Genomic DNA, 57,009 nt, shown 5'->3' on the forward strand with positions numbered 1-57,009 from the left:
CCTTGTTTGGGACGGCCTATGGATTAGTACTTTTGGTCAAGGTCGTGATCGTTTCCGCCCTTCTTGGCCTCGCGGCGTTGAACAAGCTGAGATTTGCTCCGGCTCTCAGGGCTGAGAAGCGTGGCGCGGAAATTGCTCTCCGGCGGTCGATTTCAATAGAGATGTTGGCCGTTGTCCTGATCCTGTTTGCAACTGCAACCTTAACCAGTGTGACGACACCTCCCATCAATCTCTGACGGCGTCAGGCTCAAAGCCGGAACTGAAAAACTGTGTTACGAATGTCCGCATAGGGCTGACCGCGGTGCTTTGGAGCAAAATGCGGATGACTGCAAAGTCCGCAGAGCGGTCATCAGTGAAAATTCTGCGAACGTCTGCACTGAGCCCATTTTGTCCGATGCCGCGCGGCGCGTAGGTGTCCAGTGTTGGCTACATTTCACCAGTGATACAATCAGATGCCAACTAACAGCTATTCATCATCTGGGTACTTTATAACAAACCTGTTGTTCTTTTCGTTGTGCATTTCCCAATAACGCTTGGTGATCTGACTTGTGATATGGCCGGGAGATCCAGCACCGATATTTTGTCCATTCACTTTGGTCACTGGCATGATCCCTCCGGCGGTTGAAGAAATAAACACCTCGTCTGCACCCAGGAGATGGTCTTGGGGTATGTCGACGGCTGAGCAGTCAAATTCCAGGTCCGTGCAAATGTCGAAGACCGTCTGACGAGTGACTCCGAGAAGCACACCGAACCTTGGTGTTAGAACTCTTCCGTTGATGACGGCAAAAATATTGAACCCGGGCCCTTCAGACACGTTACCATTTGTATCAACAAGTATCGCCGTATCAGCACCGCGGTCGTAAGCCTCATAGAGGCCTTTCACCAGATCCAACCAATGATAGTTCTTCACTGTGGGGTCCACTGAATTTGGAGGAATGCGCACCAAGGATGATATTGCTGCATTGAGTCCATGCTTCATCTGCTCTGGATTGGCCACCGATCCAAACGGGATTGCGAACGCGATGAACTGATTGATGGCATCACGTGGATCCCGGCTGAATGTCGGAGACATGCCGCGAGTACAAATAAACTCGACGTACGAGTTCTTTAGTCCGGACAGTGCGACGCAATTGTGCAGTATCTCGGTAACCTGGTCTCGGTCATACTCAATCGACATATGCAGCTTTTCCAAACCTGCAAAAAACCGATCAAGGTGGCTTTCGAGTCGAAAGAAAGCTCCGCTCCAAACATGGACGACATCGTACGTCGCGTCGGAATGAAGTAGACCATAGTCCAGAACCGAAATCTTAGCTTCCGAAATCGGCAAATACTGCCCGTCCATGAAAGCCACGCCAGGAGGATATGTTTTAGGGTCAGAGTAATGCTCGGAGAGATTGGGTAAAACAGTCATGAATAGAAGCTACCGGAGTGCGGACTGAAATCGCAATGTCCGTTTTGGGCTGGTTGCGATCAACGATGCTCATCGTAGAGACTGGTGGTACATGGTTCCGCAGAGCAGTAATTGGGAAATGCTTATCCGGGGCGCTTTGCTTCCTAGCAGGAGAGGCGCTTAGAAGAAGCGCGCACTACTACAACGACAGTCGCCATAGACTTCTGATGTCAAATATTGGGCAATGGAGGCAGGTAAGCTGTACTAGCGGTCTGGGTCTGTATCGAGTTTGCCCCAGAGATCGTCAATCAGATCTGAGAAGCCATCGTTCGAGGCCTCCTTGGGCAGTAGACCAGCTCTTCGCCGGCGTTCGACCTCGGCCATTAGTTCTTCCTCTGTGACTGTCTCAAACACATCACATCGTAGAGCTTCAATCTCGTCCGCTGTCCACGACTCAAATTTGTCAGCGTAGAAGCCCAGGGAATACGGCTCGTCTTCAGAAATCTGTTTAACCACCGCATTCCAATCATCACTCTGGTTCGGTTCCTTTTCGACCCTCTCATCTAGTTCGCGGATAGACTTGCGGATCATCGGCAGCAGCTCTGCCTGAACGCTTTCTTCACCTACACCAGTCCCTGCAAGCCAAAGGTTCGCAATCTTGCGGACGAGCGCCCAAACCGTCAAATTTCGAGGGTGACCTTTAATCCGGCCGCCAAGGCCTTTTTCTTTAATGCCCAGCTGTTTAGCGGCCCGTTCGTTCATTCGGACATTGTAATCGGACACGTCCGCGAGTTCTGAATCGTTCTCAGCAATGGCTCGAGCGACCTCGTTTTCGCCGACATAGACAACCACCTTCAACATCCCGCTACCCCTTCCTTCGCCGGTTCATCACTCGGTCCAGGTGGCTGTAGTCCAGATCTCGCATGATCCTTTGCACTTGCTCTGGATCGACTTCGCGATCTTTTCCAGCGGTGTAGACGATGTGTCTGACATAGATCGCCAACGCGACAATGATCACGGCGGATAAGATCAAGCTGAAATGCTCGGCCCCCATCACTAAGTCTTCTTCCTTGGGTCTTCGATCCCGAGGTCGTCGAACACGTTGCCGCTACCATCAGTGATCTCGACATCATCGTCGTCAGTCACTAGATCCCAGCTGTTCTCCTTGACCCACTCATCCCGCCATTTGGGCGCATCGGGCGGACGCTGTGCAAAATCGGCGATTTGCTCGAAAATCATCTTGCGCAATGCTAGCCAGACTTCCGGACCCTCTTTGCGACGAGCTTGAAGCTCTGCGATCAAGTCATCCAGAGGAACATCCTGCAACGAGCGCCCGAAGATTTCTTTTACTGAATAAACTTCGCCTCTTTTGTTCTCAGCGATCCACTCGTCTGTCCACTCCGGAACCTCGTCGGGCTTTGGCACGACTTCCACCACGTGCTCTTGCACAACCTCCAGCAACGCTGGCCAAAACTCTTCATCCGCTTTCAAGCGCGCACGAATCTCGGTAATCAGGTCATCGCTAGTAAGTTTGTCACTCATCTGTCTTATCCTTCGGCACAGTAACCTTTCGTGCCCGGATCTCATCTGCGCTGATCGGCTTGGTTAGTTTCGCTCGACCGGCCGCGATTTCAGCTTCCAATAGCTTCAGCAAACGCATCGTCTCTTCGTCCACCTCAACGTCGTCGTCATCACCCATCAGACTTCTCCCGAGTACAGTAACAGTGAGAACAGAGCGCTTGAGACCTGTCGGTTGTCCGAACGACGTCACCAACGTGGCCACACTCTTCACACGTCACACCGGATCGAAATTCCATCCAGTCAGCGTACTCCTGAATGAGATCGTGGTATCGACTGAAACCGATGGAAATCTTGCCATCCTGGCCTTTCTTAATATCCGAGATCTGAATAGTTCCAGGGTCCAGTGCCCTGAAATCCTGACTGAAGGAAAGCTTGTGGAGTGCTTGCGAAATCACGACGAGCCAGCCCTTTCCGACAGCAGGAACAAGAGATGCGCAATCCCGAGAAACGAGGTCTGGATAGTTTTCCACAATGTCCAGCCTCAGGCTGTCGGGCCAGGATTCTTCGGCGCCCTCAAATCGCCGCCGCAGAGCATCATTGTAGCACCAGCTGCAAAGCGTCGTCACAAACCCAAGGATGCTCTGGCGTTGGGCAGAGTTAGAACAACCTTCACAGGTTTGCTCAATTTGATCGACACGCCATTGAATCTCTTCACTCGCAGCCTGGTTGCATCCCGGGCCCTCATAGACGCGCAAGCCTCCCCATTTCTGTTTGATCTGAACGATGGAGGGGTGTTCATCACCAAACAGGTCGGTCTGCTCGTCGATCAACCTCTTCACTTTCTCAAGTGCAAGCGTAAGCTGCTTCGCCCACCCGGCACGATGCTCACCAAGCTGCTTGAAGACGCTTCCATGAATATCGTTCCAGTCGACAACACTGCTCATCACTGACCTCCGGGCGCGCGCCTCTTTGAGATCGTGTGAAACCTCCGCCATAGCAGTCATCATACGGTCGACCACTTCGCGTTCATCACACTCGACATGCAGACCCTCGGTCGACCATGTGACGTCAGAGACGTGCGGAGCTGGGTAGTTGTGCGCCATCACCAAACGCATTTCTTCGGCGTACCAGGCGTCAAATGAGCGGAGATCATCTGGCGCTCCATGGTCCTCGATCACACCTCGGACCTTTTCCCGGAATTCCTTCCAGCTCTTTTCGATATCATCCATCAGTCACATTCTCCAGAACTTGGTCTTGTTGAGATGGAAGCCCCCTCTCGAGACTTGGCAAAGGGCAATCGGCGGGACATGACCTGTGGCCAGCGAGCCCGTATTCATGAGCTTCCGGGCGTAGTCCTCATCATCGTTGCCTTCCATAATTCTATTGAAGATCACCTGTTGTTCGGCGGTCATCACCAGTCCTTCTTCACGCACGCGGGGCACCGATTACGGTCATCCGTTCGGTCAATCTGGCCGTAATATCCGCAGACACCGCAGGTCATTCGATCTCGAATGGGCTTCTGTCGAACGCCAAAAAGCCTCTTCCTTTCAGGGTGGCGCTTGCTTGCGACTTCATGCGCGCACCAACAACACAGTGTAGTGTACCAGCCGTCCAACAGCTGGGTCTCGGCAGCGTTTGAGCATCGCTCACAGGTACGATTTGCTCGTGCAATCGTCGCAGCAATCATCGACTGGATGCATCGATCATCACACCTGTGGTAGATGCGGAGCTCTCCCAGCTTTTCCTTGATCTGGAGGATGAAGGGGTAGGTGGCATCCTTTAGATCGCAGTGTTCTTTGATCTCTGTGAAGAGCGTCGTGACCAAGCCGGACCACCCTTCGGGTGTGCGGCCGAGGTTCTTCTCGACCGACTGCTTGATGTCGTTGAAATCAATTGTGTTCGTGACGTCGTTCGCCATGTCTGACGCCTCCTGAGGATGGTAGGAGGCGTCGGAATCGAACCGGCTCGTGCACTCTAATCTGGAGCAATTACAAGGATATAAGCCTCGCCCGCATACCAATGCTGCCTCCCACGGATTTCGCGTGGGTTATCGACCTCAGGCCGATATTCGATGGCAGTGGATGCGTGTGAACGTCATGTCCGCAAGCTGAACCAGTTCGTATAACCATGTCAAGACGGAGCGTGCGGCACTTAGAAATTCACCGCGTAGTTCTGGGAACCTTCTAGCATAGCGTGTGCCCGATACACTGATGCATCTTATTTTGCGGGTCAGTACAGCGTCGAGTAGCTCTCTGACGGCGAAACAATTCGATACCCTGTGATCCGGACTCGAACTCAGAAACTCCGTCGATAGTTCGCTCTGAACCGGCGCGCGCCTTTTGATCTGCGTCTGATGGGCTCTGTTCTGGAGAAATACAAAAGTCTTGATCTGACCAAACCTCAGCGGCAGCATTGACCTGCATATTTCGAAAAATGGAGATACCGATTGCAAGACCTTGCAAGTTTCAATCCATTTAGCGTCTCGAGTAATTTGTGATGATACGTTCCTCACCTGAATTGCTGGCGGTTTCGAGGCGTTGGTATGAAATACTCAGAACCAAGAAGAATACTGACGAGTTGCAGGATTTTCTGTCGCAAGCAGATGAACTAAGGTTCGTTGGCACAGGCGAAGGTGAGTTTTGGAGCGGGCAAGCAGTTCGCGATGGGGTTAGCGGATTTTTTGCGGAGATCCCGGCACCCGTGGTTTTCGAAGAAGTTGAAGCTGAGGCCTTCGAAAACGGAGAAACGGGATGGTCATCCTTCGTCCATAAGATTCAGTTTGTCGGCTTTGATGAAGCCGTCTTTTATCGCACCGTCCTGATTTTTGTCCTTGAGGGAGCGGCCTGGAAGATCATCAATCGCCACGCTTCAGTGCCCACTCCAAATATTGAACTCGTGGGTAAAGAGCAGCTGGCCATCCAAAAACTGGTTGATGCTGCGCGTGAAGATGGACCCGAGCTGGTCCAAACCGAAGGTTTGGCTTCGGTACTTTTCACTGATGTGGAGGGCAGCACAACGTTGGCGGAGGCGTTGGGCGATCAGCGTTGGTCGGTGCTGATCGAAAACCACTTCCAAGTCTTGGCGGCGATCATTGAAAAGTATCATGGCCAGTTCGTGAAATCCCTTGGAGACGGAACGTTGTCCGTCTTTCCGTCCGCGAAAGAAGCACTAACGGCCGCTATCAAGATTCAGGGGGCCATTGCATCGGCTTCCGAGGAGCCATCTTTCGGTGTCCGGATTGGGATTCATACTGGTGATGTCGTGCAATCTCGTGGAGATTTTTTCGGTACGGTGGTCAATAAAGCGTCACGCATAACGACCGTTGGTGCGGCGGGCGAGATACTCGTTTCAGATGCGACTCGCGCCATGGTCGGAGGACGAACCGATTTCTCATTTTCTGAAATAGAACCAAGACTCCTGAAAGGTCTACGCGGCCACCACGTTTTGTATCGGCTGGATTGGCAAGATTAAGTGTTGGGGGCGCCGTAACTCCGGTAAATCGCCTAGTCTACTTGGGGAGCAGCACCGCAAGTTGTTTTGAGGTTCGCGGCACACCTCACATCGCCAGCAATTCGCGATGAATGGCGACCATTGCCCAAGTGTCGCGCGTACAATACGCAACGAGATCAGAATAGACCTTCTCGCGCGCTGGATCATCCGGTTCGGTCAGTGTAACGTCCTTCCAAAGGCGAGACGCGCTCGCCCCCTCTTTGATGTCCAGATCATCGTATGAAAGTTCTGGCAAAAACGCTGGAAGAACGGCCTTGATAGAGGCGCTTCCCTTGAACGCGGGATCGTTGATCACTTCATCCGCAAACGGCTTCATCAAATCTACAACACGAGCATTTAGGCCTTCCAGAAACTCAGCGTGCTCTGGATAAGTTTCCGCCATTTCCGTATTGCGCGATTTTTCGAACGGCGCATACCAAACCACTATTGAGCCGACGTCTCCCATGTCCTCACGAAGTCTGTTAAGTAAGGCTGGCATCGGATTACTGGCGTTTCGGTGGAGATACTCCCTGTGCTCTATTTCTCCGCCAGGCTGATGCTGGATATGCAAGGAATACTGGAAAGCGACTTGCTGATAGGGGCGCGTTCCGTTCCAAGGTGACAGCAAACTTTGAGACGTCTCGTAGTCAAAGTAATAAACCGGATAGACAATCTCGCTCAGAAACCTGCTCAACTCCTGATGATCGATAGTGCGTGCACCGTTCGCCAGAGCTCTCAAGTAGCGTTGCGTCGACTTGCCCAACACAGATGGATCACTGATCTCGTCAATCTTTGTGATCCCGTCTGCGATGAGTTCCGAGGCTTTTTCCGCATTCATGAACGGAAGGCGGTGGATACTGTCATGCGCGAGAGGTGGGTCGAGTTTTTCGCGGATCTCCAGCCATTCACCATAGGATTTAAGGCGCGCACTTTCAGGGGACGGATCAGGCATCGTACCGCTGGCAACGACGCTCAATGCCTGATCGATACGCGTGCGTGTTTTTTCGAGCTGCTCAGTCACCGCATCCGTGATGTCAGTGATGCTGACAAGCTCTTGCGGATTGATTTCGCCGTTTCTGACGTAATCACGGTTCACATGTGCCACTTCGCAGCGCGCAATGGGGAACCCCGCTGCCTCAAGCACGACACGCTGGAATGCGAGATCAAAAGTGTGTTCGGGCTTTGCAGATGTCCCGCTCTTGATCTCTGTCAGAACGTACCCATCGCCACTGCGGCTCACGATGTCGGAGATGCAAGTTATGGTTCCATCTTCAAAGCGTCCCTGCGCCACTGCGTTTGCACCGTTTCTCCAAGCCTCCAAAGTACGCGCGGGCAGAGCCTGGTATTCTGAAAAATCTGAAAAACCGAGGCGAACGAGATCACCAAATAGCTCCTCAGCATATGGCTCAAACGCGTGCCCCTCGTCAAAACGCGCTTGCAATGAAGGGTCAATCGGCGGCAGCAGATGCCTGGCGTGTTTCTTGATCCATAGCCAGGCGGGGTGCCTGAGAAACATCATGTAATCTGATTTGGATAGCATCGTATAATTTGCATTCCAGAATTGATGAAATCAGTGGAAGACTATCGCGCCCAGCTATTGAGAGTAACTTTTCTTTGGTGAAGTAGGCGTCACAACTCTATTACAGCCTCATGTAAATCGCACCGACAGCTCGGTGTCCATGACACCACCAAAGCCCGCTGACCATTGTTCGCCCGGAAACACTGGCCATGCGTCTGTCAAAGTACCAGTTGTGACTAGCTCGCCTCCTTGAAGCTGGTCGGCGTCTGAGAGCAGAGAAATAAGATGAGCCAGGACTTCAATTGGGCCACCGAGCGCGTTTTCACCCTTGCCGGACTCGATGGCCTCGGTGCCCTTGAACAATGCTAGAGGCACTTCGGCCAAGCCGGTCAAGACATCATGCGTCGCCTCGATTTTGTCGCCAAGAACAAGGCAGCCGTGCAATCCTTGTGCTGCGATTGAGTCTTCGACCGAGAATTTCCAGTTGGGATAAATCGATTGAACAATTTCAAATCCCGGGGCAACCCAATCCACGCAACCTGCCAACTGCTCATTGTTCATTTCAGCCGTCGGCGCATCGCCGAGGCCAAGTACGATTTCTGGCTCGATTCTCGGTTCTGAATACCTTGCCAAGTTTACCGGCTGATCAGTCGAAAACAGCCCATCTGAGTGAACCTCTCCCCAAATGGGTTGATCTACGCCATAAACAGGCCAAATCGCGCGGTTCGTGAAGCCGACCTTCCGGCCAACTCTCTTTTTGCCCTGAAGCTCTCGGACGCGACTTGCAATCGAATAAGCATCATCCAGCGTTAGCTGTTCGGTCTCTGAAGACAGTTTAGATATCTGCTGGGCAGAGGTCAGGGCATCAGCGATTTTCTGAGCGTTAGCTTCAATATCTCTTGTCATATTCGCATTATACGGACCAAGGGCTGGATTACGATGCAATCCAGATTTTGAAGGTCTATAATCGAAAACTCAAAGGTTAGCACTGAAAGTGTTGATACCTTCTGCATCAAATGGGCTAGTCCAAGGCGTTCTGGCGACAAAAAAACTCCACCCGTTGCTGCACCCTAAAAATTATGCTCCCCAACTGGTACTAACAGTTCAATTGCAACTTAGAGCGACGAGATGGCATTGATCACTGCTTCTCGGTTCTGAACAGCGCCGGTTTGTAGATACTCCATAGCTTTGAGAGCAGCTTCATGGGCTTGGAAAGATGACCCGCCAACGCAATCTTCTACAACGCGGCAGAAGTAGTCTGATTGGTGGCCATCGACGAATGTGTAGTGTACACAAACATCTGTCAGCCCGCCGCACAACAAAAGTGTGTCCACCTTTAAACCGCGCAGCAGGATTTCGAAATCGGTTCCAAAAAACGCAGAATACCGTCGCTTCAGGACGATGTAATCACCTTTGCGATATCCCATCTCATCTTTTGCAACTTCCGTTCTTGGATCACCTTCGAGACAGTGTATGTCTTCGTCACCATCCAGCTCACGGCCGAAGTCTATCCTATCGGGACGATGGATTTCCTGAACGAAGATGACGGGCACATTGTTGTCATGCGCGGCGTCAACCAAATCGCGCGCAGCGATCATGCGCTCTTTGTAACCCGGCATGTTGTCAATGGAGCGCACTTCGCTGTCATCAATAAACGTGCTCTTTTGAATGTCGATTAAGATCAGGGCAGGTCTACCCTCGATCAGTTTCTTGGCTGGTTTGGTTTTGGTTGTCACGTTCGACCTCTAATCTGCCAGGTCGTCCTGAAGATACGCCGGTAATTAGCCGGGTCGTCCCAGCGGGCAGATCAATTTTGACTAAATGTGCAACTGAGTATGGTCAAGGCCGTGCTGCGTTGTTTTGGAATGAAAACTGTATACTCGCGCCCAGGGCAACATTGCCCGCAAATTGCCGTTAGGGGTTAAGTGTAGCGATGGTCTGTACCCAGCCCAGAATGGGCAGCTAAATACGGAATATAGCAATTCAGAAAAATTGTGACTTCCGACCAGCGGCTACTCAATTGCAGTGCGAAATGTTGAGGTAAGCCGTTTGTTCAAACCGTAATGAGGTTCGGCTGAAGAACCGTAGTGCAATTCCGCCAATGCAGCGATGTCATTGAAAATCACTACGGAGCCGCCTTCTTCATTCGCGTAAACTAGTAGTTTTTGGCAAAAGGCATCCAAACCAATTGCCGGAAAGCCCGCCATAGCTACGCCACCGGGTGCTGGTCCGCCGAACAGTAAAAGTACCGCCTCCGGCAGGTCCACCCCCAGTTGGGACGCTTCGGTCGCAAAATCGATTTCCCCAAACCAGACAGTATCGTCCTGCCCCATCACGGCTGTCCTGAGACGTTCGACTGCCTCTGGTACGCTGAGCTGAGATCGCAGTTCGATGACCCCATAGTCGGCAAACAATCCGCTGATTGGCGCTGGTGCTGCATCCAAGCCGTTCAGAACTTCGAGCAGCTTGCTTTCAAATGTATTTAACGCTTGGGTGTCATTCAGACCATGCCGCACTTTGAGAAACTGAGAGTCTGTATAGGCGATCTGCGGGCGATCATCCTGATCGAAGGAAAGAGCGCGAAAAGGAAGGTCCAAACCTGCTCGTATGTTCTCTTCCAGAATGGGCGTGTTTACCTCTGGATCAGAGAAAATGAGTACACGTGATGCTGGCATTACTACGCCTTCAGCTTTGGCCAAGCGCGCGTGATCTATCGATGCGATTGGAGTAGCTCCCGCTTCGACAACGGCAGTCTCAAGCTCTAAAAAGTTTTTGTCCACCGCAGTCTGGACAGATGACGATTGAGCCAGACCGGATGTCGAAACCGACGCAGTTGTAATGATCGAGAGAACAAAGAAAAACCTCAGCACTTTAACACTTCCTGTTTCATTGTACTTTTCTCAGGGAAACCGCCGCCAGAGCTGCAAAAGCTATCTCGGCCGCAAGGTAAAATAGAAGCAACCCGTTTGGAACTCCATCGATAAGAATGCTTAGCATGCGTCCAACAGCCAGTCCCGACATAAACAAAAACAGAACCCAAAGCGCAGGGCGTTGTAATTCTGGTTTCGAAGCAGCCGCCAACCAAAACAACGCGTTTGCCAGGTAAAGACCCATAATCGCTCGGAACACGTGGGTTTGGTTCGTTCCTTCCACTGGAAATCCCAGTAAAACTGGGATCGAACTACCCGGCATCAGGCCATATGATAACGCAATTGGCACGAGGCCGACAGCAGCAAGCAGAAGGACTAATCTGGCACTCATGGAGGACTCCTTCTCGTAGAGGTTTCGCTTTGTTGCGAAATTCCTAGTCGGTTTTTTGGGCACCCGATGATCCGAGCCGGATGCCCAAACAGCACTCAGAAAAGCATATTGTATGCCTCATTAACCTTCTGAGAGATGACACCTTCGGTTGATGTCTATTCGTCAACTTAACCTTGGTTGGATACCAGCTTCCCACTCGGAAGAATTCCTCTAAGGCTTCAAGATGTGCCTGGCGCTACTGCTGCTTTCGTTTGACCGAAATAATGCAGCCAGAGTGTTTTGGATGCCGAGCAGGTACATCCCGTGCCATTGCGTCCACGTTTCCGAGGTGCCGCAACGCTCCGTTGTTCAGCAACACGCCTCGTCCAGCATCATACCGGCGCTGTCCAAATCCGCTGGCTACGCATTCCCAGTCTTCCTTGGCTGCCGCGTCGCGGAATCTCGGTAGGTCGTGCGGGTCATGTCGTCCAGGTGTTGCTGCGACGTGATCGTGTTTCTTCGCATTGCTTTGGTGGGTTAAATGGTGGGTCACTTGTGTTGTGCCAGGTTGCTGGACAGTACCGGTTGTCGGCCTCGGCTTAGGGCGCATGATTGTCACGACGCCTTGTGGTTTCGGATGTCCTGGGACTGCCACGTGAGTTGCCGTAGGTTTTGGTGTCAACTGTGGAACCTGACCAGGAACCGCCGTGGGAACCTGATTGGGGGTTGCGGTTGGGACAAGCGGTGGTGTCGCCGTAGTACCGCTGGGTTGCGGAACACGGCCGGGCACTGCGACCGGAATCTGGTTTGGTGTTGCAGTCGGGACGAGCGGTGGCACAGCAGTTTGTCCAGTGGGCTGAGGTGGGACCTGACCAGGAACTGCGACTGGTATTTGGTTTGGTGTTGCGGTGGGCACAAGTGGCGGCACCGCTGTTGGGCCGGTGGGTTGAGGCGGAACCTGGCCAGGGGTAGCGACCGGAACTTGATTGGGAGTTGCAGTCGGAACTTGCGGGGGCACCGCGGTGGGACCAGTAGCCAATGGCGGAACCTGATTTGGAACAGCTGTCGGAACCCGGTTTGGTGTCGCGTTTGGTGCCAGAGGCGGAGTTAGGGTCGGCGCTACTACCGGCGTGGGAACCTGACCAGGAACCGCTATTGGTGTCGCAATAGGAACCTGACCGGGAATTGCGTTCGGGACCGCGCCCGGCGCAAGGACTGGAACAGTAACGGACGTGGGCGTTTGCTGCGTTCCCTTAGGCGGCAACTGATTTGCCACCGGCTGAGTTGGGCCAGTAACTTGATTACCTGCCCCTTGCCCACCAGCCTGCCCGCATCCTTGGCTCGACTGGTGTGGGTTCCCTACGCCTCGGCACCACCCGTAGTGATTTCCGCGGGCAAAGACCTGAGTAGCGGCCAGTTCTGCAATTAGACAAGTTGCGGTAAGTACAGCAATTCGGTTCAGTTTCATAACATCCTCACCAACTTGTTGTCAGAGCAAGATACGCGCCAGGATCGCCAGAGTCGGTCAAAGGGCCGTCTCTCAAAGGGACACCGACATATCCGGACAGGAATAGATTTTGCTTAAACTCAATGTCCAACCCGAGACCTGTCGATGCCAGTGTAGCATTGTCAACTTCAAAACTCGCAGGGTCATTGTTCGAGATGTAACCCACGTCGAAAAAGGCAAAGGGTGTTAAGCGATGGATGCTCTGGGAACTGGGGAAGTAGGAATGAGACACTTCGAAAATCGCGGAAATCCCGGAATCACCATCCACTTCGTCAAAACGATATCCGCGCAAAGCGTAGCGATCACCAAGGAAGTACTCTTCGACAGAGGGCAGCCGGTCTGTTGTGTACTGCCCCCAGATCTCGGTGCGCCAAGCTGTGTTGGGCGACAAGCCCGTTAGTGGGCTTTCGTATCCGATGCCGCCTCGTAGATGCCAGAACGAAGAGTCCCCGTCGTCAAAATTCGCGTCTGTCGTTTCATTGTCATTATCGCCAAAAGATAAGGTTAGCCCCGCTTCCAGAGCTTGTCCCTTTGGATAGTTTTGCCCGTAAAGATAAGTAAGGCCAACGACACTCGCGTCACTGGATAATGGAACGCCGCCACTGACTGAGTCCGCTTTTGAAAGGCGATAATCCAGCAGAAAGTATCCATATCGGGCTACATCTCGGATTACGGGGTAACCCATCGCGACGGTGAAGTTTTCGCCGTCAATATCTGTTCTAGCAAAATTTCCTGAGAGGTCACGTTTTGCGTTTATGTTCCCGTAGAAGATCTCACCGTACAGACCATTACTGTTCAGCGGGGTGCGATAGGTAAGAGCGCCCCATAAAGAGTGTTCATCGTCTTTGTCCCAATTGTAATTGCCTGAACCCTCAAATCGCAGCAGATCCCCAACGGTCAGTGTCGAATAAAACTCTTGTACGACATAGAAACTGAGCGCTTCCCCAAGCTCACGCGGAGGGTTGTCTAGTGTCGCACTACCGGCTTGTTTGCGCAGAGGTTCTCCCAATACTCTCAGCCGAGCACCAGCCTGATCCGGGTAATCAAGTTCGGTCGACACGTCCAAATCGGGTATGTCCTCGGCTAGCATAACCGCCCGCTCAAATCGTTTGAGAGTTATTGGATATGCGGTGGTGAGGGGCTGAAAAATCTTCTCTAGTGTTTGGAACGTGCGAGTATCTACGCCTTCAATTTCGATGGTTTGAATGCGCCCTTCATCAACAATTATGCTCTGCCCATCGGGACCGGGCCAGGCCTCAGCCAAAAAGTAACCGTCTTCTCGGTAGATCTGAGTAATCGTTGATGCGACCTCCACCGCTGTGATGCGCCCAGACCGATTGAAGGCCAATTGACCGGCAAAAGTTAACAGCTCATCCGCATCATACACCGTTACGCCGCTGACCGAGTGCTGGGACGCGATGTCCCAGGTTTGGGCAATGCTACTTCTTGGAACTGATGCAGTGGCCACAAGAGTGCAAATGATCGCAAAAACAACTGAGCTGAATACGCGCATTTTTGACAACCTTAAAGTGACTGAGCATGTTGAAGTCCAATGTTATTATGTGGTTCGCATGTGTGAACCTGACGCTACTCGAATATATTGATGGGTGATGTTTTTAAGAAACACAGTGAACAGAACGCAGATTTACTTAATATGCCGCACATACGACGGCGCTCAATTACACAACCCGGCTTTTCAACAAGTTAGAGTAGAGAACTAGTAGAACAGTCCTCACAATTCCGGTTGCTCAAAAACATAAAGCCGCGATTTCTTGGCATCGTCTGTCAGGATATAGAGAAGCCCTCTGGTTTCATCGAGGGCGATCCCTTCGGGATGTTTAACTTCTTTTTGTTTTCCATCTTCTGTGAACGTCAAACTGATAGACTTTACGGACTTGGACTCTGGATTGTAGACGAAGATCTGACGGCTTTTGTCACTCACAATCCAAAGAGAACGCGAGGACCGGGACCATGTCAGGCCACTCAAATCCAGTTCATCATCATCTACACGCTCGGAGATAAAACCTGCATCGCGGGCTAAAGGAATGATCTCAATAATTTCGTCTAGCTCTGGCGATAACACCATTAACAACCTTGGTTGTCCCTCAATGCCAACGAAGACCCGCCCGGATTCCGGGTCAACGGCGATGCCTTCGGGTCCCTTGTTCAATGGGTTGCCGACGAGTGATGCAGCGGCGGTCGGGTAACCTTTAAGAGATGCGAGAGGTATTGTCGTCAGTTGAATGGGGTCAGTTGGGTGAACGACTAGGATTGATCGGTCAGTTTCTTGAAGCACCAAAACAGACCCATCTTTTCGAGGTGCAACACCCTCCAAATCTGATCCTGCCAATGCTGGTAACTTGAAAGAGTTTCCTAATACCCCGTCGACTCCGAGTAGGTGCAGTTTAGGTTCGGCATCACTTACAGACCACAAGAAGCCTTCAGCGTTAGACATTGCCAAACCGGAAGGCTCTGAAAATCCCTCTGATTTGTCTGCCACCTTGAATTTATCGACCAGAACCAAACCAGCACTTTCAGCGTAGGCAAAATCGGTCCAAGGCAAGAAGGCTGCCGCAACCAAGCTGGCCGTAAAAGCGAGTCGTCTAAGTTTGCAGAAACACCGTGAAATTTCAGCTTTTGACGAAAACACTCTGTTTTCTGTCATTGGATTCTCTCGCGCTTGGACCACATCCCTGTATCAGCGTTCGTATCACAGTCCGGATACGATGTCCGAAGAATGCACTGTAATCTCTTTACCTGATCCCGCCTGTTGCGATTGAATTGAATAGGGCACGATGTGCTTTTGTTAAGCTTAAGCCTTTGGCTTGAGCAGGAAGGAAGACAAGTTGAATACGACCCTCACACTTGTGACCGTGTTGTTGATGCTGCTGTTGCCAGGTGCTGCGGTGTCACAAGTCGACCCTGCGACGATGCTGGCCGGGGCTTCGGGGTCAGAAATCGTTATCGAACGCCGGTGGACGCAGTTTCGTGGCAAACAGGAACTGTATTTCTTTACTCTCGATGTGATCGTCACGATCATTCTGGCTGGCTTGATCGTCTATCATCCGGTGAGACGTAAAGCCCGTAGAAGCGTCCGCGACATAGTTATGCCAAGGCTTTTCTTCCTGTATGCGCTTATCGGCATGGCGGTTGGTTTTCTGGTGGTTCAGCACGGGTCAATGATCGGTTTTGTCATATTTGGAATCGGAGCGTTGCTCAGGTTCCGCTCCAATCTCGATGATCCGGTGGACACTGTCGAAATGATAATCGTGACTGTTCTTGGTCTTGCGGTCGGTTTGGGCTTGCCGCTGATGGCCACACTGGTGGCGGTTGTATGTTGGTGTTTCATTTGGCTCGGTGGACGAAACAAGGGTGTGGAAATTTCGCTCAAAGCTTCAGACGAAGAACACTCATTGAACGTCAGCGGTGCCATTGAAGCTATGGCCGCAGACGCTGGCTGGAAGCTGGTCAGAAAACACCACGTCCCCGGAAAGTCTCGCGTCTCATTGCTTTTCATCACCTCGGGAGGGCTTTCAGAAGCCCGGATAGAAGAGATGATAAACGATCTGGTCCCTGATAAAGTTGAGCTGAAACTCAACCTCTAGTCATTTCACAAGGTCTAAGCGTTTCAACACCGCATTCGGGGATCTGATCTCTTTCGGGAGCGACTTGAAGTTTACCGACCTTTCGAAGTCAGGGCCTCGATATACTGCTATCCCAAACTCTCCGTTCGGCTGGAACGTAACATGAGTGAAGCTGTGAGGTGATCTGGCGCTATCGCCAATAAGCCGCCGCGGACCACCTCCCAAACAAGCTTGAGAGACATAAGCCACACCGTCTTTCCAACCGGGGTAGAAGGCATGATGGTGGCCTGACAGATGCAAAACAACACCGCTTTCCAGATAGATTTTTTCAAGTGTAGGGTCACCGATGATTTCGCGTTCGCGCTGGATCGCGAACGGCCAAAGTGGGAGGTGACTGAAAGTGACAATCGGGTCCCCGTCTGCACCCAATTCCTGTAGCCGGTCCTGCTGGTCACCGGATAGCGGACCAAGGGTCGTTGCATCCAGAGACGCAAACACAATGCCCTGCATCTCAAACGCGTAGAAGAACGGGTAGTCATCTGAAACTAGGAAATCAACGTCTGGTTTTCTCGGAGCCCATTCCTCTGCGTATATTTTTCTTTCACGCTCGAACCCACGGTAAGCAGAGGCATCATGGTTTCCTGGCGTGACCGCAAATGGAATGCCGGCAGCCTCTAAAGGATCTGATACGGCCTCGTGAAACGCCTTCCACATCTCCCTGACCTGTTTGTCGGACAAGTTGGGAATGCGCTGTCCCGCGACCATATCTCCGGTCGAAATAACCAGATCTGGATCAATCTCGACTATCCGCTTAATCGCCTTGTCGACGCGCGCATCGTATTTTACCGAGCCATAGCTTCCGTTCAGATCCGATATTACGATGACATCCAAAGCCACGGCTTTGCAGGCGAGCAGCGCGGTCCAAATGAATGCCGCAAAGAGCGTAGAAAGCTTACGGGTCACTACAGTTCACCGCCTTTACTTCTGTGTCGCCTCTCAAAAAGAGTGCGACAGGATCCAAGTCGAACATCAAATCACCATTAGAACAATTGTCCTGGAGGATGGATGTTGCCAGCGCGGTGTTTTTTACAACTTGTGCAATCTGCCTATCTGACAACCCAAGGCTCTGCGACAACCATTCATAAACCGGGCCTTGCGATTGAAGGTCATTATTCAATGCAACCAAGCGCCGATACGTACTTGGAGAGAAGTGCCGCATTTTCTCTAGCATTTGAGTAGATTTTGCGAAATTGGCATACTCTACCCGCCCACCAGCATCGTTGTCGTTTAGATTGCTGCGACGGATCAATAATGCGTCGGCGGGAACATCTCCATCGTTTGGCTCATGGTGCTTGGCCTTCCTATGCTTCAGGCCTCCGTCTTCGACCCAATACCAATAAGGTGTGAAGTCTATGTTTCCTACGCGGTCCTGCTGGCTAAAGATGAAGTCGAGTAGAACAATCTCGGTGAGTTCTTGCATCCAAAATGCCATCTGTTGGTCACTGACATCGGGGCCGAGATCCTTGTTGATCATCCGGTCTTTTCGTCCTTCTCTGACGCCCTCTGCGATTGCCTCTGACAATGGTTTTGAAGAACGCAAAGCCAAGAAAGCGGGCGTTTCCTGAAAATCGCGGTTCTGACCTTTCCCCCAACCGGATTTACGGGTGCCGTTGATTTCCGAGCCGTATCGATGGCCAGGGCTATCAAGCAGCACACCGTATATTTGCGTGCGATCCGATGTGAATAGATCATCTGTCGGTTGGTATGAGTTCGGGTCGGTATCCGCAGCTGCGAAGACCCGCCAGCCTTCGTGGTTCATGCGCCCGCCATGAGAACCACCGGAAATCGCAAGGCCAGGCTCGGCGACCTCGGAGAAATGCGCCTGGGCGTCCATGCTACGCCAAACGGCTACTGGAACTTTGACAGTCGCGTCGAAATATCTGGAGAAATGATAGTAAAGCAGTGAAGACGTGGAAAACGTGCCACTGGTGCCTTTTTGGTTCATGGTGGACTTGAATTTAGCCACCCTGTCCTTGGCCAGATCTTTTGCCGCCTTTCCCTCCTTGCAAGCGTTTCTCTCGAATTCAGAACGGTTCCCCACGTAAGGTCCTTCCGAAATATCGTAGACGGCCATTCCTGGGCTGGTGCTCCAGGTTTTCGGGCAAATAGCAATTTCGGAGGCATAGAAATCGATCTCGCAATAGGCAGTTTCTTCTTCAAGATCGCTGTTCCTGTACTCGCCCGTTGGAACTTTTTCGATCCGAATACAGCGTTCCGTAACACCATTGGGACTATCAAATGTCGTGGCTTCACCTAGAACATCGTCGTTCGCCCACAAGACAGTGGGTGCAATGAGAGCAAGTGACCCCAGAAGATTGAACTTCATTTGGATAGTCCTCCCGGTATCATTTAGGGCAAATCGCTGCCTGTTGTTCGGTGGAGATTTTCAACTTGGGGTCGACACTAAAGTTGGAGAATTTTGAGTCGATCCACTGGTCGCACCCGCCTGAACATGGGGCCCCGTTTCGGGCATCATTCCAATATTCCTTGGCCCTTTCTTCTGTCCAACCGCAAAACTGAACGAGCGCCATCGCCGACAATGCACCTGAGGAATGAACCCCCCACATACAGTGCACCAGAACAGGGCCCTTTCCAGGGTTTTCAATCACCTCGTGTATGGACGCCATGACAGCACCGGGTCGGGAGGATCTGGCGCTTTGATAGTCAAAGGATCCGTTTCCACAACTGGTGCGACCGTATTCAGTGTTTTTGCCAAAGTCGGCATAAAACCCGGTTGAAAACCCTTCACCGCACAGAGTTTCGCGTTGACCCTCACTTAGGCCCGTTCGATCCTTGTCGCCGCCCTTGAAACCGGATCGATACAGGACACCGCTTAAGACCGGGCGAAAAAAAGCGACACCATCAACACCGCCGTTGCTACCCTTTGAAAGCAATTGACTGTCGCTTGGGCCACCGTTTCGACTGGTCACGTCAGAATTGGCAGCGGTTGCGAGAACACCAATGAATATGAGGGACATCAAAAACCGCATGCCAGCTCCTTCCTATTCTTGAGCACTTGATGGTTACACTCTTCCGACCTGATAATCTCTCGGAAGGGCTAGTTCACGATAACCATTTCAAGTGGGCGATTAGCTTTCCGCTGTGAAACTTTAGATGGGCCACACCAGATTGATGATAACAACGACTACGAAGTAGGCTAGAACAACTTTCCAGTTCCATTGTTGCTTGTTTTCTTCATTGATCACCCCCGCCGATTTCAATGCCATGTTTGTGATAACTAGAGCGGCGATGATGACCGCCGCATGTGCCAGGTCGAAATGCAAGTGTGAGCTCCTTCTTTCAGATTTGGGATTGATGGAATTTTGTCAGCAGTCACTTGATGGCAGCATTGCTACATCTGAGTACCTTCCCTCGGATGTCGTGATCCGAGCACATGCACCAGTATCCTTGTTAAACCAGTACGAGGTCAGACCTTCGCTTCGGATGAGTTCAAACCCGAGACTTTGAATGCCCATTTCAGCTTGGCCCGCTCTTGCCCCTTCAAATGAAGAAAGATCGCTAGAGCTGCCCACAGTAGGTGCACTTGCATCCACCGAACCGCTGCTCTCATCGCATGCTGCAAGCGCAGAAATGCACATCGTGCCTATCACCAATAGTACTTTGGATTTCATCTGTTTTTCCTAGCATTTTGGGGGTTACGTTTCGGGGTTTCTAGTCGATCACCTATTCAATTCCGAAAATTACGTTGTAGCTGACGGAAGAGTTGCTGCGATTGATAACCTCCACAACATGATCACCAGATTGCCAAAGCTGTCCTCGATACTCCTTGTCCGCCGACATCAATCCCAACAGTTCAGAACCATCGGGGTTACGAATAACGTAGTCCAAGGAGCCATTTCGCGGAGCAACGCGGACGTAGAGGAACTGTTCGTTTTTGGCACCCAGAACATATTGCTGAGAGGCGCCGGGCGCGAGTTCACCAACGAGTTCTGCGCCGGTGGAGCCAGCATCGAATTTGACACGTTGGCTACCGGTAGAACCGGCGGCGCCTGCCATTGCTCCACCGCCATCATCCATCGCTTCGACAACCGACATCTCGCCGATGCTTCCATCCTTGTACGCGATGCAGCGCCAAAGTGTTCCACCTGCGTCTCGCAGCATGACGAGCGTACCAGCTTCCGAGAACTGAGAGCTTTCAATTGTACCTGATTGACCGTCTGGTCCACCAACCTGCCGCAAATGGTCGATACACGCGTCGTCGGCTTCTGACATTGCAAAAGCAGCTGTGCCCGCGATTGCGAACATGGGTGCGAGGAGCTTGAGTAAAACGAGTTTCATCAGATGGTTCCCTGTTGGCTTGTCCTTACTGTTTTGTTCCGTGCAAAGCGGAACCTCACTTCGCGTCTCTTAACTTTGACAGAAATTCATCGCATGCCTGTGCGCTGCCGACGATCTCGCCCGTCGTTTCCATTCCTTGCAGTGACGCCATTTCGGAATTTACGCGGTTGAGGATCTGATCCGCTTGCTCGGCGGTGATCAGGTTCTCGGCTTGTGCTCCTTTCAATGTGGTGCAGACACCGGCGGACAAGCCTGTCGCAACGCCGACACCCACCGCGGCCCCGCCACCCAAGGTCATAGCCCCAACCACGCCGAGGACGAGCCCGATCACAATTCCCAAGATCACTTTTCCCATGCTTTCCTCCCTTTTGGTGAGACAGAAGTCCGCCTTCATTTCTGGTGTAAACTGCGAGCCCACCTGCAAATGAAAACCAGCGCCAAAATGTTGAGCACCGGTGCAATCGCCGCGAACCATGGCTTGGCGGACTCCGAAACTAAGTCCGCTACAAGTATCCAAGGTAGTCCCAACGGCAGTAGGAACGCTCCGGACAAAGGGTCTCGCTCCTGTCCCAACCAGCCAAATGTGCCCGTCAAGAATGCAACCAACGCCAACAGGTACAGGACCGAGAATACGATGATGGTGGTTCTACAAACCAAGTCGAGCCTCAGAAGACCAAGCCTGTGCTGCGCAGCCGATTTCAGCTACGCAGCAGACAGGTCACAATGCGCCTTCGTCGCCCAGGAACTCGATTCCAGCCGTTGCGCCATCACTGTAAGCAATGCAATTCCAAGGAGCACGATCCTCGCCTACGCCGACTGTGACCTGTGTTCCCGCCTCGCTAAACGCGGATGAGAGCACCACGACTTGCGAATTGTTCGTCGTGTTGGCTACATCTCGCAAACACGCCTGCTGAGCCGGCGTGAGTTCGGCGGACGCACTTGATGTACTCGTATCGTCGCAGGCCGCAAGCAGTGCGAAACATGTCGCGCCCGCAATCATCACAATCTTGTTGGTCATCTTCTTCTCCCTCTGGTTCCCTTGAAATTAGTGAAATTGGATGCGCTTGTTTGAAGCTCTCGCGTCTGTGCAGCCAATTGAACATACCTTGATCCTGTGACTACCTTTCCCAAAACTTGCCGCGGTGGGCTTGGTCGGCGGGACGATATTTCGTTGACTATCGGGGCCGACGTTAACGTGTGAAGGCCGAATGAAGTCACTAGCAAATGCTAGAGCAAACTCTGGAAAGAGGGCGAGTACGTTAAGTCTGAGCATCGCGTCCTCCCAGCGCTCAATCATTGTAAAGTGCCTTCCGACCGCCAGCACTCACTCCAGCAGTCGGAAGGGCTCGGCACAGCGAGCAGCAACGACAACAACGGAGGTAAAATAAAGTTGTGTCGAATTCGCATGTTTGAATCTAATTTTTAAAAAATCAATATTTTTTCCGCGCGTAAATTTCTCTACGCTCTCGTACGATAGGCCTCTGCGTTCAAACAAAAAAGTAAGTGGGAGCTGCGAGTGTGTTCCCCTGAGCGGCGAAGCGATTTGAGGCCGCACAGAAACAATGAAGGGATTGAAAGATGGGATTTGGTGAAGCCGTTAAGACGTGTTTCTCGAAATACTTCCAGTTCTCCGATCGGGCTATACGCTCAGAATACTGGTGGTTCTTCTTGTTTGTGGTTCTCGTGAGTGCTGGTTTAGCTGTGCTGGATACGATCATATTCGGGACCAACCCAGAAACTGGGCAAGGATCTCGGGTCCTGTCCTCTGTTTTCCAGCTGGCTGTTCTCATACCTATGCTGGCCGCCGGTTGGCGAAGGCTGCATGATACAGGACGACCTGGCTGGTATTTGCTGCTGCCGATGGCGCTCAGCATTACAACGCTATTTGTTATGCTGGGTGGGGTGGCGTTCTTTTCGGTATTGGAGCAAGGGACCGAAAACCCCGATGCATTAAGGGGACCCGCGGCCGTCCTGGGTGTGACCGGTATCGTTGTTGTCTCAATCCTTCAATTGGTTCTGTCCATTCTGATGATCTGGTGGCTGACACGACCTTCCCAAGAAGGCGCAAACGAATACGGCGAACCTGTTTCCTGATCTGGCTGTCCGGGCAATTGGCTGGAACTTCTGCTGAACGACAGTGCGAACCGTAACTCAATGGAGAGAAAAAAATGAGCTGCAAAACCATTTCCATTGGAATGCTACTGATGGCAGTGGCGACCACAGCATCAGCGGAGTGGTCGTTCAGCTCCGGGCCCAACCCCAATGCGTTTATTCAGACAGGAAACATGACGCTGGAACTTCAGTGTGACCGTATTCGCTTTGCTCCGGCTGGATTCGAGGACAGCCAGGACATTGCGGACAAGCAGGGGCTTTCCATTCGTTTCTTGAAGAACGGCACCACCGAAGTTGGAGCATTTCAGGTTGGCGCAGAAAACGCTGCCGTGCAGATCGTCGACAACTATCCCGTCGAGGTCAGTTTCAATAGTCAGCCGGACTATGGTTTTGTTCTGGACCAGCTTGCGGCCAATGCATCGGTTAATCTGTCGATGATTGATCAAGATGTCAGCTACGGAATTTTTGACTTGAAAGGTTCCAGCGCAGCAATTCGGTCCCTTCGTTCTGCGTGCGATTCAGAAGTTAGCCAAGAGACCTCCTACGAAGCGCCTGAAGGCATCGTCTATTGTGGTGGAGGAGCGATAGAGCGCGTGATCGAACCCGTAATTTTGGACAATCCAGAGGGGGAGTGGGACGCGCGAGTAGCGGTTAACGGCGAGTCGATCAGAGCCATGACAGCCTACAGCTACTTCGGAAACTCTGAGCCACCGGCCGGATTTGTCGTCGCCCTTCTTGGTGAAGACAGGTCTGAATTTCTGATTTTTAACGAAGGCTCGGCAAACTGGCTGGAATACGGGGACTACAGGTATGAACAATGCAACTGAAGCCACCTTCCAACCGGCTTCCCAATTGGCAAGCTACTTGAAACGTTTGGTATCTGCGATCCTGCTTGGTTCGGGCCTGGTTTGGACCTCACCAGTTGTCGCGGCTGACGTTTCGCAACTTCCAACCGGTTTGCGAGCAAAGGTTGATCTGGCGGCGCAGGTATGCGCGGAGTTCAACAACGGTCAGTTTGACTTAGATTGGGGCGCGGTTGAAAGGGTCGATCTCGACGGAGATCTACAACGCGACTGGGTTTTGAATGAGTCTGGTTTTGCGTGTTCGAGCGCCGCATCTCTTTACTGCGGAACTGGCGGATGCATGTCGCACTTCTTGATTGAAGAGGAGGTTCAATCCTTGCTCAACTAGGGCTGGACGGTTGTTGATTTTGGGCGTCAACGCGTTGTTGTTGCGGATATTCATGGATCCAATTGCGACGGAATAAACCCAACGCCTTGCGTCACCGCCAGTGTTTGGGATGCGGACGCTAAGACGTGGCGCTCGTCTGCTGGCGATTGGGAATAAGTCGCATTTGAGAATTGCAGATAAGCCATAGGAGCTGGTTTGTTCGATGGGTTCTCTGTGGCACGCAAACTTATGGGCAAATCGTGCAAAGTTATGCGCAAATACCGCGCAGAGTTATGGGCAATCTTCCAAGATTTTCTTCAATGAAATCAATGTTGGGAATGCAGCGTTATGAGCGCACCTACAATTTTGTAGGTTTGCGCATAACACTTCGCGCACCGCATAAGTTTGCGTAGTTTTCCCATAGTTTTGCGCTGAGCGATTGTCTGCCCTAGCGGTGAATTCAATCAGTTTTTGGAGTAGTCGTTGCGGTTATGGTCCTTTGCGTTGCTCAATCCCGCAAAGGGCCTCCCTAAGGAACCTTGGGTTCCATGCTGCCTTTTTGCTTGGATTCTCGCGAACGTCTGCGACGCGCAGAAAGCAGACTTCGAAAAGTCTAGCTAGGGCCCATACCACCAAAACTAGATTCTGAGCTTGCAGCTCACACAGCGGACATTGATCGATATAGTTCAGCTTTGGCGAAGCCAACTTGCTCGACGGGATTGCCATTCTTTCGAGAATTCACAGAGAGCGCTCTAACTATTCATCCGCAACATCTCAGTATTTGATCGAAATACTTGAGGACCTGCCGCGGCCCCAAAAGCAATTGTGGCTGTCAATATTGCTGCGCTTTGCATTTACCGGCCGATCCGAGAAGCGCTACCGAATGCCCGATGCTTCGGCTCGCTATAGAAGGTTTGTGCCCGCCATTATCTATTTGGCTTCTGAGTTGTTAGGTGATGAGGGGCTACACCCAGACGATGAAGACTTACTTGATGCTATCGAGATAGCGATGGGCAAAGATCACAGGATCGACGTATTTGGCCGCAAAGCGCCTACAAAGAAGCTCGCGAGCAGCTTTCGAGCAGCTTTCGAGCGCGACCGGATGTCAAATACGCCCTAGTTCAACGACGAGTAACACTGTTTTCTGATCAAGTTCAGCGGCACCGCGTTCCGTTTCACCCGTGTTGCGAGGTGTCCCACCAATGCGGTTGCATAAACTGCGGGATCGCAACAGTTCTGCCGCTCAGTTTCTCAACTGATCCTTCCGTCAACTCAAGCGCCATCCACGCCGCTGGTGCCGTCATCAGGTCCGGATATGGCGTCTGCTTGTCCGTCGGTACAAATCCATACCGAGGATAAAATGTCGGGACGCCCAACACGAACACTGCATCCGTCCCAACGGAACTGAGATAATCAATGCTCGCCTCCATGATCTCTTTCCCAACGCCGTGGCCCTGATACGCTGGCAACACCCCGCAAGGTGCCAGCAGGTAGCATTTAGTGTTGGGGTGGTCCGAGAAAACAAACGGTGTGAACAGCACGTTGCCTACAATTTTTCCGTCGCGTTCGGAACTGATAGAGATCGTGTCCGGGAGGTCGAGGAAGTCTTTGGCGAGCCGAGCGATGTCGTCGCCTTCTTCTTTTCCAAAGGCTTTCCGGTGGACGTCAACAATGGCATCAATGTCTACTTGGTTCATGTTCTTTCCTATCTTTGGTTCATTTGGGCGCGCACGGAATTGATCCCCAAAGCGGAGGCGCGATAGGGGTTGCCGTTTTTTGAACGGATAAAGCGCTTTTTCAGCAAGCGTTGGAAAACACTGAGAGTGCAGTCAGACAGCACATAACCGTCACGCGTATAACAAGTGACTTCATGGACTTTTCCGTTTTCCAGGCGTTCGTAGTGGATGGACCCGCCAAGGGCGAGTTCGTGCAAAACACGTTGCTCGTGCTTTGAGATATTCATTGGGATGTCTCGATTTTACGAAAGTACAACAAACACCACACTCAGCATCACGCTTGAGTATGCCGATCAATGTTGATGTTCCTGAATTTGGGTCGCTAGGAACGGGCGTTAGGCCCGGGTCTCTTTCATAAAATCTCCGTTGTGTGAGGCGTACCGCCTCATACGTTTGGCGCAGATAGTCCTTCAGGCAAGACGCGTCAATATCCCTTATTAAATGAGTGTCTCATTTTGAGCTGCCGCGTACGTCTCCTGCCGCACGCGCCAGCACCCAATCGATACCCCGCAAAAAGTCGTCGACTGTTAACGGCCTTAGGGCTGCAAGCGCAGTGGTAGAATTGAATTTGATGTGTACTTGAACTGAATTAGACTAGTAACAAACTGTTCAGACATCTCATCGTGAGGTCATCATGGCAGCTCCATTAATCCAAGACTGGGAACTCACAGCCGCCATAAAGGACTTAGCCGATTGGCTGGTTCAACAAGGTTTAGAGAATGCGCCGGTTGAAACCTGGTTGGAAGCATTCTGCAAACGTCTTGTTTCGGCAGGGATTCCGCTTCAGAGAGCAAACATTACTGTGCGCGCTCATCATCCCGAGATTGGGACAGTCGCTTTCCGCTGGCACAGGGACGGGGGAAATGAGCGAGAGGACTTTGTCCGAAGAACGGATGCGCCTGAACAATACATCCTAAGCCCGATTTACTATCTTTTGGCAAACAACGTTGAAGAGATCAGACAAGATCTGACAGTCGAAGATCCAGAGCTTAGCTTTCCAATTTTTGATGAACTTCGCGAGCGCGGTGCCACAGATTACTTCGCTGTTAAACGGTTCTTCCTTATACAGGATAACGCTATGCCTGTTGACCCAATGCAGGCCGAGGAAGGTGCCATTATTTCATTGACGACCGACGCGAGCGGGGGCTTCACGAGCCAGCAACTTGACGGTTTGCGTCAACTGATATCTCCGCTTTGCCTGACGCTAAAATGTGGGGCAAACAGGCTGATGGCTGAAGACATAACCGCCGCTTATTTGGGCAAAGACGCCAGCAGGCGCGTTCTTTCTGGGGACATCACACGAGGTTCATCCGAAACGATTTCGGCGGTGATTTGGTATTTTGATTTGCAAGGATTTACCAAATTGTCAGAAGCGCTTCCGGGAGATTCAATCATAGAATTGCTAAACGATTACTTCGCAGAAGCTGTTGACGTAGTCGAACGCAATGGCGGTAACGTTCTGAAATTCATGGGAGACGGTATGCTTGCCATCTTCGATATCAATCAAGTTCCGGACGCTCGCCGCGTCGCAATTCACGCGGCAGCGGAGTTGCGAGATACCTTTGAGGAACTCAACCAACGACGGCAAGCGGACGGTTTACCAACGACCGGCTTCACTCTTTCGTTGCACGCAGGCAATGTTCTTTACGGCAATATTGGCGGTAGGTCTCGCTTGGATTTCACGGTGGTCGGCCCAGCGGTAAATACAACTTCGCGCATTTTAGGCATGTGCAGCGCGCTTGATCAGAACATTGTTGTTTCCGACAAGGTGGCGGGCGACTTGGTGGGCTCCATTCCAAGCCTTGTTTCCCTGGGGCAATACAGATTGCGCGGTGTTGCTGAAAGACAGGAGCTGTTCACGATAGACTAACTGCCGCTATTTGGAAGCTGCCGCAATGGGGTGTTGACCTGCGTCAAAGCAAAGGTAGCCGGATTGTTACTAGGTTGGTTTGCACATGGAACAGAACTGTTGGATCAAGCACCCGCGCAGAGCGGCATTCTTGGTCATAGTGATTGCATTGTCAGGGTGCATGGGCAGGCACCATCAAGGCAATTGGCATGGCCACGGCTTAGAAGGTTGCTATGGACCTCACCACGACGTTGATCGCGAGGTCCATTGCCGAGCGCTCGAGTGAACTTGAGCCATATTCTTGCTTGTTAGCTACAAGGATGGAGACGCCAACGTGCGATCAGTCTGGTTATGCTCGCGGAACGACGCCATCGGCAACGTAGCTGTTATGATTGCCGCGTTAGGCGTCTGGGGCACGGCAACAGGTTGGCCTGACCTAATAGTTGCTGCGATCATGGCAAGCCTCTTCTTGTCATCTTCGTACCAGATCATTCGTCAGGCTCTTGAGGAACGGCACGAGGAAGCAGCGCATGAGCATAGAACAGCTGGGACAAGCTGACATTCGCTGCGGAGGGCAAACTACACAGGTATGGGCTCCACGCGGTCATTTGAAATATCGCGATGTATGTCCACTTTGCGGACTTTTCTGCCGACGCTTAAAGCCTTGCGCATAACACTCAAGCGCGGCAAAGCAGTCTTTGGTTCAGCGCTATTGGTCTATTTGGTCATTGCCAAGCTTGGTTTGCCCGGACGAGACAGATGAAGATCGCATATGTTGGCTCGGGGTGTCGAGGGCACCTCCGCTCGTCGGGCCGCTTAACGGCTGAATCAGCATTCGGTCGAGCCAGAGGTCTCGGCGTGTGCGAAACTGCTTGATGCCAATTTCCATGCCCTTATGCCCCTTCTCGGGTTGCGCAACGTAAGTACCTAGAAGTCGGTCCCACCATGGTAGATTAAAGCCAAAGTTCGAGTTGTTCTCGCTTGGATCGACTGAATGGTGGACTCGGTGCATGTCTGGAGTGACGACGATCCATCTGAGAATTCGATCCACAGGACGCGGCAAATCAATGTTTGCGTGATTGAATAGCGCGGTAGCGTTCAGGATCACCTCGAAAAGGAGTACGGCGACAGCGGGCGGCCCTAAGGCTGCTACGACCGCTAGCTTGATCCCCATCGAGATGAGAACTTCTACCGGATGGAAACGCAAGCCGGTGGTAGCGTCAAAATCTTGGTCGGCGTGATGCACCCGGTGCAGACGCCAAAGCCCCGGTACGGCGTGGAACATCACATGCTGAAGATAGATTGCAAGATCCAGAAGCAGCATGGAGACCACGATGGCAACCCAAACCGGCGCCTCGATGTTATTGAAGAGCCCCCATCCGCGATCCTCGGCCATGGCTGCGAAACCAACTGCGAGGATTGGAAAGGTCAGCCGCAGGATGGCGGTGTCGAGCACCACGAGCGCAAGGTTGTTTGTCCATCGGATAACGCGCGGAATATCCCGTCTTCGCCGGGGTGCGGCCACTTCCCAAAGTGCCATCGCCGCCAGGACGGATAGGAAGGCAATAATGCGGATAGTTGGTTCAGCAGCTAGGATTGTGTCGGACATGGACATCCACTATTCGGGTTTCCGTCGCGATAGAATTGCAAGCTGTTCTAGGCGACGACCGCTCCAATGTAACGCAGACATGCAAGCGATACCATCTGAGGGCGGCTTGGTCCGCACAGCAGTCACTGATGCACTGCGCAGCGAACGACTGTTCCGAGCCCAAAGCAGTCAATCGTTTGACTTTTTTGAGCATTTCACAAAACTCACCGTATATCACAATTGGGTGTACTCTCGCTTATCAAGTAAGAGGAGAAAGCTGATGGAAACACTGGGCCCGACACTTGCGGCACTATACGCTCAGCGTGCATTTATTATTAAATTGTCACTGGGAGTCTTGGCTTATGTGTTAGTGGTAGACGACGCACAGGCCCAAAGCGCACAGGGTTGCGTAGAATTGGGCTCTCCTCGGATAGAATATTCATCCGGATCTGAAAGCACTCGCGTTAATCAAACAATTTCAACGACGGAACGCACGTGTCTGCCGATCCCAAACGGACCCATAACAGGACTTACAATTGGAAACTCCTCAATTGCGCCCTCAGGTGAAATTGAGTTGTATGTTCCCGGCCAAAATACCGTTCCAAGTAATGCTTCAGTGTTAACTCTTCTGAATGTTGATGTCGCCGCAGGCAGCGGAGACTTTGTATCTAGGGAAGCGTTGGCAACAAACATCAACGGGAAGCTGAGAGTGAACGTCATTGGAACTTCGATTGGTTCCGGCAGATCAATGACGTTCGCTCCCTTCAACGGCGCGAATATCGACCCCACTGAAGTTTACTTCCAGTCAGACCGACCGTTAACCTACGACAACCTGACTGTTATGGGGGCGACTGAAGTCGTTTTCGGGGCGTACTATATCCAAACTCGGGTTGCTGAGGCTTCTGATTTCACACTGACGAACAGTTCGATTTCTTCAACCAGTGACATGGCGATAGCTGCAGGCACGACTGTTCGGCTTGATGCGGCAAGCAGTTTGAACACCGTAAACTTTGAAAATTTTGGCACGCTGGCCGGAACGGGAACCGTAAACGCCTTCAACTTCACGGTTAAGAACGGCGGGGTGCTTTCGCCGGGCTTTTCAATTGGTACACTCAACAATAGTGGCGGAATCGCCTTTGAAGCTGGGTCAAGGCTCTTAAGTGAAGTCGATCCGGCGGCCGGGCAGAAAGCTGACTTGGTGTCATCCAGCGGGCCGGTGACAGGGATTAACAGCGCTACCATACAAGTCGAAGCCGCTCGTCCCGGATTGACTGCGCAGGACTATGCTGCTGGCAACGACTACACGGTATTTCAAGCCTCGAGTTTTGATGGAAACTCCCCAACTCTTGTCGCCGGGGGATCGCTGCCTGCTCTATCCAGTCTGAGCATCTCAAACACGCCAACCGCGGACGGTAGAATTGATATAGCGTTTTCGACCCTCCCCATCTCGAGTTTACCGCAAAATCCATCAGTTGTTGGATCTCCCAATGCAAGCAACCTTGCTGGTGCGGTGGCCAACACCACAAACACGTCATCTGGAACCAATCTGACCAACGGCTCAACCTTGGGCACCGCAGTTAACACGCTCACCAATTCAGGTTTGGCTGGGTTTAATCGTGTGCACGCAGAACCCTATTCCTCCAATTTGACCGTTGGGCTGGAGCAACTTGACCTGATAACCAACACAGTGCTGAGCCACGCTGACTGCCGCAAGTATCAAGCGGTCGGCTTCAGCAATGAGGAACAACCCGTTGCAGCAGGCGACATCGACTCGGCCCAGAGCGCTAGCGGCGCAATAGACTGCTCTGATCGGCGTTGGTGGATCGACACGGCCTATTTGAGCGGGGACGTTGATGGAAGTAATGGCCTTGGGACATTCGACTATTCGCTCGGCACTATTTTGGTCGGAGCGGATGTCGCAAGTACCGATAGAGGTGTGGTCGGAGTGTACGCAGGTGTTGGGACATCCTCCATGGATGAGCACGATCAAGTCGATCAGGACTTTTCGACCGATAGCTATCACGTGGGCGTCTATGGGCGTACAACAACAGGAACGTGGGAGTTTTCCGGGCTGATCGGTTACATGTTCGGTGAAACTGACGCCAAACGGAATAACCCTTCTGTTGATGGCTTTACGGGAGGCGAGGCAAAATCGGATTTGGACCAAGAGGGAATTCATGCCGGCGTCCAGGCACGGAAGCTGTTTAACATGGACAACGGTGCAAGGGTTTCTACGGTTTTTGGATTGAACTACGGGCGTATCCAACAAGGTTCAGGCACAGAGACTGGCGGTGGTGATTTCAATTACTCGATTGGGAAAGCGAACGCGGAGTCTCTGGTCGCTTCCATTGGAGTTGACTACCAACGGGACTTCTTGACAGAGAATGGTGTGCTAACCCCAATCGCCTTTGCTCGTTACGAGTATGACTTCTTTGCCAACAAAGACAGTGAGCACGAAATCACAGTTACAAGCCCCTTATTCGGAACATTTACACAAGTCGGACAAAACCGAGGAGCAAACGGCTTCGTTCTTGGGCTAGGACTGGGCTATCAAATATCAGAGCTAGCCAGACTAACGGCAGGATATGGCTATTCGGTTCGCTCCAATGGCCAAGAACATGGCCTTGGTGCAAACTTAAGCGTTCGGTTCTGATTTGGCAGTACGATTGTTTCAAATTTAGGAATCACACACGCCGACCATCGTTGTTGGGCCTTCACAAACGAACCCAGTGGACGTCCGCTTTGTCCGCATAGCAGTCATTTATGCCTTGTACAGCGATTGTCTACTTGAGCCCAAAGAGTCAAATGCTGCATCTTGCTTAAATGTCAGTTCCCAGGCGCAAAACCAAAGACGGGTTTGTCCTAGGTAGAAGCGACGCAAACAATCTGATCGAGGTTGATTTGACAGTAGAATTGCAGAACCTGATGCTAGGACAGCGAAATTAGGAGTGTTTGTATGTCCTTCAAACAACAGTGCCAGGAGGTATTCGACCACTATGTCGCCTGCTACCGACAAGGGGACGCCAATGGATGCGCTTCCGTGTTTGCAGCGCAAGCAGAGATGTACTCTCCCTTCGGCCCACCTTCCATTGGAAGGCAAGCTATTGAAGACACACATGCAGAGTGGGTCGCGGAAGGTGGAGAAGACAAAAAAATCAATGTCTCTAGTGCAGGTCGAGACGGCGAACTCGGCTGGTGTCTTGCAGAATTTAGCGAAGGCACGACAGGTGAAGGCGTTTCGCTGAATGTGCTTGAGCGACAACCAGATGGTCGATGGCTAATCACCATATGCAGTCTTAATGAGACGCATCCCTAGAATTTAAACAGCTTGCTGCCGTCTGTTCCCATGCGTCGAATTGCCGATGTTAAATAGTTTTTATCTAAACCAACCGAGCCGAGCTAAATTGAAAGGAATCTACCATAGCCTCGCAATTGAGTTGTTTTGTTCGGTTTTGGGTTGAATTGTTCCAAGAATAACGCACTTTTGGCTGAGTTATGGTGCGTTCAAGTTGATCAAGCCACTGTACGACAATCGACAATTGAGCGCGTATAGTGAACCGTGCAATCTTATGGGAAAATCGTGCAAACCTATGCGCAAATGCTGTGCAAAATTATGGGCGAAGACACCCAGATTTTCTGAATAAAATCAATGATAAGAATGCAGCGTTATGCGCGTCCCTACAGATTTTGTGGGGCGAACCGATTGATGGCTGAAGACATTACAGCCGCATATCTGGGCAAAGATGCCAGTAGGCGCGTTCTTTCCGGGGACATCACCAGAGGTTCATCGGAAACTATTTCAGCGGTGATTTGGTATTTTGACCTGCAAGGATTTACCAAATTGTCAGAGGCGCTTCCGGGGGGCTCAATCATAGAATTGCTAAACGACTACTTCGCGGAAGCTGTTGACGTAGTCGAACGCAATGGCGGTAACGTTCTGAAATTCATGGGAGATGGAGTGCTTGCCATCTTCGATATCAATCAAGTTCCGGACGCTCGCCGCGTCGCAATTCACGCGGCCGCGGAGTTGCGAAATACCTTTGAGGAGCTCAACCAACGACGGCAAGCTGATGGTTTGCCAACGACCGGCTTCACTCTCTCGTTGCACGCAGGCGATGTTCTTTACGGCAATATTGGCGGTAGGTCTCGCTTGGATTTCACAGTGGTCGGCCCAGCGGTAAATACAACTTCGCGCATTTTAGGCATGTGCAGCGCGCTTGATCAGAACATTGTGGTTTCCGATAAGGTGGCGGGCGACTTGGTGGGCTCCATTCCAAGTCTTGTTTCCCTGGGGCAATACAGATTGCGCGGTGTTGCTGAAAGACAGGAGCTGTTCACGATAGACTAGATAAAGCTCGATCCAAAAGTTCTGGCCCATTAAGCTCGGCGCGTAAAACAACCGCTAGCGCTGCGCGGGCTTACTCTGGCGCCGAACCAACGGTTAAAATCTTCCCATTGCTCCAAACTAGCGCCTCGTAACAAACCTCGGCTCCTGCGCCTCCGCACCAACCACCGTCTCGTCCAATAAGCAGTATACGGTCAGGCCCCCAGTCAATAAGACGCCAACCCGTTGCCTGCCACGACATGATCTCACCGTCGACGATAAGATTGAGCATGCACCCCCCTGTTCCGCAGTACATAGAAGCGGCAGAAGAGCAGGAATACTGACTTTCATCTACGAGTTCAGCCTTAGCCGTGCCAAACTGCGAGCGCAGCTCGATCTCGGTCACAGCGTCACCCTGATCAAACTCTCCATTCTCGAAGTCTTTGCAATCAGCAGCCGCGCTTTCGATGATCCGTTGTGCTTCCTGAGAGGAGGCCAAAACTGTTGTGGAGCAAAACAACACTGCAACCATTGATGCCAGAAGCGCAGCAAACACAAATTTCGCCCTTTTCATTCTGTCCTCTTCGTTTGAATTCAGTGATATCCCGCCAAAATAGCATCGTAAGAGGTGGTTTCGCCGAAGTTTTCCATCACCCATTCCGGATCGTAGTAGGTGTCGAGATAACGGTTTCCGTCGTCACACAGAATAGTGACAATGGAGCCAGATCGTCCGGCAGCCTCCATCTCTTGCGCAATTTGCAAAGCCCCCCAAAGGTTTGTGCCTGTTGATGGGCCCGCTCGCCGCCTGATCCGATCATCAAGCCAGAGCATAGTCGCAATGCTTGCCGCATCGGGCACTTGGATCATCCGGTTGATTACATCTGCCAAAAATGACTTCTCCACCCTGGGACGTCCAATACCTTCAATACGACTTGAACAGGGGCGGGTCAGGGTCCTGTCTCCAGTTTGAAAGCTATCAAAAAACACTGAGTTTTCTGGGTCCACAACAACCAATTCACTATTAAAGCCTTTGTAGCGAATGTACCGCCCCAGCGTTGCTGAAGTTCCGCCAGTTCCCGCGCTCATCACAATTACCGATGGAATTGGATGTGGCTCTCGTCCCATTTGGCGAAAAAGGCTTTCTGCAATGTTGTTGTTTCCTCTCCAATCCGTCGCCCGTTCGGCGTACGTAAACTGATCCATGAAGTAGCCACCGACTTCAGCTGCCAGTTCAACCGAGGCCTGATGCATGTCCGGCGCCGCATCGACAAAGTGGATTTCCCCACCTTGGAACTGGATTAGGTCGATTTTGCTCTTGGCGGTAGATTTTGGGAGAACCGCGGTAAAAGGCACTCCGATCATACGGGCGAAGTAAGCTTCTGAAACGGCAGTGCTGCCAGACGAGGCTTCGATTACACGTGTCCCTTCCCTTATTTTCCCGCTTACAAGCGCATAAAGGAAAAGCGAGCGTGCCAGCCTGTGCTTGAGGCTGCCAGTGGGATGTGTACTTTCATCCTTGAGATAGATGTCTACGCCCTTCAGCCCCCGGACAGGAAGCTTGAAAAGGTGCGCATCGGCAGAGCGGTGAGCATCTGCATTGATCTTGGCAATCGAATCCGAAATCCAACGGTCCATGCTTCTACTCAAACGCCCTGTTTAGGGCCCGTCAAGCTTGGGAAAATCGTCTTTGAAATTCATGGGGATGCAAGCATGCGTCACCAATAGGACCGACTGTCCAACTAACGGGCAGGAATACCTATCGTGCCAGATTGTGCTTCAATGAACAGCCAGTGATTAAGAGGGAAAAATGTTAGGGTACTATAGGCGACGACTTGAACCCCAATGAGAAACAAGCCGAATACATGAATGAGTTCAGGTATTTGATCTTCGTAAGCAAGCAGCAGAATTGACACGATCTGGCCGATGCAAATTGCTGCAACAAATATTCCAATATCAATCAACAAAAAGTTGCGCTCAAATATCGCTGTGTATGCTGTGAATACTATTACAATCAAAATAGCAGTAATTGCGAGGCTAACTCCTTTAGCACTAAATACGTCCCTTCTTGTAAGTCGGGGTGGAAGCGGCATTAGGCAGGCCCAAAACAAGCCTGGCCAAAAAGCCAGCTTTAAGTGTTCCCAAATTGACTCGTTGACAGCTGCCACAAGCGCCATTGGCGTCCAACTTCCAAGCAAAACAAATGCAAAGTGCAGCCCGGACCCAAGTACGATCATTAGGATAGCCCCTATCGCTTCGAGCCAAACTATTCGGGACGAAGCTTCCAGCATGTTTGGATCTCCCAATCCTGATTGTTGAATATTCTGCTTAGATTCTCAAAAGTGAAATGCCCGCAGACATAGAAGGTCTAGAAATAGCTTTCACCCCCCCCCTTGGTGAGCGGCAATGTCCAAGTTCTTGTAAGAGTCTGTAAAGTTGACCCTTCCTGATTCTTAAACACAGTTGCTGTCATTGCCATGTTCTACATTGGACCGTAGGCTGAATAAAAAACGGGGTAGAGCATGCACGCTACAAGGTGGGCTATTTTATCGGCTGGATTTATCGCTCTAGCCACAGCGTCGTGTTCAGATTTGTATCCTGACGCCGATGTCATGCCCACTCGCGCTGATGGGGCAGCCTTTTTCTCAGAAAACTGTACTTCTTGTCATGGTGTGGATGGTAGAGGCGGTGGCCCGGCAAGCAGCGGTCTTTCCGTTGAGCCAACAGATTTGACAACATTGAGCGCGAAGAACGCGGGCACTTTCCCTCAAGCACGGGCCCTAAGCTACATCTATGGCGACCCAGGAAACAGCCATCTTGCTCGGGTTATGCCGGAATTTGGCGGGGAAATGGCGGAAGACCTGGTTCCGGTTGAAATCGAGGGTGTCTTGACGCCCACTCCGCGCGAGTTAGCAGGGTTATTGTTTTTCTTAGAAAGCATCCAACAGTAGATTAGTGTTTTTGGCGCTAGGTCAGCGATTGATCGTTTGCCGGTGTTCTGAACCTGCACCTTTTTTTGACCCGGTGACAATTCCAGGCCTAACATTGTGAAGCGCCGTGCTCTGCTAGGCGTAAGCAGTCATTCAAAATCATTTGGCCGAATTGGCGTGTCGAGTCCAATTCTGGCAGACTGCGGAGTGACATATGATTTATGTCAAAGAGCCGAGCGCTTTCACATGCTAAATTTTGAATGTTAAATGGTGAAGCTGTTCTGAGCTCGTTGCTGCCTGTCCCCATCAATCGGTTTTGGGCCATAGGATAGCAAGTGTAATATGGTAAAGGACCGACGTTGACCGGGGGAAGATGTCGGTCCATTTCTGTTGTAATAAACTCTCGTTTGGCAAAGGACCTCCAACTTATGAGGTACTTTATGATCGTTGCAAGCATAGTAATTTCTTCGGTTCCAACGATATCTGCGGCCGACGAGTTTTTGGACTTTGGGAAAGACCTTTTTTTCGAGCATTGCACCAGGTGTCACGGAGTCGATGCGACAGGAAATGGGCCTGACGCCACTGATTTGAAAACAGTGCCTGCTGATTTAACAAAGATTTCCGAACGCAGAGGTGGTGTGTGGCCCATGTTGGAGGTCATGTCGATCTTGGACGGTTATTTGAAAGTTCAAGAACCTCGCGATGACATGCCGATAATCACCGAATTGAATGACGGCCCTGCTGTCGAATTCGATACGGGCAACGGTTTGGTTACGCGTATCCCTTCCGGACTTGTCGAAATTGCTGAGTATTTGGAGAGTATTCAGTCTCCGAAGCCGGAACGTTATGTTCCGTGAAGTTCTGATCAGCATTTGTGTACGCTAAAGAGTGCTGCGTTGGGCGAGTGCCGTATCTGCCAAGAAGCAACGAATATGCGGATCGCGTTGTGGACGATGCCGTCGCGGTCTGGTCTAACTTGCTTCAATATCAGGCCTCGCGCTTCACAGCGCTCTAATCCAAGACTTCGTGTAGTATCTCACCGCTCGCACCATTAGGACGTGCCGTGCTTAACAATGCAGACAGTGTGGATGCGAGAGCAGTCGTGCAAACCCGGCGTGCGACCCGTTGCGGTTTTAAGTTCGAGCCAGCAAAGACAATCGGCACATGTGTGTCACCGCGCCACGGCGACCCGTGGGTGGATGTAACGGACAGACCATCGAAGTCTGCGATGAACCAGCCGGGCTTGAAGACTACGTATATGTTCCCGGATCGGGTCGGATGATAGTTGTTGCGGATCAGGCGCATGATGTCGGTATCGGGCAGGAGGTTTGCTTCGATAGCCGTACTGGGGACGGCGAATGCCACATCGGGAAAGGATAGAAGCTCTTCTGCAATAGCTGACTCCAGCGTGGGTAAATCAATATCACGGCGAGCCAATACTTCGGGGGCGATATTGAGATAGGGGTGATTATAACCCTCAAGCAATTTCCCGGTGATCCCAAACCGCTCCTTAAGCCTGGCTATCTGTTCCGTCGGGTCCCATGTGTCCGGAGCAACAAGGCCAGTTTGGATGCCAACACTCTCCAAATAGCCCGGCGCATCGGTGGTGCCGTGGTCCGCCGATAGAACGATCAAAACGTTTTCCAGCCCAACCCGTTCGTCGATAAACGCGAAGAGATTCATGAGAGTCTGATCGAGGCGGTATATCGTGTCCTCGGCTTCAAGACTGGAGGGGCCAAACACATGGTTGACGTAATCCACGGACGAGAAGCTAATCGCCAGATAATCCGTTACCGCGTCTTGCCCGATATCCTCGGCATCAATCAATCGTTTGGCAAATTGCGCCGTCAGATCGTCGCCAGCGGGACTAAGCGTTAAAAAGGTCGTAAAGTAGGGATTTTCTAGTGGGTCAAACCCATTTTGCGTCGAAGAGTAGCGATGAGGAAAGGTTATGCCGAACCCGGCGACATCCGTCTCCCATGGTTGGTTGTCACGGTCGCCAAAGAGATAGGTTTCCTTTGGGTGCATCAATTCCCAAGAGGTTCCTTCAAATGAGGCACTCGGCGATGCGTCATTCCAGACAGAAACCCAATCAGGGTATTTGTCGTAATAATACGAGTTTGTGACAAAACGATTTGCGGCTTTCGAGAACCAGAAGGCTTTGCCGCTTTGTCCCGCCATTGTAATAGCCCCACGGTCTTTGATTGAAACTCCAAAGACCTTGGCCGCACCAGCAGTGGAAGCGTTTAATTCGTCCGAAAGCGTTGTAACAAGCATAGCGCGTGGTGACCGCCCATCTGTGCCAGCTGCCGCCTGTGTTGGGTCAATTTCAATATCGTCATTGACGCCAGCGCCATCTCCAAGAAGCGGAGCGGTGCTGTCTTCAACGTTGTAAACAACGCGGTCCAAGGTTCTGTCGAACCATATGTTTCCGATCATCCCGTGCACTGCCGGTGTTGCCCCGGTCGCCAAGGTGGCGTGCCCGACAACAGTCTCTGTATTGGCATGGCAATGATGGGCGTCCAGATAGTGTACACCGTTTTCTAGTAAATACTTAAGGCCACCCTCCCCAAGATTCTCAAAGTAGCGTGTCGGCAGATCGCCCCGAAACGCGTCAACGGTCAGCTGCAAAACGAGACGAGGAGGTTCTTGTGCGTACGCAGGAGCGACTGCAACCAACCACAAAGACAAACAAGCTCTCAGTGTTTTGGTCATAGTGTTTCCTTTCGCTGTATTGCGCAGCAGGTTGGCGGCGACCGCAATTGCGCGCTAGAACAACCCGTTTCAATACCAAACTGATAACAAAAACGCTTCAAGTCTACTTCTTCCGACCTACCGCGAAAGAGCCTGCAACACCCAAACCGGTGTTCATACAAACAATTGCTTGGAACTGTGGTGGCCGGATCGGTTTTGATCCAAAACAAGGCTGTGAGTCTTTTGAGACACTAAACTCTGCGCCAGAAACCCTGTTTCAGGTGAAACGCTATGACCAAAAACCTATCGGTTTTTCTTATTTTGGCTGGTTTAGTAATTGCTGGTGCGTTGCTGTATGTCGTTGTTGCCGAGGATGGCGATGAATTGCCGGTCGGATTTGTGCAAGGAAACGGGCGGGTTGAAGCGGAACAGGTCAAAATAGCACCAACTAATGCAGGTCGGGTTGCGAAGGTAACGGCAACAGAGGGCAGTATGGTTGCAGCCGGTCAAATCCTGGCCGAAATGGACATAGACGAGCTATCTGCCGCCCTGGACCGGGCTAGAGCAGAAGTAGCCTTGGCCAATCAGACAAGGGCCGAAGCAGAAGCGCTCGTTGTGCAACGCGAAAGCGAACAGCGCAGGGCCGAGCAAGAGCTTGATCGTGCCACGGCGTTGCTGGCAGGACAAAACATCTCCAAAACTATTTTTGAAGATCGCGATACCACTCATAAGGTTGCTACAGCAGTATTGGGCGCCGCCAAAGCCCGAGTTGCAACCGCGGAAAGCCGTATTGCTGCCGCTGAGGCAGAAGTGCGCAGGATTGACGCACAGATTGAAGACAGCGCTCTAGTGGCACCTTTGCCCGGACGCGTGCTTTACCGGCTTGCAGAACCCGGAGAGGTCGTTGGCGCGGGCGAACCAATCCTGACTATTCTTGGCCTTGAGAATGTTTACATGGAAGTCTTTCTTCCGGCGCGTGAAGCCGGACTTTTGCCCATTGGAGCTGAGGCTCGCATCGTGCTCGACGCTTTGCCGGAATATGCGATACCTGCATACGTGAGCTTTGTTTCTCCCGAGGCACAATTCACCCCCAAACAGGTCGAGACCCTGGATGAGCGAGAGCAACTGGTTTTTCGCGTTCGCGTCCGTATCCCAATAGACTTGGTTGAAAGTCGGATTGAGCACGTCAAAACCGGTCTGCGCGGTGTCGCGGTGATCCGGCTGAACCCAGCCGCTGCTTGGCCTGAGGCGCTTGAACAACGCATCCCAGAAGAGCTGTTCGAATGAGAGTAGAGGATGACGCCTGCGATATTCACATTTCAGGTGTTACGCACCGCTATCGCAAGCATGTTGCATTGGATTCTGTTTCGTTGGAACTGCCAGGCGGCCAGCTTGTTGGCTTTATCGGGCCGGATGGGGTGGGAAAGTCTACACTGCTTGGTTTGATCACCGGCGCAAAGAAACTGCAATCCGGCAATATCGACGTTTTAGGCGGCCCGATTGGCGAATCTGGCCATCGACACAGAATTTGCCCAGCCATCGCTTTCATGCCGCAAGGGCTGGGTCGAAACCTGTATCCGGAGCTATCTGTACGCGAGAACCTCGAGTTCTTCTCAGGTCTCTTTGCTCAAGGGCATTCAGAGCGGGATGACCGTATCGCAGTGCTATTGGCTGCGACAGGGCTTGCGCAGTTTGAAGACCGTCTGATGGGCAAACTCTCGGGCGGGATGAAGCAAAAACTAGGTCTTTGCTGTGCGTTAATCCATGACCCCAAACTTTTGGTTTTGGATGAGCCAACGACCGGGGTCGACCCGTTGTCGCGTCGGCAGTTCTGGGCTTTGATTGATGCAATCCGAGCAAAAAGCCCTGAACTGTCGGTATTGGTTTCAACGGCGTACATGGAAGAAGCCGAGGGTTTTGACCGGATTGTCGCGATGGACGCGGGTCAAGTCATCTTTCATGGGAAGCCCGCCGAATTGAAAGGGAGTGATGTCGACCTCGAAATTGCATATCGGCGTCTGAGAGCACGGGAGTTGCCTGTCGAACCGGCGGGGAAAAACAAAACGAATGGGAAGATCGAAGCAAGCCCAGTGATAGTTGCGCGTGGACTGACACGACGCTTTGGTGATTTCACGGCCGTAGACAACGTCGACTTCACAATCAATCGCGGAGAGATATTCGGGTTTCTAGGATCAAACGGTTGCGGTAAATCCACGACAATGAAGATGCTGACTGGCTTGTTACCTTCCAGCTCAGGTGAAGCACTGCTGTTTGGCAACCCTGTCGATGCATATGACCGAAAAATGAGGCGTGAAATAGGCTACATGAGCCAGGCCTTTTCCTTGTATGGCGAGTTGTCGGTCCATCAGAACCTACAATTGCACGCGCGGATATTTGCAATTGCCGACCGTGAACAACGTGTTTCGGAACTTACTGAGCGCTTTGGGCTCGAGGAGCACCGGCATACGTTGGCGACGGCACTGCCCCTAGGGATCAAACAGCGACTGTCGCTAGCCGTAGCTGTGATCCACCGTCCGCGGGTACTAATACTCGACGAACCAACATCCGGTGTGGATCCAGAGGCGCGCGATTCCTTCTGGGACTTGCTGATTGAGCTCTCGCGAAACGAGTCGGTTACAATCTTTGTGTCCACTCATTTCATGGGTGAGGCGGAACGCTGTGATCGCGTTTCTTTTACGCATTCTGGTAGAGTTCTAGCCGAAGGTACTCCGGCTGACCTGATCGCTGTTGAAGGGGTGGAAAACCTTGAAGACGCCTTCATTTCGATATTGGCAGCAGCAGAAAAACCAGTCTCTGTTGTCGCGCCAGAGGTGGGTTTTGGGACCAAATCCCACGCCCGGGGAGGAGCGTTTTCTCGTGTATTGGCTTATGCGCGGCGCGAAACCGTTGAAGTAGCTCGCGACCCGGTGCGTCTGGCTTTCGCGTTTCTGGGTTCTGCTATTCTAATGTTAGTTTTTTGCTTTGGAATTACGCTGGATATAGATGAACTTGAATTCGCGGTACTTGACCTTTCTCAGGGGCCGGAGAGTCGTGCTTATTCGGCTGAATTCGCCGGATCGTCCTACTTTAAAGCCACATCGCCGCTGCAAAGCGCCAGCGAAGGGCGCGACCGTCTAGTGGCAGGTGAGGTCTCTCTGGTTGTTGAGTTGCCACCTGACTTTGACCGAAAGATGAGTACGGGTGAACCGACCCAGATACTTGCAACTGTAGACGGCGCTATCCCATTTAAGGGTGAGACGGTTGAAGGTTATGTTTCCGGATTGCACCAATCATTTCTCGCGGAATATGCCCTCAACAATGGCATAAGCCAGATAGATATCGCCAGGATCGAACCTCGGTTTCGCTACAATCAGAGCTTTGAAAGCATCGCCGCGATGGCTCCGGCAATGCCTGCTATCTTACTGATTATGTTGCCAGCTGTTTTGACTGCCGTAAGCGTAGCAAGGGAACGAGAGCTGGGGTCAGTTGTCAATTTCTACGTGACACCAACCACGCGGCTTGAATTTCTAGTCGGCAAACAAATTCCGTACATTTTGATCGCCTACGCAAATTTTCTGCTTTTGGCCGGAATGACCGTTCTTCTTTTCGGGGTGCCGTTAAAAGGAAATCCTTTCCCTTTGGCTGTTGGTGCCCTTCTTTACGTTTGGGCAACGACATCCTACGGGCTGTTGATCGCTACAATGACATCCAGTCAGGTGGCCGCAACATTTGCAACTGCTATCGCCTCAGTTGTCCCAACAATCCAGTTCTCAGGTCTGTTGCAACCTGTTTCAACGCTAGAAGGAGGCGCACAAGTGGTGGGCTCTCTTTGGCCTTCCTCATATTTCCTACACCTGAACGTTGGTGCCTTCACTAAAGGTTTGGGTTGGGAGGCCCTTGCGCCAGACATTCTGGCCCTCGCCTGCTTCGGACCAGTTCTGACACTGATCGCAGCCCTATGTCTTCGAGCGCAGGAGAAGTGAATGCAGCGCTTCTACTGCATATTCTGGCTAGGCTTGAAGGAAGTGATGAGCCTGCGCCGTGATTGGGTGATGATGGCATTGTTGGTTTGGTCTTTTACGCTGGCCCCGATCATGGAAGCAACGGGAGTGGCAAGCTCTGTAAACAACGCCTCGATAGCGTTTGCGGATGAAGACGACTCGCCACTTTCTCGAGCACTTGCCACAGCGTTTTTCCCACCAGAGTTCCAACCGGTCGTCCAAATCGAACCCGGAAAAGGACCTGCGTACATGGATGCTGGGCGCTTTATTTTCGTTGTGGCTGTGCCCCCCGGATTCGAAAAGGATCTGCGCGCAAGGCGCAGTCCGGAGATTCAAGTTCTTATTGACGCAACCGCAATGGAACAGGCCGGTATTGGCGCAAACTACATCGCCAGTATCTTGAGCGCTGAAATACATCGCTATGCAATTGGTATCGATCTAGTAGATGCTCCCTCAATCAGTGTCATTCTAAGAAGCGCCTTCAACCCAAATAGAGATACGGTACGTTTTGCTGGTATCGTTGCTTTGATTGGCCAGATCATGTGGCTCACAACTATTTTGACCGGAGCGGCAATGATTAGAGAGCGAGAGCACGGGACCATTGAGCATCTCCTTGCCATGCCTCTTGCTCCATTTGACATTGCCATTGCCAAAATTTGGGCGAATGCAGCAGTGGTTTTGGTCGCCGCTGGTCTTTCACTAACCTTTGTGATGCAGGGTTCTTTGGGCATCAATATCGCTGGATCCAAGATGTTGTTTTTGGTTGGTACGGCGTTGTTTCTTTTTACTGCGACGGCGCTTGGGGTGTTTCTGGCAACCATTGCACGCTCTATGGCGCAGTTCGCGCTTCTGGTCATGTTGATTGTGCTGCCAATGCTAATGCTGTCAGGTGGAGAGACCCCAATTGAAGGTCAGCCAGCGTGGTTGCAGGCAGGTACTTTGGTTTTGCCGTCACGCCACTACATGTCAGCAAGTCAGGCTATTGTTTTCAAAGGCGCTGGTATTGAGACTGTCTGGCCGGAATTCGTTTGGATGACGTTGTTGGGAATTGCTTTGTTACTAATGAGCCTACGGCTTTTTCGGCGTTCTCTTGCGCAGATCAGCTAGCAATCCAACTTTTTGGCTGTGACAGATTGGAGAGCTAGCTTCAATATCTCTAGTCATATTGGCATTATGAGGGCCGACGGCTGAATTGCGATGCAATCGAGGTTTTGAAAGGCCATAGTCGCAAACTCAAAGGTTTGCACTGAAAGTGTCGAAACCTTCTGAATCAAATGGGCAAGTCCAAGGCGTTCAAGCGACAAAAATCTCCGCCCGTTTCTAAACCGAATTATATTTTGCGCCACAACTGGTACACACAATAGAATTGGACCGGCCAGATGAGACTGTTAATGAGGTTCAATTATGGTGACAGGCGACAGGCCGCCGGCAACCAGTAAAGCTGCCGGTAATCTTCAATCGTCAACTTATCATGATTTTTGGACTATGGCGATGATCAGCCAGACTTCGCCATGAAGTCCGCGAACGCTTCCTTATAGTCTGGATGCCATCTGCTGAGAGGTGGGCGATTTTCAATGATGTCTCCCAAGCTCCAAGCAATGCGTTTCTCATCAGTATCGCGTGAAACGTCATTGTCGGGGCAGAGGATGTAGAAATCCCCGCGGTTCACGCTTTCAACAAAGAAGTCGACCGTCTGCTCAGCGGTCCAGGCAGAGGCAGGCTTCTCGGGCGCGGAGATCATGCCGGTATAGACGAACCCAGGGACCAGAAGATGCGCGGAAATCCGATGATCTGGACCCGTTCTGAGCTCGTGGGACAGTGCCTCGGTAAAGGCTTTGAGAGCCGCCTTTGAGACATTGTAAGCCGGGTTGCCTGGCGGTGTCGTGATGCCTTGTTTGGACCCTGTATTGATGATTGCGCCTGGTCTGCCGGGCGATCATGTTTGGCGCGAAGACCTGGGTGCCGTGGATCGGACCCCATAGGTTTACACCCAGCATATTGTCCCAAGCCGCGGCGTCGCCAACTGTCGATGAATTGCCTCCGACACCGGCATTGTTCATCAGAATATCTGTCCCTCCGTAGCGGTCTGCCACCATCCGCTCCAACGCCTCTAACTGCGCACGATCTCTGACGTCTGTCTCAGACGTCATTACATCGGCCGCGCCAGCGGCAGACACTATGTTTGCCGCGGCCGCCAGTTTCTCGGTGTCTCGATCAACAACAACAATGCGCATTCCCATTTGCGCGAACTTCACTGCGGCGGCGAGGCCAATGCCGGAAGCACCCCCGGTAATCACGGCCACAGAGTCTGAGGTAAATGCGGGGTGTGTCATCGGCTAAGCTCCTCCTAAGCCCGTGTTGGTTCGAAAGGTCCGGAAAATCCAGACCGGCCTGGTGATATTAGGCGGCGTCGGCAACGTTAGTCTTCAGCTTCATAATACCTTCCATACCGTAGGCGGTGAATAGCCCCGCGGTTGTCTTTTCCGTTTGTACGCTCATCGGATTGAAAGGGTTTGCGATGCCTCTCTTGTCCACTTCACTTTGGAATTTTTACTGTCTTGGTTTGGTATGGGTAGAGTTTTGCCAATTAAAATGCACGTTTGATTGAGATTTGGCGTGTTTAACTTGATAGAGTCGCGCTACGACAATCGACGATTGAGCGCGTGTTGCGATCCGCGCAAACCTTTGGGAAAATCGTGCAAAGTTATGAGCAAATGCCGCGCAAAATTATGGGCGACGACACCCAGATTTTCTGAATAAAATCAATGATAGGAATGCAGCGTTATGCGCGTCCCTACAGATTTTGTAGGGGCGCGCATAACACTTCGCGCACCCCATAAGTTTGCGTAGTTTGCCCATAGTTTTGCGCTGCGCGATTGTCTGCCCTAGCGGTGAATTCAATCAGTTTTTTGGCGTAGTCGATACGGTTATGGTCCTTTGCGTTGCTCAATCCCGCAAAGGGCCTCCCTAAGGAACCTTGGGTTCCTTGCGGCCTTTTTGCTTGGATTCTCGCGAAGGTCTCCGACGCGCAGAAAGCGGACTTTGCAAAGTCGAGAATAAAGGTCCGTTATGGACGTTCCATCGCTGTCCTGGGATTTCCTGGTATCGGTCGGGTGGCCGTTGTTACAGTATGTTTAGAAGCTTCGAATACCCAGCGTTCAAAACAAGAGCCGCAAGTGTCCCTGTTATCGTCGCCGGTATACCCTGCTTCCAGGTATCGAACACTAGATGGCAGAATATCGCTCCGACAGATGTGCAGAGCAACGCAAGTGCGCCTAGCGGCCCGATCCACGACGATTGAAACCAGATGGCAATTGCCCCGAAAAGTTCCCCGCATCCGACGATGAACATGATCTGCCTGTTGAGGCCGTAGCTTTCGAACATGCCCAACTGGATTTCAAAGACCTTCTTTTGCCACCCAAAAATCTTAATGGATGAAGCAAAGAGAAAAAATGCAGATAGAAGACCGATGGCGATGTTCAGGAGCAATGCTAGTCCTTCCGGTTTGATTTCTTGTAGGCTGCTGGAGATACGCCCGTCCATTTACGAAATGCTCTGGAGAAGGCGGTTGGGTCGGCATAGCCAAGCCTTTGCGCTGTCTCGCCGACGGATTTATTGTCTTTTGCCAGCAGGCGTTCGGCTTCTTCCTGCTTAATGCGCGCGATCACTTGGGACGCCGTTTGACCGTAAGGTTCCAATCGGTTGTTCAGTGTTTCCTGATGAAATCCGCAAAGGTCCGCAAGCTCATCCACACCAAATCCTGAATCCGCAAGATGGACCCTGATCAGGCCTTCCAGTCCCGCAAGGAAATCCTGCGGGGCGGCCAGGTCCTCATCCATCACCCTGTAGTCTGGTGGGTTTTCCAGTGCCTCTGCTCGTAGTCTGTAACTTAACCAGCTGGAGGGAAACCTGATCGAAAAACCTTGAGGATTGCACTTGATTGCCCGAACGCCGTGAAAATGACTGGGCAGCGCATCCGGGTCATTGACGCGAAGAATGACTTGGTTGGGGTCCCACCTGAAATCCAGGACACGGTGCAACAGGGATATCCATATACTTGTCAGAAACGCATCGGTTTGGCTGGGAGAAACCGAAATTTGGAAGTTCCTTTTGGCACTGAAATATGCGTGCTCTCCTTCGACAAAGAGGGATTGCGTAACGGCATTGGATTCCTTGGAAACCGCTTGTGTGAACCTGGTAAAAAAGTCTCCCAATGTAAGGGCTTCTGCCAGCATATCGCCGAGCGGGAGAAATTTGACAAGATCGACGGATTGCCCGACCCGTGCGCAAAAATCCGGTGAAGTGGCTTCTGCCACGGCCTGATAGATCTGGTAGACGGTATCGTGGCGCAGGAAATTCTTCGGGTCCATTACCTGCGCTTCGTTCAACCCCAGAGGATCAAGAACAAACGCGGGTTCGACCCCCACGCTGCGAAGCGCTGCGACAACCGGGCCCGCAACTGAAGCCCTGACGAGTGGCAGCGACTGATCCGTGTTATTACCAAGTCTTCTTGTCATCTCTTCTCCAGAAATTCGCAATATTCCCGAGTGTAGGAAATTCCCACAATAAAATTATTAAACCTTGCAGTTTCCCAAAACTATTTTTCTCGAACCGGTAATCTGTCAGGCATCAAGTTATTCGAATTCTATAATGACTCCTAGTTGCGCCTTTTGCGATTCTTGAAGATAGGAGCCCTAATGAACGGATGCCTGATGCGCATACTTGTGCCCGCAATACTGGCTGCGAGCCATCTGTTTCCAACTCATGCCGCTTCACAGGAAGAAAGTTTCCCGATCCTTTTCACAAATGTTCATGTCTTTGACGGGGTGAACGAGGCGCGGATCGAGAACGCAAATGTTTTGGTCGTCGATAACCTGATCGCCGAGGTCTCGACTGAGCCGCTTGCCGTCGCCAATGCGCAAATCATCGACGGTGGTGGGCGCACACTGATGCCAGGTCTGATTGACGCCCATGTTCACATGGCAATCACAGAGCCGATTGCAGACCTAAGGGACAATTTCGACTGGATGTACTGGGGCGCCGTTTCCACCATCGAGGCGGAAAAGATGCTGTTGCGCGGCTTCACCTCCGTACGCGATGCGGGTGGGCCAGCGATGGGGCTTCAGAAAGCCATCGACCGTGGCAAGGCCGTTGGCCCCCGTATTTATCCGTCCGGCCCGGTGATCTCACAGACGTCAGGACATGGCGAGCACAGGCACTACACCGAACCGCACCCCAACTTCGAAGGGGCATCGCCGTCCTTCTTCAACCAGCACCTAGAGTTTCTTGCGGACGGTGTCCCGGAAGTGCTGCGCGCAACGCGGGAATCGTTGCGTCTGGGCGCATCCCAAATCAAGGTCATGGCCGGAGGTGGCGTATCCTCCAGCGTCGACCCGCTCCACACTGTTCAATACTTGCCAGAAGAACTGGAAGCCGCGGTTAAAGCTGCTGCCGATTATGACACCTATGTCTTGGTGCATGTCTACAATGACGAGAGCATTCTGCGGTCCATTGAGGCAGGCGTGCTGAGCATCGACCATGCGCAATTGATGACCGAAGTCTCAGCGCAAGCGATCAAGGACGCGGATGTTTGGGTCGTGCCGTACTACTCGCTTCTGGGGCTGGACGAGAAAACCGTTGTAAAAGTGCTCGGCCCTCTTGCCGTGCCCAAGTTCCTTGAGGTTCAGGCCGGAGCCAGAAACCAGATGAAACTACTGAAAGAGTTCGGCATCGAAAAGGTCGCCTTTTCCACCGACATTATCGGGGACCCTGCGGCGCTCACCAAACAGAACGATGAATTCAAGTACCGCCTCGAGGAATGGTCGTCCTACGAAGTGCTGGTGCAGGCGACTTCGAAGGCCGGTGAGTTGTTGGCCTTGTCGGGCAAACTCAATCCCTATCCCGAGGGTCCGTTGGGCGTGATTGCCGAAGGTGCCTATGCCGACATTCTGCTGGTCGACGGAAACCCGGTCGAGGATGCCCTGATCATGACGGACTACGAGAACAACTTCGATCTGATCATGAAAGATGGCGTGATCTACAAGAACACACTCGACTGAGTGTCGCGTGGGGTGAACTTACCTCGGCACCCCGCGCACTAAATTTAAAGGGAGAAGAAAGACATGAGTATTTCAACAAAGACAGCCGCTGCCGCGAGCCTGATCGCTATCACGGCCACTGCCGTGTTTGCACAGGATACCCAGCCGCAAACCCTGTTCACTAACGTCAATGTCTTTGACGGTGTGAACGAGGCGCGGATCGAGAACGCCAGCGTTCTGATCGAAGGCAACTTGATCAAAGAAGTGTCCACCGATGCCATCGACGCGACGGGCGCGACGGTTGTGGATGGAGGTGGTCGCACATTGATGCCCGGGCTGATCGACAGCCACGTCCACCTGAACCTGACCGGTCTTTTCACAAGCTTTGGCGGCGCGGAGTATGCGAATTGGGACGGCGTCGGCGCGATGGCGGTCGCGAACGCGCGTGATTACCTTATGGATGGTTACACAACGGTTCGCGATGCCTGTGGCCAAGGCGATGCGATGAAAAAGCTGATCGATCAGGATATCCTTGTCGGGCCACGGATTTACCCGAGCGGTGCGTGCATCGGTCCACAATCTGGTCACACGGACTGGCGCAGCCCTCGTGCCCGGGCTGAAGGTGGCCCCGTCGCACAGGTGGAAGAACTCAATCTCGCGGTCGTTGCAGACGGCGTAGACGAAATCAGAACGGCCGCGCGCCGGAACCTCAGCTACGGGGCCACGCAAATCAAGCTAACCGTCGGAGGCGGTGTTTCCTCGGAATTAGACCCGCTTTGGTCTGTGGGATACGGCGTGGAAGAGATCAGGGCGGCCGTAGAGGTCGCAGCCTTTTTTGATACTTACGCCTTTACGCATGCATACACGGACGAAACTGTCCAAATGGCACTGGATGCGGGCGTCAAAGTCATTGAGCACGGCCAGATGGTCACAGAAGAAACCGTGAAGCGCATGGCTGATGAAGGAATATTCTGGTCCCTCAACACCGCCGGGTTCTCACCGATCCTGTTTGAGCACCCGAACTTTGCACCGGGTACGCCAGCAGGCATCAAGCTTGCGGTTGCACATGACCAAAGCAAGGATCTCATCGCGCTTGTCAAGAAATACAAACCCAAGGTCGTGCACAACGTTGATACAGTACTGTCAACGCTCGATCAGGGCCGTGCCCATCGCGATTTCGAAAAGTACCAGTTTGCCGATTGGTTCGGCAATCATGCGATGCTGGTCTCCGCTACGTCGACCGCGGGCGAACTGGCGCAGCTGACTGGCCAACGTAATCCATATCCAGAGCAGTTGGGGGTGATCCAAGAAGGAGCCTACGCCGATATCCTGATCGTCGATGGCAACCCGCTGGAAGATCTTTCTGTCTTGGGGGCCCAACCGAAATGGTTTGACGCGGAACCGCGTGAAGAAGGTTTCGACACCATCCGTGTCATCATGAAGGACGGCAAATTCTACAAGAATACGCTGAAATAAAGGAAAGTGGGGTGGTCTATCTTTGATAACCCCACACTTCAGCCAAGAAACCTTCCCTGAAAGGAAAGACTGTGAAACATCTCAGCCTTGGCGTCTTTATGGCGATCTGTGGTTCAATTGCCGCTGCTGAAGACGCCGAAAGCATGCGTACGTTTTTGTTCATTGGCACGTCCAATAGCACCGCTTGGGAAATGCAGATCGCCAATCCGGGGGATCGCGCAGCCTCGGTGAAAGGCGGGATCGAAGCGCTCGGCGGAGAGCTTTTGAGCTATTACTGGGGGCTTGGAAACGGGAAGAACTACATCACCGTTTCACTGCCAGACGATCCAAGCTTTATCCAGGCCTTCTATGTCAGCCGCCTCGGCGACGGCTTGTTGGATGACTACCAGATGATCGAATTGATGAGCAGCGCCGACATGGCTGTGGCGCTGGAACGTGTTCCCGAAATCAAAGCAGTGGATGACGTAAAGTGATTGGAGGTTTGTCGCACCAGAGGTCGTATCTTCCACCACGACCGACCCTTGCCGCCGCGTTATTGAGCGCCTTTGCACTTTTTAGTAGTGCTGCTGATGCCCAGGAAAATGCTGCTCAGGCGAAACTGGAGGCCGCAGCCCAGGTTTCGTTGGGCGGCCCGGGATCAGCCAGTGCGCAACAGGAGCAAGATAGGCTGCGCAGACTTGAAGACTCTCGATGGCCCGGTTTGGACCGTGCCATTGATCCAACCGAAACCGCTTTGGGTCGATTTAGGGAAAACACCGGATTGGCGCTCAGCTTTGATTACCAAGCGCTATACCAACGCAGTTCTCACAGTCTGACCGGGCAGGACGAATCTGCATCCGGTCAGCTCAGGATGATTGGGACGTGGGAATTGGCAAACCGGGGTGGTGAAAACCCGGGTAGCCTTGTCTTTATTCTGGAGAACCGACACCGGTTGGGCCAGTCCATTGCACCCTCAGCACTGCCTGCGCAAATTGGATATCAAGGGGCAACCGCGGTCACGTTTGGGGACACAAACACGACCTTGTCGGTAGCTTACTGGCAACAAGCCTTCGCAAACGGACGCGGAGGAGTGGTGGCGGGTCGGATCGATCCGGGCGACTACTCCGACATTCTTGGGTACGTGAACCCAAGAACGACCTTTTCGAACTATTCAATCCTGTTTAGCCCTGTACTGCCAATCCCAGATCCAGGCTTTGGCGTCACGGTCGGCGGCTATCTGACGGATCAGATTTACGCGTTAGGGGTGGTCAGCGACGCCAATGGGTCTCTCACAGACATTGAGTGGTTTTCCGGGGGTAGCGAATTTTACAAATACGCCGAGATCGGCTGGACGCCCGAAAAATCAAAACGATTTCTAACAAACGTTCATCTGGGGATGTTTCACACGGATGCGCGCCAACAAGTTGGCGTACCGGAAACATATGGAGCCACACTTTCTGCCAACCATACATTCGACAACCAACTGATGATCTTCGGACGGCTGGGATGGTCCAATGGCGGCGGTGCGTTGGCCAGGCGTGCAGTCAACGCAGGCTTGATGTGGCGACCTGGCACCTATGATGATCTCCTTGGCATAGCGGCCACTGTTGCCGACCTGACGACACCAGGATTGCCCAATCAAACGACACTTGAAGCTTTCTACCGTTTGGACTTGGCCGACAATCTGGCACTGACGGCAGACGTGCAATACCTGAAAAATCCCGGATCAAACTCGAACGACCCGCTGGTCTTGGGACTGAGACTGAGGGTCAATCTTTGATGAATGCCGGGTAGCAGTTTCCGTTCGGGCTTCATTTTGGCCGGAACGGGCGGGGGCGGCAAGTGAGTGGGTCGCCCCCAACTATTTTGATGGCAGACCTTTTCGGTCTCCTTATGATCTCTTCAGTCTTTATGTGGGAGCTTTAGTGTCATGACGCGATACATCTACGGTTTGGTTATTTTGCTCTTTGCTGCGGCGGTTTCGACGTCAAACGCTGTTCCAGCGTACGCACAGAACGCGGCGAGTGAACAGGAACCTGCCGAGGTTCAGCAAGAAGATCTCTTATCTCAGGTTGCCGACAAATCAATTTCTGCCGGTGACCTGGAGATACTGCTTGTTCCGCTGACGACTGATGAGCTTTCAGAAATTGCTGTTGCCTGGCAAGACCATGTTCGCAACCAACTTGAAGAAATTGCCCGTATCAATCTTAGCCTTCAGGACGGAAACGAAGAGCAAGAAGATGACCTGAGATCACAGCTTTCTTTGATAAACGACACTGGCACTGTAATTTTGGATAATTACACTCTGGTCTTGGACGAATGGGCTCTAAAGGGTGCCGCAGAAGAAGACCTGAAGCCGCATACAGATTATCTCTTGGCGCTCAAAACTGGCGTTCTCAAAACAACGGATTTTCAGACGCTATTTAATAACGCTCTCCAATGGTTGGTTTCATGGGAGGGAGGTGCTGGTCTTCTATTGGCTGGGCTGGGTGTTTTGGCAGCTGTTTGGGTTATGATGTTTGTCGCCAAAGTGGTGCGTCGTTTTTCTGAGCGCGGCCTTGAAAAGATACCTACAATTTCGCGGATGCTTAAGAAATTCATTGCGACCGCAGTGTTTTGGGCGGTCTTTATTCTCGGCATTCTGGTTGTGCTTGCCTTGTTCGGTGTGAACGTCACTCCTTTGTTTGCAATATTTGGTGGTTTGTCTTTCATTCTTGGCTTTGCGCTTCAGGAAACGCTAGGCAATCTCGCCAGCGGTCTGATGATCATGGTTTTGAAGCCATTCGATACCGGAGACTATATTCAGGTTGGCGGGTCATCTGGTTTTGTTGACGAGATGTCGGTCGTTTCGACAAAAATCCGAACCTTCGACAACCAGATCATCATTGTGCCGAATAGTAAGATCTGGGGTGACGTAATCACAAATGTCAGCGCATCTGACGAGCGTCGCGTCGATTTGGTTTTTGGGATCGCGTATTCAGACAACGCTGCTCACGCAATCGATGTTCTGAAGGAATTGGTCGCAAGACATGAACTATGCCTGAAGTCGCCTGATCCAGAAATATTTGTTGGTGAACTTGGCGACAATTCAGTCAATATCTTTTGTCGACCGTGGTCCAAGTCTGACGACTATTGGACTGTCTATTGGGACCTCACAGGACAAGCCAAGGAGCGGTTTGACCAAGAGGGAATATCAATACCGTTCCCGCAGCGCGATGTTCACCTGATCCCAGTGGAAGGAGTAAAGACATGAGAGCATTAGTAATATTGATGATGTCCTTTCTGCTTCTTTGCAGTGTAGCCTCGGCTCAGTCAGAAGAAGTTTTGCTGCCACAGCAGGAGCGAGAAGATCCCGAATTCATAGCACCGGTCATTGTCGACGGGGATGAGCTTTTTGTCGTCCGCGGATCCAGCGCATTGCCCGCAACGGACAGGGCCGCAAAGATTGAAGAAAGAATTGCTCAAGTTGCTGATAGATCAGAGAGCAAAACGGTCGACATCCAAATCTCCCGGGCTGAATTTGGACAACTCGTACGCGTCGACGGCCATATGGTCACTATTACCACTCAGGCTGATGCCGACCACGAACAGATGGACATTGAAGTTCTGGCCGGGCTGCAAGCAGAGGCCATCGAAAATGCCATTTTAAAGTACCGGGAAGCGCGATCCAGCGAAGGCCGCGTTGACAGCGCCTTGGCCGCTGTTGCTTGGACGGCGTTGTTTGCACTGGTGTCATACTTCTTCTTTGCCAAACGGAAGAAGTTTCTGGGCTACGTCAGAAACAACTTGGAAAAGAGAGCGGAAAGCGTCGAGGAAGCTACAAAGTCAATCCTACGAAGCAGGGCAATCGCGTCTATCATCGTTTATTCAATTCATGCTTTGATGTGGGTGCTGTTTCTGTTTTTTCTCTATTACTACCTGTCCTTGGTTTTGCTGTCTTTCGCGGAAACCCAGGCCATCGCTCAAGTTCTTCTAAAGTACGTTAGTGAGCCATTGATAAATGTTGTGCTGGCTGTCGTTGGGTACATCCCAAACCTGATCATGCTGGTGATTATTGCAGCCTTATGTCGATTTGCGATCCGCGGCCTCGATCTGTTCTTTGACAACCTGGAGAACGGTGCATTCGAAATCAAAGATTTCGAGGCGCACTGGATCGCGCCAACGAACATGCTGTTCAGGGCTTTGATCATCGTGATCGCACTGGTGTTCGCCTACCCATACATTCCGGGCTCAGGTTCCCGGGCGTTTCAAGGCCTGACAATTCTTGCCGGTATCATGGTCTCGTTGGGATCTAACACAGTTGTATCGAACATGATGGCAGGTCTGTTTGTCATCTATCGGCGCAGCACGAATGTTGGTGATCGAATAATGGTTGGCGACAAGATAGGGGACGTAACCGAAATCAAGCTTATGGAAACACTTATCAAATCCATCAAAAACGAAATGATCAGTATTCCAAACGCTCAGTTGTTGAACTCAGAGGTCGTGAATTATTCGCGCAAAGTCGATGGTCGAGGCCTTCTCGTGCACACGACGGTCGGGATCGGGTACGAGGAGCCGCCAAAAAAAATCACGGCAATGTTGATAGAGGCGGCTCATCGCACACAGAGTTTGAAGAAAAACCCGGAGCCCTTTGTACTTTGGACACAGTTGGCTGACTATGCCATCAATTACGAAATTAACGCATACACATCTCGAGGATCGAGTTTGCCTAAGATTCTGTCTGATCTACACCAAAACATCGTGGAAGTGTTCAACGAGAACGGTACGCAAATTATGACACCGTCCTACATGGCCGACCCGCCAAGTCCTAAGATTCCCACTGAGGAATGGGATGGAAAGCTTGCTCATATAGCGAAGTAAAAGAATACCAAGTCCACTCTGGGTCCATTTAACCCGGCCCTTGCAGGTTGTAGGATTAGTTTGATTGATCCAGAGCAATGGGTAGGATTAATGCAATAGTTTTCAGAACGTTTTGGGGTTCCAGATGATCAATTGGGCATTTACCGCAATAGTAACGCTTCTCGCGAGTGGCGCTCTTGCCGCTGGTATGGAGCAGTGGGGTGAGTCCGGCGACTGGAAAATTTTGATCGACCCCGAGAAAGGAAATGGCTGCCTCGCGTGGAAGCCTTTCGAAGACGACATGACAGTTGAAATTGGCGTCGCACCCAATCAGGCTGGCGGTTTCTTCGCCGCTTACAATCCGACCTGGGTTCAGATTGAGGACGGATCAACCGGTATCGTGAAATTCGATTTTGGTGACGCAAAGTTTGAAGGCGAAGCCGTAGGTGTATTTAAAAATGGCGTCCCCGGGGGGTATGCCTTTTTCGATAATCCCGCGTTTGTGACCGAATTCGGAAAGCGCCAAAGCGTCACGATAATTGGTGAAAGTGGAACCGAAGTAGAGCTTGATCTGAGTGGGTCCTCAAAAGCCATCGAGGCCGTTTTGGCATGTCAGGCAGAACAGCCTGAACCACTCAAGAACTAGGTCGTGACGGACTATTGAAGCTGATTCATGTCTGGCACGCACGGTTGCCTGTCTGCTGGCATCGCATCAGCACCTTCCGGAGCTTTGTTTCTGGATCCACCCACATCCAACTTGAACTTCGGTGACGAAAGTTGGCCAGTCACATCAAACGGCCACGCGCTACGTGATAGCGGTTGGCCAACTCGACGAGGTTCTGCCCTGATCGCAATAGTATCTTTGACCCAATCCACTTGGCCCTTGGCCACCAATTGAACAGAACCCGTTTCAACCACGATGGAGTCTGAGCTTACCCGGCCGGCTTCGATGTTAATTGGTGCCACAACGCATGTTATGTCCGTGTAACCTTGACGGAGTTCCTCTGAGAACAGCCAAGGGAAAATACCAAGGCCTGCCAACTCCAGAAGGCTGGTGCTGACATAGCCTTGTGACATCGACAAAGAAGCATTGCCGCGCATGGAATTCACAAACGCTTTGCCAGACGCGGTACTGCCCGAAACGTTAAATTCACCACTCAAACGTCCATAGGCATCTATCCCGATACCCAGTTCATCGAGAATCTCTCCGAATTCCCATCCTGAAGTTGACCCCGACAAGGAGAGCCAATCAGGTGAGTCAATCAGATTCATCACTGCCCTTAGGCTGAAGTTTCCACCGCCATATGCCATCTGGAGCGGGCCAAAATCTACGATCGCTTCTTTTGCAGACAATTGGCTGGAAACAGAAGTTACGCCTTGTTGGCCAACAATCTCCTTAAAGTCGATCTGTACCTGAACGTCAGCCTCTCTCAGTACGCGCTGCACATCCAGAAGATCGGCTGGCTTTCCTTTCTCCTTTGGTAAAACCAGGGGCTGTACGTTGGTTTCCTTCGGTAGAACCAAGGGCTGTACGTCGGTTTCAGGATCTTTTGAAGCGTCGCCTACCAAGCTTTTAAGCTGGTCCAGCGTAGCGGTCAGGTTTTTTAGATCGTTTAAATCGAGCCTTTTACTCGCAACGTTTCCGCGAATTACAGAAGCGCCCT

At 51.9% G+C, this 57,009-nt stretch carries 56 protein-coding genes and 2 pseudogenes (1 of these 58 only partly in view); 24 read left to right on the forward strand and 34 right to left on the reverse strand.

What is annotated here, in order from left to right; all coding sequences use genetic code 11:
* A partial coding sequence (locus AC2FIB_RS18695) for a CopD family protein (protein ID WP_496842596.1) occupies positions 1-236 on the forward strand: 236 nt, incomplete at its 5' end.
* A 230-nt stretch (positions 237-466) separates the two neighbouring features.
* On the opposite strand, the gene AC2FIB_RS18700 is transcribed toward AC2FIB_RS18695, so the two are convergent.
* From AC2FIB_RS18700 to AC2FIB_RS18735, 8 genes are all read right to left on the reverse strand, one after another.
* Positions 467-1,411, reverse strand: a complete 945-nt coding sequence (locus AC2FIB_RS18700; RefSeq protein ID WP_496705820.1) for an aminotransferase class IV — start codon at positions 1,409-1,411, stop codon at positions 467-469.
* Between the two features lie 243 nt (positions 1,412-1,654).
* The gene (locus AC2FIB_RS18705; protein WP_496737107.1) at positions 1,655-2,251 is read right to left on the reverse strand and encodes a hypothetical protein; all 597 of its coding nucleotides are present in this window, start codon (positions 2,249-2,251) and stop codon (positions 1,655-1,657) included.
* A 4-nt stretch (positions 2,252-2,255) separates the two neighbouring features.
* Positions 2,256-2,444, reverse strand: a complete 189-nt coding sequence (locus tag AC2FIB_RS18710; RefSeq protein WP_496705816.1) for a hypothetical protein — start codon at positions 2,442-2,444, stop codon at positions 2,256-2,258.
* 2 nt (positions 2,445-2,446) lie between these two features.
* Positions 2,447-2,932 carry a hypothetical protein gene (locus AC2FIB_RS18715; RefSeq protein WP_496705814.1) on the reverse strand — a complete coding sequence of 162 codons (486 nt, stop codon included), beginning with the start codon at positions 2,930-2,932 and terminating at the stop codon, positions 2,447-2,449.
* On the reverse strand, positions 2,925-3,089 hold the full coding sequence (locus tag AC2FIB_RS18720; RefSeq protein WP_496705812.1) for a hypothetical protein: 165 nt from the start codon (positions 3,087-3,089) through the stop codon (positions 2,925-2,927). The genes AC2FIB_RS18715 and AC2FIB_RS18720 overlap by 8 nt, the downstream gene beginning before the upstream one ends.
* On the reverse strand, positions 3,082-4,140 hold the full coding sequence (locus AC2FIB_RS18725) for a hypothetical protein (protein ID WP_496705810.1): 1,059 nt from the start codon (positions 4,138-4,140) through the stop codon (positions 3,082-3,084). The genes AC2FIB_RS18720 and AC2FIB_RS18725 overlap by 8 nt, the downstream gene beginning before the upstream one ends.
* A 3-nt stretch (positions 4,141-4,143) precedes the next feature.
* Positions 4,144-4,323 carry a hypothetical protein gene (locus tag AC2FIB_RS18730; RefSeq protein WP_170334774.1) on the reverse strand — a complete coding sequence of 60 codons (180 nt, stop codon included), beginning with the start codon at positions 4,321-4,323 and terminating at the stop codon, positions 4,144-4,146.
* Entirely contained in the window at positions 4,323-4,829 is a 507-nt protein-coding gene (locus AC2FIB_RS18735) for a hypothetical protein (protein ID WP_170334775.1), read from the reverse strand. Before AC2FIB_RS18735 ends, AC2FIB_RS18730 begins: the two co-directional genes overlap by 1 nt.
* Before the next feature lie 578 nt (positions 4,830-5,407).
* Between AC2FIB_RS18735 and AC2FIB_RS18740 the strand changes: the two genes are divergently transcribed.
* Complete coding sequence (locus AC2FIB_RS18740) at positions 5,408-6,382, forward strand: adenylate/guanylate cyclase domain-containing protein (RefSeq protein WP_170334776.1); 975 nt, start codon at positions 5,408-5,410, stop codon at positions 6,380-6,382.
* Positions 6,383-6,467: 85 nt separating this feature from the next.
* Here AC2FIB_RS18740 and AC2FIB_RS18745 read toward each other — a convergent pair whose 3' ends face one another.
* The 7 genes from AC2FIB_RS18745 to AC2FIB_RS18775 all read right to left on the reverse strand — a co-directional run bounded on the left by AC2FIB_RS18745 (position 6,468) and on the right by AC2FIB_RS18775 (position 15,331).
* A complete protein-coding gene (locus AC2FIB_RS18745) occupies positions 6,468-7,916 on the reverse strand; it encodes a DUF2779 domain-containing protein (RefSeq protein ID WP_496842598.1) in 1,449 nt (482 codons plus the stop codon).
* Between the two features lie 132 nt (positions 7,917-8,048).
* Entirely contained in the window at positions 8,049-8,825 is a 777-nt protein-coding gene (locus tag AC2FIB_RS18750; protein WP_170334779.1) for a 2-keto-4-pentenoate hydratase, read from the reverse strand.
* Between the two features lie 209 nt (positions 8,826-9,034).
* Positions 9,035-9,655 (reverse strand): cysteine hydrolase family protein, encoded by a 621-nt coding sequence (locus AC2FIB_RS18755; RefSeq protein ID WP_496737100.1) that lies wholly within the window; start codon positions 9,653-9,655, stop codon positions 9,035-9,037.
* 276 nt (positions 9,656-9,931) lie between these two features.
* Positions 9,932-10,789 (reverse strand): DUF302 domain-containing protein, encoded by an 858-nt coding sequence (locus AC2FIB_RS18760; protein ID WP_170334783.1) that lies wholly within the window; start codon positions 10,787-10,789, stop codon positions 9,932-9,934.
* 16 nt (positions 10,790-10,805) lie between these two features.
* Positions 10,806-11,180, reverse strand: a complete 375-nt coding sequence (locus AC2FIB_RS18765) for a DUF4345 domain-containing protein (RefSeq protein WP_480691591.1) — start codon at positions 11,178-11,180, stop codon at positions 10,806-10,808.
* A 1,454-nt stretch (positions 11,181-12,634) separates the two neighbouring features.
* Positions 12,635-14,053 carry a ShlB/FhaC/HecB family hemolysin secretion/activation protein gene (locus AC2FIB_RS18770; protein WP_171106043.1) on the reverse strand — a complete coding sequence of 473 codons (1,419 nt, stop codon included), beginning with the start codon at positions 14,051-14,053 and terminating at the stop codon, positions 12,635-12,637.
* Between the two features lie 345 nt (positions 14,054-14,398).
* The gene (locus tag AC2FIB_RS18775; RefSeq protein WP_170334789.1) at positions 14,399-15,331 is read right to left on the reverse strand and encodes an SdiA-regulated domain-containing protein; all 933 of its coding nucleotides are present in this window, start codon (positions 15,329-15,331) and stop codon (positions 14,399-14,401) included.
* Between the two features lie 181 nt (positions 15,332-15,512).
* Between AC2FIB_RS18775 and AC2FIB_RS18780 the strand changes: the two genes are divergently transcribed.
* Entirely contained in the window at positions 15,513-16,271 is a 759-nt protein-coding gene (locus AC2FIB_RS18780; protein ID WP_170520100.1) for a DUF4956 domain-containing protein, read from the forward strand.
* Here AC2FIB_RS18780 and AC2FIB_RS18785 read toward each other — a convergent pair whose 3' ends face one another.
* From AC2FIB_RS18785 to AC2FIB_RS18815, 7 genes are all read right to left on the reverse strand, one after another.
* Positions 16,272-17,213, reverse strand: a complete 942-nt coding sequence (locus AC2FIB_RS18785) for a metallophosphoesterase family protein (protein WP_480793710.1) — start codon at positions 17,211-17,213, stop codon at positions 16,272-16,274.
* The gene (locus AC2FIB_RS18790; protein ID WP_480691599.1) at positions 17,203-18,636 is read right to left on the reverse strand and encodes a hypothetical protein; all 1,434 of its coding nucleotides are present in this window, start codon (positions 18,634-18,636) and stop codon (positions 17,203-17,205) included. The genes AC2FIB_RS18785 and AC2FIB_RS18790 overlap by 11 nt, the downstream gene beginning before the upstream one ends.
* A 784-nt stretch (positions 18,637-19,420) precedes the next feature.
* Entirely contained in the window at positions 19,421-19,594 is a 174-nt protein-coding gene (locus AC2FIB_RS18795; protein WP_480691601.1) for a hypothetical protein, read from the reverse strand.
* A gap of 42 nt (positions 19,595-19,636) precedes the next feature.
* Complete coding sequence (locus AC2FIB_RS18800) at positions 19,637-19,942, reverse strand: hypothetical protein (RefSeq protein ID WP_170334802.1); 306 nt, start codon at positions 19,940-19,942, stop codon at positions 19,637-19,639.
* A gap of 52 nt (positions 19,943-19,994) precedes the next feature.
* Positions 19,995-20,609, reverse strand: a complete 615-nt coding sequence (locus tag AC2FIB_RS18805) for a hypothetical protein (RefSeq protein ID WP_170575347.1) — start codon at positions 20,607-20,609, stop codon at positions 19,995-19,997.
* A gap of 55 nt (positions 20,610-20,664) precedes the next feature.
* Positions 20,665-21,084, reverse strand: coding sequence for a hypothetical protein (locus AC2FIB_RS18810; RefSeq protein WP_170334806.1), 420 nt, complete (start codon positions 21,082-21,084; stop codon positions 20,665-20,667).
* A gap of 243 nt (positions 21,085-21,327) precedes the next feature.
* A complete protein-coding gene (locus AC2FIB_RS18815; protein ID WP_480433223.1) occupies positions 21,328-21,627 on the reverse strand; it encodes a hypothetical protein in 300 nt (99 codons plus the stop codon).
* 560 nt (positions 21,628-22,187) lie between these two features.
* Here AC2FIB_RS18815 and AC2FIB_RS18820 point away from each other — a divergent pair.
* The 4 genes from AC2FIB_RS18820 to AC2FIB_RS18835 all read left to right on the forward strand — a co-directional run bounded on the left by AC2FIB_RS18820 (position 22,188) and on the right by AC2FIB_RS18835 (position 25,011).
* Positions 22,188-22,703, forward strand: a complete 516-nt coding sequence (locus AC2FIB_RS18820; RefSeq protein ID WP_496737093.1) for a DUF805 domain-containing protein — start codon at positions 22,188-22,190, stop codon at positions 22,701-22,703.
* Positions 22,704-22,777: 74 nt separating this feature from the next.
* On the forward strand, positions 22,778-23,548 hold the full coding sequence (locus AC2FIB_RS18825; protein ID WP_170756243.1) for a hypothetical protein: 771 nt from the start codon (positions 22,778-22,780) through the stop codon (positions 23,546-23,548).
* A complete protein-coding gene (locus AC2FIB_RS18830) occupies positions 23,532-23,912 on the forward strand; it encodes a hypothetical protein (protein ID WP_496842600.1) in 381 nt (126 codons plus the stop codon). Before AC2FIB_RS18825 ends, AC2FIB_RS18830 begins: the two co-directional genes overlap by 17 nt.
* A 685-nt stretch (positions 23,913-24,597) precedes the next feature.
* Entirely contained in the window at positions 24,598-25,011 is a 414-nt protein-coding gene (locus AC2FIB_RS18835) for a hypothetical protein (protein WP_496842601.1), read from the forward strand.
* Positions 25,012-25,066: 55 nt separating this feature from the next.
* On the opposite strand, the gene AC2FIB_RS18840 is transcribed toward AC2FIB_RS18835, so the two are convergent.
* Both AC2FIB_RS18840 and AC2FIB_RS18845 read right to left on the reverse strand, forming a co-directional pair.
* Entirely contained in the window at positions 25,067-25,588 is a 522-nt protein-coding gene (locus AC2FIB_RS18840) for a GNAT family N-acetyltransferase (protein WP_496727494.1), read from the reverse strand.
* An 8-nt stretch (positions 25,589-25,596) separates the two neighbouring features.
* Entirely contained in the window at positions 25,597-25,854 is a 258-nt protein-coding gene (locus tag AC2FIB_RS18845) for a YjhX family toxin (RefSeq protein WP_496727493.1), read from the reverse strand.
* Positions 25,855-26,261: 407 nt separating this feature from the next.
* Between AC2FIB_RS18845 and AC2FIB_RS18850 the strand changes: the two genes are divergently transcribed.
* Together AC2FIB_RS18850 and AC2FIB_RS18855 are read left to right on the forward strand one after the other, a co-directional pair.
* A complete protein-coding gene (locus tag AC2FIB_RS18850) occupies positions 26,262-27,497 on the forward strand; it encodes an adenylate/guanylate cyclase domain-containing protein (protein WP_496727492.1) in 1,236 nt (411 codons plus the stop codon).
* Positions 27,498-27,777: 280 nt separating this feature from the next.
* Positions 27,778-28,035 (forward strand): annotated as a pseudogene (locus AC2FIB_RS18855) (cation efflux transmembrane domain-containing protein); the annotation flags it as partial.
* Between the two features lie 150 nt (positions 28,036-28,185).
* Here AC2FIB_RS18855 and AC2FIB_RS18860 read toward each other — a convergent pair.
* The gene (locus AC2FIB_RS18860; protein ID WP_496737089.1) at positions 28,186-29,085 is read right to left on the reverse strand and encodes a sterol desaturase family protein; all 900 of its coding nucleotides are present in this window, start codon (positions 29,083-29,085) and stop codon (positions 28,186-28,188) included.
* A gap of 259 nt (positions 29,086-29,344) precedes the next feature.
* Between AC2FIB_RS18860 and AC2FIB_RS18865 the strand changes: the two genes are divergently transcribed.
* From AC2FIB_RS18865 to AC2FIB_RS18875, 3 genes are all read left to right on the forward strand, one after another.
* Positions 29,345-31,717, forward strand: a complete 2,373-nt coding sequence (locus AC2FIB_RS18865) for an autotransporter family protein (protein ID WP_496737088.1) — start codon at positions 29,345-29,347, stop codon at positions 31,715-31,717.
* 303 nt (positions 31,718-32,020) lie between these two features.
* Positions 32,021-32,380, forward strand: a complete 360-nt coding sequence (locus AC2FIB_RS18870) for a YybH family protein (RefSeq protein ID WP_496737087.1) — start codon at positions 32,021-32,023, stop codon at positions 32,378-32,380.
* A gap of 390 nt (positions 32,381-32,770) precedes the next feature.
* The gene (locus AC2FIB_RS18875; protein WP_496842602.1) at positions 32,771-33,412 is read left to right on the forward strand and encodes an adenylate/guanylate cyclase domain-containing protein; all 642 of its coding nucleotides are present in this window, start codon (positions 32,771-32,773) and stop codon (positions 33,410-33,412) included.
* A gap of 70 nt (positions 33,413-33,482) precedes the next feature.
* On the opposite strand, the gene AC2FIB_RS18880 is transcribed toward AC2FIB_RS18875, so the two are convergent.
* The 3 genes from AC2FIB_RS18880 to AC2FIB_RS18890 all read right to left on the reverse strand — a co-directional run bounded on the left by AC2FIB_RS18880 (position 33,483) and on the right by AC2FIB_RS18890 (position 35,676).
* A complete protein-coding gene (locus AC2FIB_RS18880) occupies positions 33,483-33,962 on the reverse strand; it encodes a hypothetical protein (protein ID WP_496737083.1) in 480 nt (159 codons plus the stop codon).
* A gap of 20 nt (positions 33,963-33,982) precedes the next feature.
* Positions 33,983-35,023, reverse strand: a complete 1,041-nt coding sequence (locus AC2FIB_RS18885; RefSeq protein WP_496842603.1) for a PLP-dependent cysteine synthase family protein — start codon at positions 35,021-35,023, stop codon at positions 33,983-33,985.
* Positions 35,024-35,127: 104 nt separating this feature from the next.
* On the reverse strand, positions 35,128-35,676 hold the full coding sequence (locus tag AC2FIB_RS18890; RefSeq protein WP_496737080.1) for a DUF6512 family protein: 549 nt from the start codon (positions 35,674-35,676) through the stop codon (positions 35,128-35,130).
* 321 nt (positions 35,677-35,997) lie between these two features.
* On the opposite strand from AC2FIB_RS18890, the gene AC2FIB_RS18895 reads away from it, so the two are divergent.
* Both AC2FIB_RS18895 and AC2FIB_RS18900 read left to right on the forward strand, forming a co-directional pair.
* Positions 35,998-36,336, forward strand: coding sequence for a c-type cytochrome (locus tag AC2FIB_RS18895; RefSeq protein ID WP_170547480.1), 339 nt, complete (start codon positions 35,998-36,000; stop codon positions 36,334-36,336).
* Positions 36,337-36,755: 419 nt separating this feature from the next.
* On the forward strand, positions 36,756-37,172 hold the full coding sequence (locus tag AC2FIB_RS18900) for a cytochrome c (RefSeq protein WP_496737076.1): 417 nt from the start codon (positions 36,756-36,758) through the stop codon (positions 37,170-37,172).
* Positions 37,173-37,326: 154 nt separating this feature from the next.
* Here the strand turns inward: AC2FIB_RS18900 and AC2FIB_RS18905 are convergent, their stop codons facing one another.
* On the reverse strand, positions 37,327-39,030 hold the full coding sequence (locus AC2FIB_RS18905) for an alkaline phosphatase family protein (protein ID WP_496842604.1): 1,704 nt from the start codon (positions 39,028-39,030) through the stop codon (positions 37,327-37,329).
* Between the two features lie 270 nt (positions 39,031-39,300).
* On the opposite strand from AC2FIB_RS18905, the gene AC2FIB_RS18910 reads away from it, so the two are divergent.
* From AC2FIB_RS18910 to AC2FIB_RS18920, 3 genes are read left to right on the forward strand one after another with little or no spacing between them, the layout of a single operon-like run.
* The gene (locus AC2FIB_RS18910; protein ID WP_496737072.1) at positions 39,301-40,296 is read left to right on the forward strand and encodes an HlyD family secretion protein; all 996 of its coding nucleotides are present in this window, start codon (positions 39,301-39,303) and stop codon (positions 40,294-40,296) included.
* The gene (rbbA, locus tag AC2FIB_RS18915; RefSeq protein ID WP_496842605.1) at positions 40,293-42,992 is read left to right on the forward strand and encodes a ribosome-associated ATPase/putative transporter RbbA; all 2,700 of its coding nucleotides are present in this window, start codon (positions 40,293-40,295) and stop codon (positions 42,990-42,992) included. The genes AC2FIB_RS18910 and rbbA overlap by 4 nt, the downstream gene beginning before the upstream one ends.
* On the forward strand, positions 42,993-44,117 hold the full coding sequence (locus AC2FIB_RS18920; protein WP_496737070.1) for an ABC transporter permease: 1,125 nt from the start codon (positions 42,993-42,995) through the stop codon (positions 44,115-44,117). It begins immediately after the preceding gene.
* A 388-nt stretch (positions 44,118-44,505) separates the two neighbouring features.
* Here AC2FIB_RS18920 and AC2FIB_RS18925 read toward each other — a convergent pair whose 3' ends face one another.
* The 4 genes and pseudogenes from AC2FIB_RS18925 to AC2FIB_RS18940 form a co-directional block, all read right to left on the reverse strand.
* Positions 44,506-44,925 (reverse strand): SDR family NAD(P)-dependent oxidoreductase, encoded by a 420-nt coding sequence (locus tag AC2FIB_RS18925; protein WP_496739627.1) that lies wholly within the window; start codon positions 44,923-44,925, stop codon positions 44,506-44,508.
* Positions 44,926-44,995: 70 nt separating this feature from the next.
* A pseudogene (locus tag AC2FIB_RS18930) lies at positions 44,996-45,343 on the reverse strand (SDR family oxidoreductase); the annotation flags it as partial.
* A 790-nt stretch (positions 45,344-46,133) separates the two neighbouring features.
* Positions 46,134-46,553, reverse strand: coding sequence for a DoxX family protein (locus AC2FIB_RS18935; RefSeq protein ID WP_496842606.1), 420 nt, complete (start codon positions 46,551-46,553; stop codon positions 46,134-46,136).
* Positions 46,502-47,527 (reverse strand): AraC family transcriptional regulator, encoded by a 1,026-nt coding sequence (locus tag AC2FIB_RS18940; protein ID WP_496842607.1) that lies wholly within the window; start codon positions 47,525-47,527, stop codon positions 46,502-46,504. The genes AC2FIB_RS18935 and AC2FIB_RS18940 overlap by 52 nt, the downstream gene beginning before the upstream one ends.
* Before the next feature lie 180 nt (positions 47,528-47,707).
* Between AC2FIB_RS18940 and AC2FIB_RS18945 the strand changes: the two genes are divergently transcribed.
* The 7 genes from AC2FIB_RS18945 (at position 47,708) to AC2FIB_RS18975 (ending at position 55,991) form a co-directional block, all read left to right on the forward strand.
* Complete coding sequence (locus tag AC2FIB_RS18945; protein ID WP_496842608.1) at positions 47,708-49,069, forward strand: metal-dependent hydrolase family protein; 1,362 nt, start codon at positions 47,708-47,710, stop codon at positions 49,067-49,069.
* Between the two features lie 63 nt (positions 49,070-49,132).
* Positions 49,133-50,524 (forward strand): metal-dependent hydrolase family protein, encoded by a 1,392-nt coding sequence (locus tag AC2FIB_RS18950; protein ID WP_496842609.1) that lies wholly within the window; start codon positions 49,133-49,135, stop codon positions 50,522-50,524.
* Between the two features lie 71 nt (positions 50,525-50,595).
* Complete coding sequence (locus AC2FIB_RS18955; protein WP_299640498.1) at positions 50,596-50,997, forward strand: hypothetical protein; 402 nt, start codon at positions 50,596-50,598, stop codon at positions 50,995-50,997.
* 227 nt (positions 50,998-51,224) lie between these two features.
* Positions 51,225-52,283 carry a carbohydrate porin gene (locus tag AC2FIB_RS18960; protein ID WP_496737061.1) on the forward strand — a complete coding sequence of 353 codons (1,059 nt, stop codon included), beginning with the start codon at positions 51,225-51,227 and terminating at the stop codon, positions 52,281-52,283.
* A 150-nt stretch (positions 52,284-52,433) separates the two neighbouring features.
* A complete protein-coding gene (locus AC2FIB_RS18965; RefSeq protein WP_496737059.1) occupies positions 52,434-53,756 on the forward strand; it encodes a mechanosensitive ion channel family protein in 1,323 nt (440 codons plus the stop codon).
* Positions 53,753-55,366 carry a mechanosensitive ion channel family protein gene (locus AC2FIB_RS18970; protein ID WP_496737057.1) on the forward strand — a complete coding sequence of 538 codons (1,614 nt, stop codon included), beginning with the start codon at positions 53,753-53,755 and terminating at the stop codon, positions 55,364-55,366. Before AC2FIB_RS18965 ends, AC2FIB_RS18970 begins: the two co-directional genes overlap by 4 nt.
* Before the next feature lie 124 nt (positions 55,367-55,490).
* Positions 55,491-55,991: a hypothetical protein gene (locus AC2FIB_RS18975; RefSeq protein ID WP_496737056.1), complete on the forward strand. Its 501-nt coding sequence runs from the start codon at positions 55,491-55,493 to the stop codon at positions 55,989-55,991.
* An 11-nt stretch (positions 55,992-56,002) separates the two neighbouring features.
* Here AC2FIB_RS18975 and AC2FIB_RS18980 read toward each other — a convergent pair whose 3' ends face one another.
* Positions 56,003-57,009, reverse strand: the 3' end of a protein-coding gene (locus tag AC2FIB_RS18980; protein WP_496842610.1) for an AsmA family protein. The gene runs 1,738 nt beyond the window's last position; 1,007 of the gene's 2,745 nt are visible here — the last part of the coding sequence; its start codon lies beyond the right edge, outside the window; its stop codon occupies positions 56,003-56,005.

It is taken from the genome of Ruegeria sp. YTSA072 (assembly GCF_059610285.1).

Excerpts from the sequence above, each read along its gene's own strand:
- AC2FIB_RS18710 (WP_496705816.1), bottom strand. The coding sequence starts at position 2,444 with ATGGGGGCCGAGCATTTCAGCTTGATCTTATCCGCCGTGATCATTGTC.
- AC2FIB_RS18885 (WP_496842603.1), bottom strand. The coding sequence starts at position 35,023 with ATGGACCGTTGGATTTCGGATTCGATTGCCAAGATCAATGCAGATGCT.
- AC2FIB_RS18825 (WP_170756243.1), top strand. The coding sequence starts at position 22,778 with ATGAGCTGCAAAACCATTTCCATTGGAATGCTACTGATGGCAGTGGCG.
- AC2FIB_RS18965 (WP_496737059.1), top strand. The coding sequence starts at position 52,434 with ATGACGCGATACATCTACGGTTTGGTTATTTTGCTCTTTGCTGCGGCG.
- AC2FIB_RS18880 (WP_496737083.1), bottom strand. The coding sequence starts at position 33,962 with ATGAAAAGGGCGAAATTTGTGTTTGCTGCGCTTCTGGCATCAATGGTT.
- AC2FIB_RS18700 (WP_496705820.1), bottom strand. The coding sequence starts at position 1,411 with ATGACTGTTTTACCCAATCTCTCCGAGCATTACTCTGACCCTAAAACA.
- AC2FIB_RS18715 (WP_496705814.1), bottom strand. The coding sequence starts at position 2,932 with ATGAGTGACAAACTTACTAGCGATGACCTGATTACCGAGATTCGTGCG.
- rbbA (WP_496842605.1), top strand. The coding sequence starts at position 40,293 with ATGAGAGTAGAGGATGACGCCTGCGATATTCACATTTCAGGTGTTACG.
- AC2FIB_RS18830 (WP_496842600.1), top strand. The coding sequence starts at position 23,532 with ATGAACAATGCAACTGAAGCCACCTTCCAACCGGCTTCCCAATTGGCA.
- AC2FIB_RS18810 (WP_170334806.1), bottom strand. The coding sequence starts at position 21,084 with ATGGTTCGCGGCGATTGCACCGGTGCTCAACATTTTGGCGCTGGTTTT.
- AC2FIB_RS18850 (WP_496727492.1), top strand. The coding sequence starts at position 26,262 with ATGGCAGCTCCATTAATCCAAGACTGGGAACTCACAGCCGCCATAAAG.
- AC2FIB_RS18890 (WP_496737080.1), bottom strand. The coding sequence starts at position 35,676 with ATGCTGGAAGCTTCGTCCCGAATAGTTTGGCTCGAAGCGATAGGGGCT.
- AC2FIB_RS18970 (WP_496737057.1), top strand. The coding sequence starts at position 53,753 with ATGAGAGCATTAGTAATATTGATGATGTCCTTTCTGCTTCTTTGCAGT.
- AC2FIB_RS18765 (WP_480691591.1), bottom strand. The coding sequence starts at position 11,180 with ATGAGTGCCAGATTAGTCCTTCTGCTTGCTGCTGTCGGCCTCGTGCCA.
- AC2FIB_RS18775 (WP_170334789.1), bottom strand. The coding sequence starts at position 15,331 with ATGACAGAAAACAGAGTGTTTTCGTCAAAAGCTGAAATTTCACGGTGT.
- AC2FIB_RS18720 (WP_496705812.1), bottom strand. The coding sequence starts at position 3,089 with ATGGGTGATGACGACGACGTTGAGGTGGACGAAGAGACGATGCGTTTG.
- AC2FIB_RS18725 (WP_496705810.1), bottom strand. The coding sequence starts at position 4,140 with ATGGATGATATCGAAAAGAGCTGGAAGGAATTCCGGGAAAAGGTCCGA.
- AC2FIB_RS18870 (WP_496737087.1), top strand. The coding sequence starts at position 32,021 with ATGTCCTTCAAACAACAGTGCCAGGAGGTATTCGACCACTATGTCGCC.
- AC2FIB_RS18730 (WP_170334774.1), bottom strand. The coding sequence starts at position 4,323 with ATGACCGCCGAACAACAGGTGATCTTCAATAGAATTATGGAAGGCAAC.
- AC2FIB_RS18905 (WP_496842604.1), bottom strand. The coding sequence starts at position 39,030 with ATGACCAAAACACTGAGAGCTTGTTTGTCTTTGTGGTTGGTTGCAGTC.
- AC2FIB_RS18940 (WP_496842607.1), bottom strand. The coding sequence starts at position 47,527 with ATGACAAGAAGACTTGGTAATAACACGGATCAGTCGCTGCCACTCGTC.
- AC2FIB_RS18975 (WP_496737056.1), top strand. The coding sequence starts at position 55,491 with ATGATCAATTGGGCATTTACCGCAATAGTAACGCTTCTCGCGAGTGGC.
- AC2FIB_RS18815 (WP_480433223.1), bottom strand. The coding sequence starts at position 21,627 with ATGACCAACAAGATTGTGATGATTGCGGGCGCGACATGTTTCGCACTG.
- AC2FIB_RS18750 (WP_170334779.1), bottom strand. The coding sequence starts at position 8,825 with ATGACAAGAGATATTGAAGCTAACGCTCAGAAAATCGCTGATGCCCTG.
- AC2FIB_RS18805 (WP_170575347.1), bottom strand. The coding sequence starts at position 20,609 with ATGAAACTCGTTTTACTCAAGCTCCTCGCACCCATGTTCGCAATCGCG.
- AC2FIB_RS18900 (WP_496737076.1), top strand. The coding sequence starts at position 36,756 with ATGATCGTTGCAAGCATAGTAATTTCTTCGGTTCCAACGATATCTGCG.
- AC2FIB_RS18945 (WP_496842608.1), top strand. The coding sequence starts at position 47,708 with ATGAACGGATGCCTGATGCGCATACTTGTGCCCGCAATACTGGCTGCG.
- AC2FIB_RS18800 (WP_170334802.1), bottom strand. The coding sequence starts at position 19,942 with ATGAAATCCAAAGTACTATTGGTGATAGGCACGATGTGCATTTCTGCG.
- AC2FIB_RS18740 (WP_170334776.1), top strand. The coding sequence starts at position 5,408 with ATGATACGTTCCTCACCTGAATTGCTGGCGGTTTCGAGGCGTTGGTAT.
- AC2FIB_RS18910 (WP_496737072.1), top strand. The coding sequence starts at position 39,301 with ATGACCAAAAACCTATCGGTTTTTCTTATTTTGGCTGGTTTAGTAATT.
- AC2FIB_RS18950 (WP_496842609.1), top strand. The coding sequence starts at position 49,133 with ATGAGTATTTCAACAAAGACAGCCGCTGCCGCGAGCCTGATCGCTATC.
- AC2FIB_RS18845 (WP_496727493.1), bottom strand. The coding sequence starts at position 25,854 with ATGAATATCTCAAAGCACGAGCAACGTGTTTTGCACGAACTCGCCCTT.
- AC2FIB_RS18860 (WP_496737089.1), bottom strand. The coding sequence starts at position 29,085 with ATGTCCGACACAATCCTAGCTGCTGAACCAACTATCCGCATTATTGCC.
- AC2FIB_RS18745 (WP_496842598.1), bottom strand. The coding sequence starts at position 7,916 with ATGTTTCTCAGGCACCCCGCCTGGCTATGGATCAAGAAACACGCCAGG.
- AC2FIB_RS18705 (WP_496737107.1), bottom strand. The coding sequence starts at position 2,251 with ATGTTGAAGGTGGTTGTCTATGTCGGCGAAAACGAGGTCGCTCGAGCC.
- AC2FIB_RS18935 (WP_496842606.1), bottom strand. The coding sequence starts at position 46,553 with ATGGACGGGCGTATCTCCAGCAGCCTACAAGAAATCAAACCGGAAGGA.
- AC2FIB_RS18840 (WP_496727494.1), bottom strand. The coding sequence starts at position 25,588 with ATGAACCAAGTAGACATTGATGCCATTGTTGACGTCCACCGGAAAGCC.
- AC2FIB_RS18875 (WP_496842602.1), top strand. The coding sequence starts at position 32,771 with ATGGCTGAAGACATTACAGCCGCATATCTGGGCAAAGATGCCAGTAGG.
- AC2FIB_RS18865 (WP_496737088.1), top strand. The coding sequence starts at position 29,345 with ATGGAAACACTGGGCCCGACACTTGCGGCACTATACGCTCAGCGTGCA.
- AC2FIB_RS18895 (WP_170547480.1), top strand. The coding sequence starts at position 35,998 with ATGCCCACTCGCGCTGATGGGGCAGCCTTTTTCTCAGAAAACTGTACT.
- AC2FIB_RS18920 (WP_496737070.1), top strand. The coding sequence starts at position 42,993 with ATGCAGCGCTTCTACTGCATATTCTGGCTAGGCTTGAAGGAAGTGATG.
- AC2FIB_RS18790 (WP_480691599.1), bottom strand. The coding sequence starts at position 18,636 with ATGAAGTTCAATCTTCTGGGGTCACTTGCTCTCATTGCACCCACTGTC.
- AC2FIB_RS18735 (WP_170334775.1), bottom strand. The coding sequence starts at position 4,829 with ATGGCGAACGACGTCACGAACACAATTGATTTCAACGACATCAAGCAG.
- AC2FIB_RS18820 (WP_496737093.1), top strand. The coding sequence starts at position 22,188 with ATGGGATTTGGTGAAGCCGTTAAGACGTGTTTCTCGAAATACTTCCAG.